Here is a 56,794-nt window from a genome sequence, read left to right as displayed (position 1 = left end):
TCACCCCTTCTACACCGGCAAGGCGCGGACCGTGGACTCGGAGGGCCGCATCGCCCAGTTCGAGCGGAGGTACGGCGGCGGCGGAGCGGGGCAGGGCTCGGGCGGCGGTGCGGCCTGAGGGAGCCCACCCCCTCAGATGAAGTTCAGCGCCGCCGCACAGCCCACGCCCCCGAGCAGCATGAACACGGGCATCAGTACCTTGAGCTCCACCCAGCTGCCCGCCCGGAACCGCATGATCTTGGGCGGGCCGATCGGGTACCACCGCTTGCGGCCCACCGGGATCGGCCACAGGACCGGGCAGCCGGAGACCGTGAGGGCGTCCCCGATGTCGTGCACCAGCGCGCCGAGGACGACCGGCAGCCCCAGCCACAGGTAGGCCTGACCTGGCTCGGTGAACAGCCACTGCGAGCCGTTGCCGGGCTTGTCCAGGACGCCGGCGAGGATCCACGCACTGGTGGCGGCCAGCAGCCAGACGAGGACGTCGCTGCTGGAACCCCGCGCCGCCCGCCACAGCAGACCTTCGATGGCCAGCACCATGTGCACGAAGAGGATCGCCAGCACCGCCCAGCGGCCGCCGGTGATCGCCGCGACCGAGGTGGCCGCACCGATCATCACGGCCCAGAGCCAGGTGTGGGTGAGCGTGCGGTGGCCACCGGAGCGACGGGGGTCGCCCTGCTTCTTGGTTGCCTTGTAGACGGCGTAGGAGAGCTTGTCGACGATCTCGCACAGGCCCCGGGAGAGGGGCCCGAAGGCCCGGGAGATGGTGGCCGCCTTGTGGTCGAGGTCCGGGGCCAGCGCGGCTCCGGCGCAGATCAGGGCCCCTATCAGGAGGACCGGCCAGGGCATGGTGTGCCCCGCTGCGGCGGCTGCCGCACCGACGCCCAGCCAGGCCGCGGCACCCGACAGTGAGTGTGCTGGTCCCATCATTGCGGTTCGCCGCCCCATTCCTCATGTGCCGCTGTCCAGTTGACCGGGTGCGTTGACGCTCCGTCGGCGACACAGCGTAGCGTTCACGATCTTCGGACGAGCATCCGATTCCCCCATTGGGCAGGAGGGCAGGCAAGATGGGTCCGTGACCCTCATCGATCAGCTGCCGCCGACCGCCGACCCCGATGCCCTCTACGAAGCCTTCGAGTCGTGGGCTCAGGAGCGCGGTCTGACGCTCTACTCCCACCAGGAGGAAGCGCTGATCGACGTGGTGTCCGGGGCAAACGTGATCGTGTCGACGCCCACCGGCTCCGGCAAGAGCATGATCGCGGCGGGCGCCCACTTCGCGGCTCTGGCCCGGGACGAGGTCACCTTCTACACGGCGCCGATCAAGGCGCTCGTCTCGGAGAAGTTCTTCGAGCTGTGCAAGATCTTCGGCACCGAGAACGTCGGCATGCTGACCGGCGACGCGTCCGTCAACTCCGACGCGCCCATCATCTGCTGCACGGCCGAGGTCCTCGCCTCGATCGCCCTGCGCGACGGCAGGCACGCGGACGTCGGCCAGGTCGTCATGGACGAGTTCCACTTCTACGCGGAGGCGGACCGCGGCTGGGCCTGGCAGATCCCGATCCTGGAGCTTCCCCAGGCCCAGTTCATCCTGATGTCGGCGACGCTCGGCGACGTCTCGATGTTCGAGAAGGACCTCACCCGGCGCACCGGCCGGCCGACGTCGGTGGTCCGCTCGGCGACCCGCCCGGTCCCGCTCTCCTACGAGTACCGCCTCACGCCGCTCACGGAGACCCTGACCGAGCTGCTGGAGACCAGGCAGGCTCCGGTGTACATCGTGCACTTCACGCAGGCGCAGGCCGTGGAGCGGGCGCAGGCGCTGATGAGCATCAACATGTGCACGCGCGAGGAGAAGGACAGGATCGCCGAGCTGATCGGCAATTTCCGCTTCACCACCAAGTTCGGCAGCAACCTCTCCCGATACGTGCGGCATGGCATCGGTGTCCATCACGCCGGCATGCTGCCCAAGTACCGGCGCCTGGTGGAGAAGCTCGCGCAAGCCGGTCTGCTGAAGGTCATCTGCGGCACGGACACGCTGGGCGTGGGCGTCAACGTTCCCATCCGTACCGTCCTGTTCACGGCTCTGACCAAGTACGACGGCACCCGCGTGCGAACACTGCGCGCCCGCGAGTTCCACCAGATCGCCGGCCGGGCCGGACGTGCCGGCTTCGACACGGCGGGCTTCGTCGTCGCCCAGGCGCCCGAGCACGTCGTCGAGAACGAGAAGTCGCTCGCCAAGGCGGGCGACGACCCGAAGAAACGCCGGAAGGTCGTCCGCAAGAAGGCGCCCGAGGGCTTCGTCGGCTGGTCGGACACCACCTTCGAGAAGCTCATCGGCTCCGATCCGGAACCGCTGACCTCCCGCTTCCGGGTGACGCACACCATGCTGCTGTCGGTGATCGCCCGCCCCGGCAACGCCTTCCAGGCGATGCGGCATCTCCTGGAGGACAACCACGAGCCGCGCAAGGCTCAACTGCGGCACATCCGGCGGGCGATCGCCATCTACCGCTCGCTGCTGGACGGCGGCATCGTCGAGAAGCTGGACGAGCCGGACGCCGAGGGCCGTATCGTCCGCCTGACGGTCGATCTCCAGCAGGACTTCGCGCTGAACCAGCCGCTGTCGACCTTCGCGCTGGCCGCCTTCGAACTCCTCGACCCCGAGTCGCCGTCCTACGCGCTGGACATGGTGTCCGTCGTCGAGTCGACGCTGGACGACCCCCGGCAGATCCTCGCCGCGCAGCAGAACAAGGCGCGGGGCGAGGCCGTGGCCGCGATGAAGGCGGACGGCGTCGAGTACGAGGAGCGCATGGAGCGCCTTCAGGACGTCAGCTACCCGAAGCCCATGGAAGAGCTCCTCTTCCACGCGTACAACACCTACCGCAAGAGCCACCCGTGGGTCGGCGACCATCCGCTGTCCCCGAAGTCCGTCGTCCGTGACATGTACGAACGCGCCATGACGTTCACGGAGTTGGTCTCCCACTACGAGCTGGCCCGTACCGAGGGCATCGTGCTCCGGTACCTGGCGGGCGCCTTCAAGGCCCTCGACCACACCGTCCCCGACGACATCAAGTCCGAGGACCTTCAGGACCTGATCGAGTGGCTCGGCGAGATGGTGCGCCAGGTCGACTCCAGTCTGCTGGACGAGTGGGAGCAGCTCGCCAACCCGGAGATCGTGACCGCGGAGGAGGCCCAGGAGAAGGCCGACCAGGTCAAACCGGTCACGGCCAACGCGCGCGCCTTCCGCGTCCTCGTCCGCAACGCCATGTTCCGGCGCGTGGAGCTCGCCGCCCTCGACCAGGTCGAGCAGCTGGGCGAGTTGGACGCCGAGGCGGGCTGGGACGCGGAGGCCTGGGGCGAGGCCATGGACAAGTACTGGGACGAGTACGACGACCTCGGTACCGGCCCCGACGCCCGCGGCCCCAAGCTGCTTCTGATCGAGGAGGAGCCGGAGAACAGCCTGTGGCGCGTTCGCCAGATCTTCGCCGATCCGAACGACGATCATGACTGGGGCATCAGCGCGGAGGTCGACCTCACGGCCTCCGACGCCGAGGGCCGCGCGATCGTCCGCGTCACCGATGTCGGCCAGCTGTGAGCACAGGAGAATCGCACCCATGACGAACCCGGCCGAGAGGCTTGTCGATCTGCTCGACCTCGAGCAGATCGAGGTCAACATCTTCCGCGGTCCGAGCCCGCAGGAGTCCATCCAGCGGGTCTTCGGCGGGCAGGTGGCGGGCCAGGCACTGGTGGCCGCCGGCCGCACCACCGAGGGCGACCGCCCGGTGCACTCGCTGCACGCGTACTTCCTGCGGCCGGGCCGGCCGGGTGTGCCGATCGTGTACCAGGTCGAACGGGTGCGGGACGGACGGTCGTTCACCACGCGCCGGGTCACCGCCGTGCAGCAGGGCCGCACCATCTTCAATCTCACCGCCTCCTTCCACAAACCTGAGCAAGCGAGTTTCGAACATCAGCTGCCGCCGGCCCGCAAGGTCCCGGACCCCGAGTCCCTGCCGACGGTCACGGACGAGATCAGGGAGCATCTGGGCGCGCTGCCGGAGCAGTTGGAGCGCATGGCCCGCCGCCAGCCCTTCGACATCCGCTACGTGGACCGGCTGCGCTGGACCGTCGACGAGGTCAGGGACGCCGAGCCGCGCAGCGCCGTGTGGATGCGCGCGGTCGGACCGCTGGGTGACGACCCGCTGGTGCACACCTGCGCGTTGACGTACGCCAGTGACATGACCCTGCTGGACGCGGTCCGTATCCCGGTCGAACCCCTTTGGGGCCCGCGCGGTTTCGACATGGCGTCGCTGGACCACGCCATGTGGTTTCACCGGCCCTTCCGTGCGGACGAGTGGTTCCTGTACGACCAGGAGTCACCGATCGCGACGGGTGGACGGGGGCTGGCCCGCGGGCGTATCTACGACATCGAGGGCCGTCTGCTCGTGTCGGTCGTCCAGGAGGGGCTGTTCCGGGCGCTGTAGGTCACGGGCCGCCGCGACGGAGCCGGCTCAGCAGGCCGCCGGATCACGCCGTTCGCCGCGACGCAGTCGGCCGAGCAGGCCGGCCGGCCGTCGCTTCGGCCGCGGGGACGGTTTCCGTTCCGCCGCCGCGGGTGGGGTGTGCGTCTTCGGTGCGGGCCGTGGCGCCGGCCGCCGCTCGCGCGCCTCGTCCAGTGCGTGTGTCAGGTCCGCCCGCAGCCAGGCGATCTCGTCCGGGTCGTCCGCCGTCATGATCCGCTCGGCGATGTGTGCCGCGGGCGAGCCCGGTGTGCCGTGCGCCGGTGGTGTCGGCCGGAACCGGTTCAGAAGGGCCCGTTCGTAGGGGTCCTTGACGATCTCCGCGACCTGGACCGGGTCGAGCAGAGACGCGACGACCGCGGCCCGCGCCCATGGGTCGTCGGCCTGGCGGAGGCTCAGGCCCAGGTGTCGTCCGCGCCAGTTGCGGGGCCGCAGGTCGAGCCCCGCCTCCAACTGGTCCCGGAGCCCTTCGGGCGTGCGGCCGCTCAGCAGTGGGGTGTTCTTCTCGTCGGCCGCGAACCGCCGCAGTTCCTCGGCCGGGTAGAGCCAGACGACGGCCCTGTAGCGGTTGAGGTAGAAGTGCACCGGGACGACCAGCCCCAGCCGTGCGAGGCGGGTGAACCTGGGGGCGCTCACCTGCATGACGGCGGCGCCTTCAGCGGTGCCCACGGCCTCGACGGACTTGCGCAGCGCCTCGGGGAAGCCCGCCTCGGCGCGCAGCCGGTCGATCTCGGCGCGGGCCACCCGACGGCCCCCTCCACCGTCGTCCGGGACGGTGCGGATGCGTCCGAGGTGGACGGCGACGTCGAACTCACTGCGTTTCAGGGACAGTTCCCGAGCCGCGCGACTTTGTGCGACCGTGCCCTCGCGCAGTCCCGTCGTGGCCGTGTTTTCGTGCGTGATCGTGGTACCGGACATGCTCGTCTCCCCCGTGGAGTGTGGATGGCCCGCGCCGGTGCGCCCGCCTCGGAAAAACCGTAGCCGGTTCGGCGGATCCTGTGGCAGCCTGTGGATAACTCCACGGGGGGCACGAAAACAGCAGGTCAGAGGTCTTCCGCCGGGCTGCGTTCGGGATGCCGCGCATCCACGCCGAGGTGCTCGCCCACGCGGTTCACGAGCAGTGTCATCTCGTAGCCGATCTGGCCGATGTCGGCTTCCGCACCGCTGAGCACGCACAGACAACTGCCGGTGCCCGCCGCGGTCACGAACAGCACCGCGTCGTCGAACTCGATCATCGTCTGCCGTACCCGGCCCGCGCCGAAGTGCCGCCCGGAACCCTTGGCCAGGCTGTGCAGTCCGGACGAGACGGCAGCGAGGTGCTCCGCGTCCTCGCGGCGCAGCCCCGTGCTCGCGCCCGCCACCAGCCCGTCGTTGGACAGCACCAGGGCGTGCCGCACATGTTCGACACGCTCGGTCAAGTCGTCCAGCAACCAGCCAAGTCCTTGCTGCGCCATGTTCCCGTCTCCCCGTGTGACGACTCCTCCTGACCGGAGGATCTCCCAGCCAGCCTTCCCCACGACCGGCCGTCGGACAAGGAGGATGGGGGCATGGCACAGAAGATGACCGATGAGGAATGGCGGGCTTTCGTCTCGTACGGAACCCGCACCGGAAAACTGTCGACCGTCCGGGCTGATGGGAGCCCTCACGTGGCGCCGATCTGGTTCGTGCTGGACGGCGACGACCTGGTGTTCAACACCTCCAAGACCACGGTGAAAGGGCGCAATCTGGCCCGCGACGGCCGGATCGCGCTGTGCGTGGACGACGACCGGCCGCCCTTCGACTACGTGGTGATCCAGGGGCGGGCCCGGATTTCGGAGGATCTCGAGGAGCTCCGGCACTGGGCCGCCCGCATCGGGGCCCGCTACATGGGCGAGGAGCGCGCCGAGGAGTTCGGTGCCCGCAACGGCGTACCGGGCGAACTCCTCGTGCGTGTCGCCGTGGACAAGGTGATCGCGCAGAAGGCTGTGGCGGACTGAGGCCGTCGACGTCGTCCGCTCAGCCGACGGAGTCGAGCAGCCGGGCGGTGTACATCCGCCCGGCGTACTCGACCAGTCGGATCAGCACTTCCTTGCCGGAGTCGCGGTCGCGGGCGTCACACAGGACCACGGGTGTCCCCCGGTCGAGGTCGAGAGCGCGTGAGACGTCCTGGGAGCCGTAGGACCGGGCGCCCGTGAAGCAGTTGACGGCCACCACAAACGGGATGCGCCGGTGCTCGAAATAGTCCACCGCCGGGAAACAGTCCTCCAGGCGACGGGTGTCCGCGAGGACCACGGCCCCGAGCGCTCCCTGTGACAGCTCGTCCCACAGGAACCAGAACCGGTCCTGGCCCGGCGTGCCGAAGAGGTAGAGGGACAGACCGGACCGGATGGTGATGCGTCCGAAGTCCATGGCGACCGTCGTGGTGACCTTCTGGTCCACACCGCCGGTGTCGTCCACCAACTGGCCCGCTTCGCTGAGCAGTTCCTCGGTGCGCAGCGGCCTGATCTCGCTGACCGCGCCCACCAGGGTGGTCTTGCCCACGCCGAATCCGCCGGCGACCAGGATCTTCAGCGCCAGGGCGGACGACTCGCCGTCCGCGGCGTCGGAGTGCTCGGAGACCATCGATCACTTCTCTCGGGAGTGCCGGCAACGGTCGACGTCCGTACGCGGGGGCCGCGTCCCGGCGGCGTGTCCGCGTACGGCCGCAGCGCGTGTGTGCGAAGTCAGCATCATGACAACTGCGCCCCCGATACGACCGACCGGACCACAAATTGCCCGAACTGACCGGCTCGTGGCCGATGCGCTTCCGGGACGGTCCACAAGTCGGCGCCATACGAAGCCGGGTGATTGCGAAACGTTCATCTACAGGGCCCGAAGCCCTTCGATCACCTCGCGCAGAATCCGTTCGTCCGGCAGCTGCGCGGGGGGTACCGGACGGCTCACGGTGACGCAGCCGTATTCCAGGAGATCACCGAGGAGCACCCGGACCACGCCGACCGGCAGATCGGCACCCGCGGCGAGTTCCGCGACGGACTGGGTCTCCGTGCGGCACAGGTCCAGGAGAGCACGGTGCTCCGGTCCGAGCGCGGCGTCGTCCGCGGCGCCTGGCGCGCCCGCGTCCAGCGTGACGAGGGCGATCAGGTCGAACCGCACCCCGGAGGGGCCGGGTTGGGTGCGGCCGCCCGTCATGGCGTACGGACGGACGAGGGGGCCGGCCTCGTTGTCGTACCACTGGCTGCCCGGCTCGCGCGGGGCGTTCCTCATGTCCTCGGTCATGTCTGCGGACCGCCTTCCGCCTCAGCCCGCGGCGGGCGGCCGCGCGCCGATCCGCGGCGCCGTGTACAGGTGCTCGCCGACGCGTTTCACCAGCCGTGCCATCTCGTAGGCGACCAGCCCGATGTCGGCGGTCGCGGCGGTGAGGACGGCGAGGCAGGAGCCGTCTCCCGCGGCGGCCACGAACAGGAAGCCCTCGTCCATCTCCACCATGGTCTGGCGCACGCCACCGGCCCCGAAGTGCCGGCCCGCACCCTTGGCCAGGCTGTGGAAGCCGGAGGCGACCGCGGCGAGGTGTTCCGCGTCCGCACGCTCGAGATCGGTCGACGCGCCCACGGCCAGACCGTCGTTGGACAGCACCACGGCATGCCGTACCTCGCGCACGCGCAGCACCAGGTCGTCGAGCAGCCAGTCCAGTTCACCGGACCGCTGCACGGCTCTCGTGCTCGGATCATGAATCATGAGAGATCTCCTTCGCTGCTGTCGCCGCCCGCCGGGGAATCCGCGGCGGCGCGGCCGGGCCGTCGTCCGCCACCACGCGTCCAGCCGTCGCGGTACGCCGTCATGCGGTCCCGCACCAGTTCCGGGGTACGCGGGTCGTCACCGCGCGCGTGGGGCGCGGCAGCCGGTTCCTCCGAGCGCCGCTCACGCAGTTGGGGAGCGAGGTTGGCCTGCCGTACCCGGCGCGGCAGGTCGTCGGATTCCTCGGGCTCGTCCGGAGAGCGATGCAGTCGCAAGGTCGTGACTCCGGGTGGTGGGGTTTCGCCGGCGGTCTTGACCGCGGCCGGTGCGGGAGCGACCAGCACGGGCCGGTCGGCCGAGGCCGGCACCGACTCGTGGAGCCGTTCGGTACGGGGTACGCGCGCGTGGTCGGGTTCCGAGGAGCGCTCCGCGTTCGTCGCCCGGCGGGTGGAACGTTCCGCCGCACCGGCGTGCAGCAGCGCGGTGGGCAGCAGGACGACGGCGGTGGTGCCCCCGTAGGGCGAGGTGCGCAGGTGCACCTTGATCCCGTGCCGGGCCGCGAGCCTGCTGACCACGAACAGGCCCAGCCGGTCGCTGTCGAAGAGGTCGAGTGCCTCGGACTGCTCGATGCGGTGGTTGGCCTCGGCGAGCGTCTCCTTGCCCATGCCGAGGCCCCGGTCCTCCACCTCGACGGCATAGCCGTTGCCGACCGGCTCGCCGGTGACGCGCACACGGGTGTGGGGCGGCGAGAACTGCGCCGCGTTCTCGATGATCTCGGCCAGCAGGTGGGTGAGGTCCGCGACGGCCGCGCCGATGACGGACCCCTCGGGCAGCTGTCGTACCTCCACGCGCGCGTAGTCCTCGACTTCGGAGACGGCCGCTCGGACCACGTTGGTCAGGGAGACCGGCATACGCCACGCCCGGCCGGGGGCCGCCCCGGAGAGGATGATCAGGCTCTCCGCGTGGCGCCGCATCCGGGTGGTGAGGTGGTCGAGGCGGAAGAGGTCGCTGAGCTCGTTCGGGTCGTCGGAACGCCGTTCCATGCTGTCCAGGAGGCTCAGTTGGCGGTGCACGAGGATCTGGCTGCGCCGCGCGAGGTTGACGAAGACCCCGGAAATACCGCTGGCGAGTTCGGCACGCTCGACCGCGGCCCGCAGCGCCGCCCGGTGCACGGTGCCCAGCGCTTCGGCGACCTGCCCGGCCTCGTCCTCCGCGGACGGCCCGGGCGGCGCCTCCGCCCGTACGTCGATCTCCTCGCCCGCGCGCAGTCTCCGCATGGCTTCCGGGAGTTTGCGCCGGGCGATCTCCAGGGCGCTGTTGCGCAGGCCGACCAGTTCGACGACGAGACCTCGGCCGATGCGGACGGAGATGAAGAGCGACGCGGCGACGGCGAGGAGGCCGAAGAGGACGGCGGCGCCTGCCGGGGTGAGCAGACCCCGGGTGAACGGGTCGGCCCGGTCGGCGACCCCTCTGCCCGCGTCCGCCGCGATGGTCCGCATGCCGTCCTGCACGCGCGCGTGTGCCCGGTTCCAGACGGCTTCCGGCGCCGCCGCGACAGCGCGTGCGCCCGGGGGGCCGGCAAGGACCTCGTTTTCGGCCGCGCTCACGGCGGTGTAGGCACTGCCGTCGGCGAGTGCCTGCCAGACCGCCCGTTCGGAGCCGCGCAGGTCGGCGACGGCGGACTCGGTGAAGGCACGGCGCGTGTCGACGGCGCCAGCGAACAGCCGCAGCCGCTCGCCCGAGAGGCCACCGGCGAGTCGTGCGCCGCCCAGCACGGCGTTCTCCTGGGCCAGGGCCTCTCCCGCGCGGGAGAACTCGAGCAGCACGCGCGCGTCGGAGCCGAGATCGGCGTCCTGGATACCGGTGAGGGCACCCCCCACCGCGAAGGCGGACGCGATCGTCCTCGTGTAACGGCCGTACGCCTCGTTCCATCCCACGCGGCGGTCGAGCACCGCGACGCGCAGCGGGCGTAGTTGCTCGGCTCCGGTGACGAACGCCTCCAGGCGCTCGGCGACCCCGGCGGGCGACTCCTCGCTGTCGGCGACGGTGTGGTCGTCGCCGAGCCGCAGCTCCGCGACCGCCCGGTCGGTGTTCTGCGCGAGCTTCCTGAGGTCACCGCTCTGGCCGGCGGACGGATCGGTGGCGTAACGCACCGCGGCCTCGCGCTCGGTCTGGAGCGCCGCCACTGCGTTCGCGACGGGCGAGCGGATTCCCGCGTCCACGCGCTGCAACTGGCGCAGTCGGGAGACGTCCTGGGCCGTGCTGACGGTGGCGTACGCCCACAGCGCCAGCAGCGAGACGACCGGCACCATCAGCAGACAGACGATCTTGGCTCGAACGGTGCGCGGTCGCATCCGCCAGTGCCCCGCGCGCGCGGGTATGTCGTCGGCCGGCGTGTCCAGGGAATCGTCCGGCACCTCGTCGGCCGGGGGCCCGGCGTGTGCGCGGCGGCCGCGCACCGGGGGCGTGGACGGCGTCTCGCCGCCCGCTGTGGGGGTCCTACGCGATGTACGCATGGCCTCCTCGCTCGGGAGTGGGTCGGGGGCGTGTTCTCCGGGCCGTCACGGGCCCGTCGCGCCCTGGGGGACGACGCTCTCGACGGACCGCTGGGCCGAGGCGGATGCCTCGCGCTCCCGCGACGTCGGTGACAGCGCGACGAAGGCCGACGTCAGGAACAGGTAGGACCCGAGGCCGACGGCGAGGGGGAAGATGAACTGCATCGCCGTGGCCCCGGGCAGGACGGCGCCGGAGGGCGTCACCCGCACGCTCACCGCGAACATCGCGGTGTAGTGCATGCTCGTCACCGCCGCGCCCATGATCAGCGAGGCGATGGTGACGGCGACGGGCGACCTGATGTTGAGGGCCGCCCACAGGGCCGCGGTCGCCGCGACGACGGCGATGAGGACGGAGAGTCCGACGAGCGCGGGATCGTAGGTGACGTCACCGTGCAGTCGCACGGCCGCCATCCCGAGGTAGTGCATGCTCGCGACACCGAGGCCGGTGGTGAGTCCGCCGAGGAACAGCGCGCGGGCGCGGTCCTTGCCGTAACCGACGGCGAAGACGCCGACGCAGACGACGGCCATGGCGACGAGCAGGCTCACGATGGTGAGCGGCACGTCGTAGCGGACGTCGGTGCCGCTGACGCCGAACCCGAGCATGGCCACGAAGTGCATGGTCCAGATGCCGGATCCGATCGCCGAGGCCGCGGTGACGAGCCAGTTGCGGCGCGAGCGTCCGGTGGCGCCGAGCGCACGGACGGTGCAGCGCAACCCCAGCGCGGCGCCGATGCAGGCCATCACGTACGACAGTACGGGGGTCAGCCAGCCGAAGGAGGCGTGGTCCAAGTGTCCCATGACCCCGGGACGCTAGTCGGGTCAGGGGCGCATGAAGGGGGCGCATTTCGAAAGGTGTTGGAACATGACACAGACGTGTGCCTGAACGATCGCGGCACGCTCGAACGTGTGCACCGCGATGTCATCCCTGTCGGTGAGGAATCATGCGGAACTTGACTTCCTCCCCCGCCTAGAGGACTTTGTTGGCGGATCCGGTGACTGCGCTTGGTGATCTTGTTTGGTCGGGCAGTCTGGTGGGGTTCGGTTCCATCGCGCGGGGAGGCAAGGAGGGGCTGCGATGTCGCTGCGCCCTGTGCCTGCTCCGTCCGTCCCGGAGGCCACCGCGCGGGTGGCGCGGGCAGCGTTCCGCAAGGGCTGTCTGGCCATGCGGATCCGGGATGAGCTCGGTCCGTTGTTCGAGGACGAGCAGTTCGCCCGGGCGTTTCCGCGCAGGGGTGGGCCGGCGTGGTCGCCGGGGCAGCTGGCGATGGTCAGCGTGCTGCAGTTCGCAGAGGGGCTGACGGACCGGCAGGCCGCGGACGCGGTGCGCGGGCGGATCGACGTCAAGTACGCGCTGGGGCTGGAGCTGGATGACCCCGGGTTCGACTTCTCGGTGCTCAGCGAGTTCCGGGACCGGCTGATCGCGCACGGCCTGGAGAAGCTGGTCCTTAACCGGGTGCTGGAACGGGTCGATGAGTTAGGTCTGCTGCGGGCGGGAGGCCGCCAACGCACCGACTCCACGCATGTGCTGGCCCAGGTGCGGACGCTGAACCGGATGGAGTTCGTGGGCGAGACCCTGCGCGCCGCCTTGGAGACGCTGGCCGTCGCAGCGCCTGCCTGGCTGCGACAGACCGTCGCGCCGGAGTGGTTCGAACGCTACGGCAAGCGCATCGACTCCTTCCGCTTCCCCAAGGGAGCCGACGCCCGCCAGCGGTGGGCGCTGACCGTGGGAGAGGACGGATTTACGCTGCTTCAGGCCCTCTACGCGCCTGACACACCAGCCTGGCTGCGGCACGTCGAGGCGGTGCAGGTCCTGCGGACCGCGTGGGTGCAGCAGTATCACCGCGACGAGAAGGGGGTGCGCTGGCGGGAGGGCAAGGACCTCCCGCCGGGCAGGCTGAGGCTGTCCAGCCCCTACGACATCGACACCCGCTACAGCGTCAAGCGCGGCGCGGGCTGGGACGGCTACAAGGTTCACTTCACCGAGACGTGCGAGCCGGACGCCCCGCATCTGATCACGAACGTGGTCACCACCGACGCCACCGTTCCCGACGTGGAGATCACGGCGCCCGTCCACGACGCGCTGGCCGCACGCCGCCTGCTGCCCGCTGTCCATCTGGTCGACTCCGGCTATACCTCCGCCGCGCTGCTGGTGGCCGCCGCTGGGCAGAACATCGAGCTGATGGGGCCGGTCCGCGGCGATACCGCGGCCCAGGGCCGGGCCGGGGGCGGCCTGGGGCAGGACGCCTTCACCGTCGACTGGCCGGCCCGCACCGTCACCTGTCCCCGCGGGCAGCGCAGTATCAGCTGGTCCGCTCAGCGCAAGCCCACCGGCACCGAGATCATCCGGGTCCACTTCGCCAAGACCGACTGCGACGCCTGCCCGGTGCGCGCGGCGTGCACCAGTGCCAAGAGCAAGTGGGGCCGCAGCCTGACCTTGCTCACCCAGCCCCAGCAGCAAGCTCTCGACCAACGCCGACGCGAGCAGAAGACCGACGAGTGGCAGGCCGCCTACGGCACCCGCGCCGGAGTCGAGGGCACCATCTCCCAGGCCGTCCGGGTGACACGGACACGCACCACCCCCTACCGCGGGCTGCGCAAGACCCACCTCGGTCACGCCCTGATCGCCGCCGGACTCAACCTCCACCGCCTCGACGCCTGGTGGACCGGCACCCCCATCCGCACCACCCACATCAGTCGATTCGCCCGCCTCGGCCTCGAACTGATCGCCTGAGCAAGCGAATCCGCCAACAAAGTCCTAGAGGCGGGGGATTCCAGCGGTCACCCGCTGGGATTCCTGCTTCACCGACGACCGCCCCGTCCGGGAGGACTCCCGTTGAGGTCTTACACCGTCTCCACAGGCAGACGCCGCCAGCCCGGCGGCCAGGATGTTGCGCGCCGCGTTCACGTCGCGGTCATGCACCGCGCCGCAGGCACACGTCCACTCGCGGACGTTCAGCGGCAGCTTCGCCGCGACCGTACCGCAGTCCCCGCACAGCTTGCTGCTGGGGAAGAAGCGGTCGATCACGACGAACTCGCGCCCGTACCAGGCGCACTTGTACTCCAGCATGGAACGCAATTGCATCCAGGCCGCGTCACTGATGGCGCGTGCGAGCGTGCCGTTCTTCAGCAAGTTGCGGACACTCAGGTCCTCGATCACGACCGTTTGGTTCTCACGGACGAGTCGAGTCGACAGCTTGTGCAGACAGTCACGGCGCCGGTCGGCGATCCGCGCATGCACGCGGGCCACCTTGAGCCGGGCCTTCTCGCGGTTCGCCGAGCCCTTCACCTTGCGCGACAGCTCCCGCTGCGCGCGGGCCAGCCGCGCGCGATCCCGCCTCTCATGCTTGAGGTTGGCGACCTTTTCCCCGGTGGACAGTGTCACCAGCGAGGTGATCCCGGCGTCCAGGCCGACGGCCGCCGTGGTGGCGGCGGCCGGGGCGATGGTGTCCTCGCACAGCAGGGACACGAACCAGCGACCCGCCGCGTCCCGGGACACGGTCACCGTCGTGGGCTCGGCACCTTCCGGCAGGGCACGCGACCAGCGGATGTCCAGGGGCTGCGTCATCTTCGCCAAAGTCAGGCGCCCCTCGCGCCAGGTGAAGGCGCTGCGGGTGTACTCGGCCGACGCCCGGGACTTCTTGCGAGACTTGTAGCGCGGGTACTTCGCGCGCTTGGCGAAGAAGTTCCCGAACGCCGTCTGAAGATGACGCAGCGCCTGCTGCAGCGGGACCGAGGACACCTCCGTCAAAAAGGCCAGCTCCCCGGTCTTCTTCCACTCCGTCAGCGCGGCCGAGGACTGCACATAGGAGATGCGGCGCTGCTCGCCGTACCAGGCCCGCGTGCGCTCCTCCAGCGCCTTGTTGTAGACGAGGCGCACGCAGCCGAACGTGCGCGACAGCTCAGCTGCCTGCTCGTCGCTGGGGTAAAAGCGGTACCTGAACGCCCGCTTGACCTGCTGCGTCACACCTCACACAGTATCTGTTTCTGTGTGAGCGGCGAGTGTCGGCCGATGGACGGCGCACGCCGGTCAGCCCTGGCGAACCGGCTTCCCCTGACCTGCTCCGCAGGAGCTTCGTTTCCTCCCCGACCCAAAGGCCGGGGTATCCACGAAGGACAGACCCGATGAGCGACGACCACACACACGTCCAGGAGTTCTTCACCAGCCGGGCCGCCGACTGGGACAGCCGGTTCCCCGACGACGGCCCCGCCTACGCGGCCGCGGTCGACAGCCTCGGACTGCGCGCAGGCGATCGTGTCCTCGACGCGGGCTGCGGCACCGGACGCGCTCTGCCGTCCCTGCGCGCGGCTGTGGGGCCCTCCGGAATGGTCATCGGCGCCGATCTGACCCCGGCCATGCTGCAGGCCGCCGTCCGTGCCGGACGGAGCCGCGCCGGACAGCTGCTGCTCACCGACGTCACCGCGCTGCCCTTGCGCCAGGAGTCGCTCGACGCGGTGTTCGGCGCGGGCCTCGTCTCCCACCTGCCGCGTCCGGCGGAGAACCTGCGGGAGCTGGCACGTGTGGTGCGACCCGGCGGCACGCTGGCCCTGTTCCACCCGATCGGCAGGGCGGCGCTCGCGGCCCGCCAGGGCAGAAGGATCACACCGGACGACCTGCGCGCGGAGCCCAACCTCGGCCCGCTGCTGGCAGCTTCGGGGTGGCGCATGACCTCGTACGCCGACGAGGACGCCCGGTTCCTGGCACTGGCGACCCGCGCGGGCTGACCCGCCGGCCCGGCCCCACGGCCGGGGTTCACTCGGCGGCTGAGCCGTCCAGGTGCCGTACGGGGCAGCCCCGCAGGCCGGGAACAGGGCGGGTGCCCAGCTCGGCGAGTCGGTAGCCGTTGGGATAACCCTTGATCTCCGGGTTCTGCCGCGCGTGATGCGGGGCCTGGCGCGGCGGCAGCAGACGCACGGCGCGTCCCCGCAGTCGTACCGCACGGCGCACGAGAACGCGGGTGGCGGCGCTCGGCGGCTGGTAGCGGAAGGCGCGCAGGAGCGGCTCGTCCAGCAGGGCGAGCGTCGAGGCGCGCAGAAGCGGCGCGAGCGGACTGGGGTACCAGGAGGCCATCAGGGAGAGCGTGGCGTCCGAGACCCGCCGCGCTCCCGTGTCCCAGCCGAAACGGGCCTCCTCGTAGGCGTCGAGGCACGCCTCGAACTCTTCGTAGGACGCCGGAATGTCCTCGATGCCCATGTGCTGTCCCAGGGTGCGGTAATGCACGGCGGAGGCGACGACCTCGTGGCGCGACAGGCGGCGCCACCCGTACGCGTCGATCCAGCGCCTGGGCACCACGACGAACGTGCACAGCACATACCGCATGTCGTCGTTGGCTATGTCGTAGCTGCGGTGCATCTGGTTGATGCGGCGGATCGAGGTGCGGCCCTGTTCGCTTGCGAAGCCGTGCTCGACGACGGCGTCGAGGAGCAGTGCGGTGTCGTCGTAGCGTTTCTGTGTCCGCTGTGTGAGCTCGGCCGTCTCGGCGAGCAGCCGGCCGATGCTCGGCACGGCGTACGTTCGGTAGAGGGCCAGCTCGAGGGCGCGGCTGTAGTCCCACGGGAACTCGTACGCGGAACTGAGCCGGTAGATCTCCCAGGCATCCTTCTCCGGGTCCATCGCCCGGATCTGCCGGAGCCGTTCGTAGCGCTTCACCGCACCGCCCCCTTCTGCCGCCGGAGCTCCAACTCTACGTTGGGTGACAGGACATGGACGATGAGCCACGGAAGTCACGCAGGGGGAAGGTGGTCAGCATGCTCGCCAGGATCCGCAGGTCCGTCACCGGAGTCCTCGACGCGCTGCGCACCGGGTCGGACACCGGCCCGGACACACGCGCGCACAACCTGTTCGAGGCGGCCGCCGCATACGTCTCGGCCTGCGCGGAGGACGACCAGGAACGGATCGACGAGGCGGCGGGCTGGGTCTCGCCGGAAGCGCTGTCGTTCGGAGTGAACGAGCTGGCGTGCCGGGCGGTCGTCGCCCTCGCGAGGGAGCGCGACGAGTCGCCGCGTACCGTGGCTCGAGCACTTCTGGGGCTACCGGCGGTATGACGCGGCGGGGCGCGGATGGTCGATTCGCCCCTTCCCGTCGGAAACTGCAGCTCCGGGTATGCGTCACGGTCGTGACAAGGGCCTTCCCGTCGCACTAGGGTGCGCGCGGTTGGATGAACGATTGGGGAGGCTGGGATGGCAGGGACGGAAGAGGAAACCGTCGCCGCCTCGGACGACGCGCTCTACGTGCTCACGGCGGCACTGCTGACGCCGGCGAAGTTCCCGAGTGTCCTGGGCGACGACTACCCGGAGGCCTGCGCGGCGCTCGGCATGGCACCGCTGGCCGACGGGTACGGCCTGGTGCTGGGCCAGGACGGGGAGGGTGCCCGGTGGACGGTCGTCATCGACGACGTCTCGCTGGTCGCCGTCGCCATCGCGTCCTGGGACTGTGGCATGGAGCACGAGCTGTCTCCGCAGGAGCACACGGTCGTCGCCGCGCTGCCAGGCTGGCCCCTCGATGTCGCCGTGGCGGCTCCGGGAGTGCCCGCGCCGCACGATCCCGGCCCCGATGTGGTCGACGGCGCCCCGCTGTCACCGCCGGACACCAGCGTCTGGGGTCCGGCCCAGCGACGTATGGGCGCCGACGAGATCGCGCTCCGGTGGTCGGTGTGGCGGGAGCAGATCAACGAAGCGGACTTCTTGAGTCCGGACGGCGGATCCGCCGAGCCCGAAGCCGGCCAGGACCGGGCGCCGGGCGACAGGAAGGGTCGTGGCGGTGTCCAGCGTGTGCTGGCCGAGGCGCACGCGTACGTGGACGCCCCGCCGCCCCTCGGCCGGGTCCGGTCGTCCTTCGCGTCCGGAGACGCCCGGATCCTCCGCGCGGACGGTCCGGGCTGGTCGCTCGTGGCCCGGACCGACGACATCGCCTTCGTACTCCTCGACGACGAGCCCGGCGAGGTGCTTCCGGTGGGCCGGGGGCCCAAACTGCCGGGCCTCCTCGACGCCCTCGACAGGATGGCCGTACGCCCCAGCTGATGCCGGTCCTGTCGATCCCGAATTCGGGGGTTCCGGCCTTGTCGGTCCGCACCCCGGTGCGCCGTGTGCGGGACGGTGCACCGGGGCAGGGCCGTGTCAGCGACCGAGCTCCTTGCGGGTGACGCGGCGCAGCCGGCGCCGTTGCGAGGGGTCGAGCGTGAGATACGCGGCCGCCGGAACCCCCAGGACTATCAGGAGCGCGGCCCACCAGGGCAGCCAGATCAACAGGATGAGCCCGACCGCCACACCTCCTGCGGCGATCTTCGCGTTCTTCGACATTGCGTCGCCTCCTTCGCGGCCACTGCCGCTCTCTGCCCAGAAAAACGGCTTTGGGCTTCGCATGGTTCCGAACCGCGACCCTGAGTCGCCCCTGAGACGCCCCTGAGACGGACCCCTATTGTGCTCGCTCCGAGGGCGGTCGGCGCCGCCCATGCCTGTCTCGCGTGATGCCCGGACCGCTCCGTGCCTACTCCGCCCGGAGTGCCGGCCCACCTCCGCGTGCGTCGGAGGGCCTGTTCCCGTTGCGTCGTCGGGTGCTGTACCCTCGGCGACTCCGAGAGGCTAGTCAAATTTGAGGAGTTCGGTATTCCTGTGCAGGGGATTCCCGTGGCAACGGCGTCCGAGATCGCTGAACTGGCCCGCTGCAGTGCCGTGTTCGTGCCCGGCGATCCGCCCCGTACGGGCGGCGTCGTCTTCTGGTGGCCGGACGGCAGCGCACCCCCGGCCGTCGCCGCAGGGACCGTCGAGACCTTGACCGTCGCCGTGCCCGACGGCGAGGAGGTCGCGCTGGTGAGCGTGCCCGCCGTCCGGCTGTCGGTGCGCGACGCCCTGCCCGTCCTCACACGCGCGCGTGCCTGCGCCCACGGACACCGGGCGACGGTCTTCTGGGGCAGGGCCACCGTGCTGGCCCTGCAACTGGTCGCGCGCGGACTCCTGCTGCCCGGCCTGTCCTCGGCCGATCACGACTCCTGGCGTACGGGCCCTCTGGGCGCGGCGGACCTGGAGCGCGTCCGCGAACTCGCCGCCGCGATGCCGCCCGAGGCGCACGCCGTGCCGGTGAGTGGCACCGCTCCGACGCGACTGCCCGCGCCGGAGCGGCTGCTGCGCGCCTTCCTGGACGCGATCGCCGACACGCTCCCCCGCTCCCCCGCGGCCTCGCTCGTGACGGGCGGCCCCGCCTACGCCGTGCCGGAACCGCAGCACCTGCCCGGGCAGCGCGCTTGGGCCGCCGACGTGGCCGCGGGTCACGACGCGGGCGTACGCCTGTCGCTGCGTGTCGAGGTGCCCGGGCTGGCGACCACCGCGCAGGACGAGACGGCACCGTCGTTCCGGGCCGTGCTCCAGGTGCACAGCGTGAGCGACCCGGCGCTCGTCGCGGACGCCGACGACCTGTGGGCGGAATCCGGGGCCGCCGGTGCCTCCTTCGGTCCACGCGCGCGGATGGACACCCTGCTCGCGCTGCGCCGTGCGGCCAAGACGTGGCCGCCCCTTACGCCACTGCTGTCGGCGACCGTGCCGGACGCCGTCGACCTCGCCGACGACGAGGTGGCCGACCTGCTCGGGGAGGGGGCGCTGGCCCTGTCCGGTGCCGGAGTCGACGTGCGCTGGCCGAAGAACATGGCCCGCGGGCTGACCACTCGCGCCGTGGTCGGTCCGCCGGACGAGGGGCCCCGGCCGGGCCCGCTCCTGTCGGACGCTCCCTCGTTCCTGTCAGCCGACGCGCTGCTCGCCTTCGACTGGTGGTTCGCGCTCGGCGAGCAGCAGCTCACCCGCGAGGAACTCGACCGGCTCGCCGAGGCCAACCGCCCGCTCGTGCGCCTGCGCGACCAGTGGGTGCTGATCGATCCGCGGGAGGTGCGGCAAGCCCAGGCGCGGCAGGATCGAAAACTGACGCCCGTCGACGCGCTCGGCGCCGCTCTCACGGGGTCCGCGGAGGTCGACGGCCGCAGGGTCGACGTACACGCCACGGGGTGGCTGGAGGCGCTGCGGGAGCGGCTCGCGGACCCGGAGGGCCAGGAGCCGGTGGAACAGCCCGCCGCGCTCACGGCCACGCTGCGGGACTACCAGCGGCGGGGGCTCGGCTGGCTGGCCCGGATGACGTCCCTGGGCCTGGGCTGCTGCCTGGCCGACGACATGGGCCTCGGCAAGACCATCACGCTGATCGCGCTGCATCTGCACCGGCAGAGCGACGCGTCGTCCGCCGGGGCGACCCTCGTGGTGTGCCCGACCTCCCTGATGGGCAACTGGCAGCGGGAGATCGAGAAGTTCGCGCCGGGCACCCCCGTACGCCGCTTCCACGGTCCCCGCCGCGGTCTCGACGCCCTGGTCGACGGTGAGTTCGTGCTCACCACCTACGGGACGATGCGTCTGGAGGCGGCCCGGCTCGCCGAGGTGTCGTGGGGCATGGTGGTGGCGGACGAGGCCCAGCACGTGAAGAACCCGTACTCGGCGACTGCGCGGGAGCTGCGCTCGATCGGCGCACGCGCACGCGTGGCGCTCACCGGCACCCCGGTGGAGAACAACCTCTCGGAGCTGTGGGCGATCCTCGACTGGACGACCCCGGGGCTGCTGGGCCGCCTCGGCACCTTCCGCACGCGGTACGCGCAGCCCGTCGAGGGTGGCCGGGATCCCGCCGCGGCGGAGCGGCTCGCCCGGCTTGTGCGCCCGTTCCTGCTGCGGCGTCGTAAGTCCGATCCGGGGATCGCTCCGGAGCTGCCGCCGAAGACCGAGACCGACCGTGCCGTGTCGCTCACGACGGAGCAGGCGGGCCTGTACGAGGCCGTGGTGCGCGAGACGCTCGCCGAGATCGCCGGGGCGGACAGCATGGTGAGGCGGGGGCTGATCGTGAAGCTGCTGACGGGGCTCAAGCAGATCTGCAACCATCCGGCGCAGTTCCTCAAGGAGGAGCGGCCGCGCATCGCCGGACGCTCCGGAAAGCTCGAGCTTCTGGACGAACTGCTCGACACCATCCTCTCCGAGGGGGCGAGCGTCCTGGTCTTCACGCAGTACGTGCGCATGGCGCGCATCATCGAACGGCACCTGGCAGCGCGTGGCGTGTCCACCCAGTTCCTGCACGGCGGAACTCCCGTCGTCGAACGCGAGGCGATGGTAGGGCGCTTCCAGGACGGCGAAGTCCCCGTTTTCCTGCTGTCGTTGAAGGCCGCGGGCACGGGCCTGAACCTCACGCGCGCAGAGCACGTCGTGCACTACGACCGCTGGTGGAATCCCGCCGTCGAGGCACAGGCAACCGACCGGGCGTATCGGATCGGCCAGACCCGCCCCGTCCAGGTGCACCGACTGATCACCGAGGGAACCATCGAGGACCGCATCGCCGACATGCTGGGCCGCAAACAGGAACTCGCCGACGCCGTGCTCGGCTCCGCCGAGGCGGCGGTCACCGAGCTCACGGACGCGGAGCTGGCCGATCTGGTGGAGCTGCGAGGGGGAACGCGATGACCGGGTCCGAAGCGCAGGCGGAGCGCACGTTCGCCGCGATGCCTCCCGCGCGCGGGAAGGGCTTCGCCGGGACGTGGTGGGGCCTGGCCTGGCTCAAGGCACTGGAGGACGCGGCGCTGGACGCGGCACAGGTGAAGACCGGCCGACGGCTCGCGCGCGCGGGAGCCGTGGGCGCTGTGTCGGTGCGGCCGGGACGCATCACGGCCGTCGTGCACGACCACGACCGTACGACGCACCGGGCGGACGTGTTGCTGTCGGAGTTGTCCGGCGACCAGTGGGACCGTTTCGTCGCCATGACTGTCGAGCGGGCCGGGCACGTCGCGGCGCTGCTGGACCGGGAGATGCCTCCTCACCTGGTCGAGGACGCGGCGGCCGCGGGGATCGAACTGCTGCCGGGGCTGGGGGATCTGGAGCCGGAGTGCGACTGCGGCGCCTGGGACCACTGCGGCCACACAGCCGCCCTGTGCTACCAGGTGGCTCGGCTTCTGGACGAGGATCCGTTCGTCCTGCTGCTCCTGCGCGGACGCGGCGAACGCGGTCTCCTGGAGGAGTTGCGGGAGCGCGGCGCCGGGCCCGCGCGGGAGTCCTCGGGGCGGGCGGGAGTCGCGGCCGCCGGCGCGTTCGCGGCCGCCGTGGACCTGCCTCCGCTGCCGCCCCTGCCGGAAGTTCCCGGAGGTCCCGGCGTCGCGCTGTCGCTGGACACCGAGGCCCCGCCGGCACCCGGGGTGGACCCGGCGGCGCTGGAGTGTCTGGCCTCGGCGACCGCCGCCGAGGCGTACCGCCTGCTCGTCGAGGCGCTCCGGCCGGGGCATGGACAGCAGCCGTGCGAAGGGGAGTTGACGATCGCGCAGGATGCGGTACGGCTGGCCGTCGGCGACCCCGCGCGGGACGTCGCGGAGCGGCTCGCCCGCGGATCGGGGCGCGACCGGGACGGTCTGTCACGGGCCGTGGCGGCCTGGCATCACGGGGGCGTCGCCGCGCTGGCCGTGCTCGACGAGGAGTGGCGGGTGGAGGGCGAGGCTCTCGCACGCGCGCGTGCGGCCCTGGAGAACGCCTGGGACGAGAGCGAACGGCCGTCGTTGCAGGCGAGGGGCAACCGGTGGACGGTGGTCGGTGCGCCGAGCCAGCTGCGCCTGGGTCGTGACGGCCGCTGGTGGCCGTATCGCAAGGAGCGTGGCCGCTGGGTCCCCGCGGGCGGCGCGGCCCAGGACCCGGCGACGGCGCTGGCCTGTCCGGAGCTCACGGTGACGGGCGAAGCGTCCTGAGGTCGACGTGCGGGGCGAGGCCGGCGCACGAGGCCGCGCCCGCGTCAGGGCCGAGGAAGGTACCGCCGCTATGACCAGTCGTGCCACACGCCGGGCACCGAGGCCGCGAGAGCCGTCGCCTGGTCGTGACCGGCGCGGGCGGCCGCCGGGCGGCGGGCGTCGGACGTCATGTCGCGGCCCATGGCACGGCGTCCGGCACGGTCCGGCGCCAGAAGGGTGACGTGGGCCCCCTCGGCGGTGAGTTCGGCCGCCTCCCGGTGCGCGCTGGGGTGCGGCCCCACCGCGTCGGGCAGGGGTGAGACGGCCAGGATGTGGTGATGGCCGCGGGCCAACCGGATGTTGGTCGTACAGCGGGAGCCACCGTCCATGAAGCGGCGTCCGGCTACCGTGACGGGAGGCCAGACCACGGGGACCGCACAACTCGCCGCGACGGCTTCGAGCAGGGTGGGCTTCGTCCGCGCGTCGAAGACCTCCAACTGCCCGGACAGGGCGTCGACGGCGGTGATCCGCAGCGGCCGCTCGGGCCACTCCCGGATGCCGGGCAGCAGGGCACCCACGGTCTCGAACACCTCCGACTCGGGTCCGGTGGGGGCACTCAGCGCGGCCCGGCCCAGGCGCCGCACGGAACGTTGCGGATCGCGGGAGGCGAGCGCCGCCCACAGGAAGCGGAGGGTCTGCGGGATGGTGACGCCGAGCTCCACGCCCTCCGCACCGGCCAGTTGACGTTCGTACATCCGGCGCGGGGGCTCGCCCGCGGCGAGCCGGGAGCCGAAGATCGCGCCGGCCGAGGTGCCGATGATCACGTCCGCGCGCATCAGGTCGATCCCGGCGTCGCGAAGACCGGCGAGTACGCCCGTCATCCACGCACCGCCGACAGGTCCGCCACCACCCAGGACAAGCGCCAGTCCACCCATGCCTCCACCCCTCCCCACGCGAGCCAATCGAAGTGGGGACTGCTCCCCACTTCACCACGCGACGATAGCATCGCCACCGGGGAGCACTCCCCGGTGGGCGGAAGGTGACGGTGACCGTGGGCTCGAACGACGAGACGACGACCGGGCGGCGGCGCGACGCGCGGCGGAACCGGGAGCTGCTGCTCGAGGCCGCGCACAAGGTGTTCACGGAGCAGGGACTCGAGGCGCCCCTGGACGTGATCGCCCGGCGGGCGGAGGTCGGCAACGCCACGCTCTACCGGCACTTCCCCTCTCGCGCCGCTCTCGTCGACGCGGTCTTCCGCGACCCGCTGACGGACACGATGGCCGCCGGCGAGCGGGCTCGGGCCGAACCGGACGCATGGACGGGACTGACCGGCTACCTGCGGGCCGTCTTCGCCGTACTGGCCACCGACCGGGGGGCGAACGACCTCATGACCACACACCTGGAGGGCGTCGACTCCTTGCGGACCGTGCACACCCACAACCGCGAAACGGTGGAGCTGCTTCTGCACCGCGGACGTGAGCAGGGCAGCATCCGCGCGGATGTCACCCCCGAAGACGTCCTCTTCGCCCTGGCCGCCCTCGGCCGTGCCGTTCCGTCCCTGGCCACAGCCGTCACCACGGAGGCTTGGCACCGACCGCTCGCCCTGCTTCTGGACGGGCTCCGCCCCTCGCCCCTGGCCGCTCCGCTCCCCGAACCCACGCTCACGAGCGATCAACTCGGCGACGTCCTGAGGGGCCTCGGCCCGCACCGCTCATCCCGCGCGCCTGGCGAGGGCTCCGCCTCATAGCGGCGGCTCCGCGGCAGCGGCGCCCCGCAGTCAGCGAGGGTGACCACCCGCGCGGCATCGCGCCATCGCGGCATCGCGGCATCGCGGCATCGCGGCATCGGCCCGACGAGTGGCCGACTCCCCGTGTTCAACCGGCGATCGCCCCACGTTCCCCGTGGGGGCCAAATCTTGCCACTGTCAACGAAGTTGTTCTTCAGGAGGCCCGATGTCCCCGCAAGCCACCGGCCGGCATTACGTCCACCGTCTTGCCGCGGCAGGCGTGCCCCTCGCCGTGCTGGCCGCGCTCGCTACGGCGGGACCGGCCGCGGGCGCCCAGGCCCCTGGCGCTCGTTCCGCGGACCCGTACGTCACGCGCACGGCAACCGTCACGCGCACGGCGACGCTCGGCGACATCCCGCTCGGAGCGTTCAGCGACGCGCAGCTGCCCGGCACGGTGGCCGACGACCGGGGTGTCGATCTCGGAGGACTCGGCAGCGACATCTACCCGGCGGGCCGCGAGGGCGAGTTCTGGACGGTCACCGACCGCGGGCCCAACGGTCAGCTCAAGGTGAACGGCACGAAGCGCCGCACCTTCCCGGTACCCGGATTCGACCCGGCGATCGTCAGAATCCGCGTGGTCGGCGACAAGGTGAAGGTGCTGGACGCCATCGCCGTGACGACCTCCTCCGGCAAGCCCGTCACGGGCCTGTCGAACCAGCAGGGGCGCGACGAGCCGCCGTACTCCTACGACGCACGGACACCCTTGTCGTACGACCCCGACGGACTGGACACCGAGGGCATCGTGCGGGCGGCGGACGGGAGTTTCTGGCTCGTCGACGAGTACGGGCCGTCCCTCGTCCACGTCTCCGCGCGCGGGAAGGTGCGCACGCGCTACGTGCCCAAGGGGCTGAACCTCACGGGCGCGGACTACCCGGTGGTGGAGGCGCTGCCGTCCGTGTTGTCGCACCGCAAGACCAACCGCGGCTTCGAGGGGCTCGCCCAGCTTCCCGGCGGCGACCTCGTGCTGGCCGTCCAGAGTCCGCTGTCACTGCCTGACGCGAAGGCCGGGGACGCCTCGCTGACGACTCGCCTGCTGCGGTTCTCGACGAAGAGGAAGGCGGTCACCGCCGAGTACGCGTACCGCTTCGATCCGGTGGACGTGGTGGATCCGAGCGAGGACGACACCTCCGAGCTCAAGATCTCCTCGGTGGTCGCTGTGGGCGGGAACCGGCTGCTGGTCGAGGAGCGCACCGACAAGGCCGCGCGGCTCCAACTGGTCGACCTGGGAAGCAGGGCGAACATCCTCGGCGACCGTTGGGACGACGACACGACGTCCCCGTCCCTGGAGCAGCTCCAGGACCCGGCGGCCTCGGGCGTTCCGGTGCTCTCCAAGCGACTGGTCGTCGACCTGGGCAAGGTCTCCGGCGTGCCCGGGAAGATCGAGGGCATCGCGCGCGTGGACCACGACACGCTCGCCCTCGTCAACGACAACGACTTCGGGATGACGGACGGCGCGGACGCCTTCGACGCGCAGGGGCGGCTGGTCGACAGTGGCGTGGAGACGACGGTGACCTACGTGCGCCTGCCGCGCGGTGTCTGAGTCCCGACCCGCTCTTACGGCACCTCGTCGCTCGGCCCTACGGCACCGCGTCACTCACCCTCACGCAGCACGTCACTCGTCCTTGACGGCGGTACCTCACCACCGTCCCTCAGGGCAGCACGCCGTCCGCGAGGGACGGGATGAGCGATTCGAGATCACTGGGCAAGTCGCTGGGCAGTTCGCTGGGCAGTCCGCTGGGCAGTTCGCTCGGAAGCTGTGACGGCAGGCTGCTGGGCAGCTCGGTCGGGATGCCCAGGGAGGGCCCGGGAGAGCCGCTCGCGCTCGTGCCGCTGCCGGGCGACGGCTTCCCGTCCGGCGAGTCGCCGCTTCCCGAAGCCATCAGCACCACGATGACGACGGCCGCCGCGGCCACGAGAACGGCGAGCACGACGAAGAAGGGGTTACGGCGCCGACCCGGACCGCGCCGCCCGCCGGGCCCACCGGGTGGGCCCGGCGCCCAGCCACCGTACGAGGGCGGAGGCGGTCCGAAACCGCCGCCCGAGGGCGGCGTGTCACCGGGTGGCCCGGGCGGCTGAGGCGGTACGGGCGGCATGGCCATACCGTCAAGCGTCGCCGCGGAACGGGCTCGGCGCGACCCCCGCACGGCAGTTGATACGGAGTCATGCCATGGACCGCATGATTCCGGAGCATTCCGGGCGGGGTTCGCTCACCGATGCGCACACCGGGACAGGTCGGCGACGCGGACACGCGCGCGTGCGCTCAGCCGCGCGCGCCCAGCAGGTGGTCCATCGCCAGCTGGTCGAGGTGCTCGAACGCCATCCCGCGCGCGGCGGTCGCCTCGACGTCGAACTCCTCGAAGGCCGCACGGTCCGCGAGCAGCGACTTCAGGCCGTCCGCCGCCGTCGGCTGCGCCAGTTCGTCCAGCCGCGAGGCACGCAGGGCCTCCTGGACCTCCGGGTCGGCACGGAAGGCCGCCGCGCGCTCCTTGAGGATCAGGTAGTTGCGCATGCAGCCCTTGGCGGACGCCCACACGCCGTCGAGGTCCTCGGTCCGCGGCGGCTTGAAGTCGAAGTGCTTCGGGCCGGAGTAGCCGGCGGTCTCCAGCAGGTCGACGAGCCAGAAGGCCGCGCGCAGGTCGCCGGCGCCGAAGCGCAGGTCCTGGTCGTACTTGATGCCGGACTGACCGTTGAGGTCGATGTGGAAGAGCTTGCCGGCCCACAGGGCCTGGGCGATGCCGTGCGGGAAGTTGAGCCCCGCCATCTGCTCGTGGCCGACCTCGGGGTTGACGCCGTACAGCTCGGGGCGCTCCAGGCGCTCGATGAACGCGAGGGCGTGGCCGACCGTGGGCAGCAGGATGTCGCCGCGCGGCTCGTTGGGCTTGGGCTCGATGGCGAAGCGCAGGTCGTAGCCCTGCTCGGTCACGTACTCGCCGAGGAGGTCGAAGGCTTCCTTCATCCGGTCGAGAGCGACGCGCACGTCCTTGGCGGCGCCGGACTCGGCGCCCTCCCGGCCGCCCCACGCCACGTAGGTCTCGGCGCCCAGCTCGGCGGCCAGGTCGATGTTGCGAATCGTCTTGCGCAGGGCGTAGCGACGCACCTCGCGGTCGTTGGCGGTGAACGCGCCGTCCTTGAAGACGGGGTGCGTGAAGAGGTTCGTGGTGGCCATCGGCACCTTCATGCCGGTCGCGTCCAGAGCCTCGCGGAAGCGCTTGATGTGTGACTCACGCTCGGTGTCCGAAGATCCGAAGGGGATCAGGTCGTCGTCGTGGAAGGTCACACCGTGCGCGCCGAGCTCGGCCAGGCGCTGCACCGTCTCGACCGGGTCGAGGGCCCGGCGGGTGGCGTCGCCGAACGGGTCCCTTCCCTGCCAGCCGACGGTCCACAGGCCGAAGGTGAACCTGTCCTCGGGGGTGGGCTGGTAGTTCATGCCGCGGCTCCTTGCTTGCTCCGACTATTTCGTCATGGCAGTTTACAAATTAGTATGCCCACGCATCCCTGGGAAGGGACAAGATGTCCCCGAAGGAACGATGTCCGGGTCAGCGCAACCCAGGCGTCACCGAAAACACCAGGTCAGAACCCCGCAGAGCCGCGGAAAAAAGGGAGAGCCCGATGTCAGCAGCCGAAGGTCCGCTCGTCGTCGGCGTGGACACGTCCACCCAGTCCACCAAGGCGCTCGTCGTCGACGCGTCCACGGGGCAGGTCGTCGCAAGCGGCCAGGCACCGCACACCGTCTCCTCCGGAGCCGGCCGGGAGAGCGACCCCCGCCAGTGGTGGGACGCCCTGTGCGAGGCGCTGCACCAGTGCGGCGACGCGGCGCGCGAGGCCGCGGCGGTGTCGATCGGCGGCCAGCAGCACGGGCTCGTCACCCTGGACGGCCGCGGCGAACCGGTGCGTCCGGCGCTGCTGTGGAACGACGTGCGCTCGGCACCGCAGGCACGCCGTCTGATCGAGGAGCTGGGCGGCCCGAAAGCCTGGGCCGAGCGCATCGGCAGCGTGCCCGGCCCGTCCTTCACGGTCACCAAGTGGGCCTGGCTGGCCGAGAACGAGCCGGAGGCGATCCGCGCCACCAAGGCCGTGCGCCTCCCCCACGACTACCTCACCGAGCGTCTCACCGGTCTTGGCACCACCGACCGCGGCGACGCCTCGGGAACCGGCTGGTGGGCATCGGCGACCGAGTCCTACGACGACGAGATCCTCGCGCGCGTGGGGCTCGACGCCGCGCTGCTGCCCCGCGTGGTCCGGCCCGGCGAGGTGGCCGGCACCGTGCGCGACAGTCACGACCTGCCGTTCTCCAAGGGCACCATGGTCGCCGCCGGCACCGGCGACAACGCGGCCGCCGCCCTCGGCCTGGGGCTGCGTCCCGGCACTCCGGTGCTGAGCCTCGGCACGTCCGGCACGGTGTACGCCGTCTCGAAGCGGCGCCCCGCCGACCCGAGCGGCACCGTGGCGGGTTTCGCCGACGCCCACGGCGACTGGCTGCCCCTGGCCTGCACGCTGAACTGCACACTCGCCGTGGACCGCGTCGCGTCCCTGCTGGGACTCGACCGCGAGGCCGTGGAACCCACCACCGACGTGACGCTCCTGCCCTACCTGGACGGCGAACGCACCCCCGCCCTGCCCAGCGCCTCCGGCCTGCTGCACGGGCTGCGCCACGACACGACGGGCGGCCAGCTCCTCCAAGCCGCCTACGACGGGGCCGTGCACTCCCTGCTGGGGGCGCTCGACCTGGTCCTCGACGAGGACGCGGACCGCTCGGACCCGCTGCTGCTGATCGGTGGGGGCGCCCGCGGGACGGCCTGGCAGCAGACCGTACGACGGCTCTCCGGGCGGCCTGTCCAGGTGCCCGAGGCCAGGGAACTGGTCGCGCTCGGCGCCGCGGCCCAGGCGGCCGGCCTCCTGACCGGCGAGGATCCCGCCGCGGTGGCCCGGCGCTGGAACACGGCCGCCGGGCCCGTGCTGGAGGCGGTGGAACGGGACGAGGCGACACTGGCCAGGATTGCCGGGGTACTCTCCGACGCGGCCCCGCTGCTGGAACGCGCGACGGACGCGCGCTGACGGCCACGCGGCCAGGGCAGTACGCACACACGCCCGGCCGGCGACGGAGACACGTGGACGAAGGCGAGGTCACGGACCCGCGTCGCCGGGCGACCGCCGACGAGCGCCAAGTCGCAGGCGCCGACGCGCACCGGCCAAGGCGACGTTGCCGAAACCCACTGACGGACCAAACACACAGACCAGACATACACCGACCAGACACACACGGATGACGAAGCACACACGGATACCGACCGAGGACTGACCGGCATGACCGCACCGCTGCACGAGGCCCGCCCGTCCGGCCCCGGTCGCGCCCTGCCCGACACCCAGCAGGGCATGCGCCGCCGCAACCTGGCCCGGGTACTGCACACCGTCAGCGCGGAGGGGCCGCTCTCGCGGGCCGCCGTCGCCTCGCGCATAGGTCTGACCCGTGCGGCGGTGTCGACCCTGGTCGAGGAGCTGATCCGCTCGGGACTGATCGAGGAACTGGGCCCCGAGCGGCCGGGCCGGGTGGGCCGGCCCGGCTCGGCGCTCGCCGTCAGCGGACACGGTCCGGCCGGAATCGGCGCCGAGGTCGGCGTCGACCACCTCGCGGTCTGCGCGGTCGACCTGCGCGGCGAGGTGCGGGCCAGGGCCGTACGGCACGGCGTGAACCGTGGCAGCTCCCCCGAACCGGTGGTGGAGGCCCTGACCGGGCTCGTGCGCCGGGTCGTGGCCGAGGCGGAACGCGAAGGCCTGTGGCCGGCCGGGCTCGCCGTGGCCGTGCCAGGGCTGGTGGCGCGCGACGCCCGTACCGTCGTGCGCGCCCCGAACCTCGCCTGGCACGACACGGACCTGGGCGCCCTGCTGCCCTTCGGGTTCCCGCTGACCGTGGACAACGAGGCCAACTTCGGCGCGCTGGCCGAACTCTGGCTCGGCGAGGGCACGCCGCGCGACTTCCTGCACGTCTCCGCGGAGATCGGCATCGGCGCCGCACTCGTCGTGGGCGGCGGCCTGCTGCGTGGAACGCGGGGTTTCGCAGGCGAGTTGGGCCATGTGCCGGTCCGTCCGGACGGTCCCGAGTGCCCGTGCGGCGGGCGGGGCTGTCTGGAGCAGTACGCCGGCGAGGAGGCGGTGCTGCGGGCGGCCGGCCTGGAACCGGGCGAGGACCGTGTCGGACTTCTCGCGGGGCGTGCCGCGGAGGGCGACGAGGACGTACGAAGGGCGCTGCGCGAGGCGGGAGAGGCACTCGGTGTCGCACTGACCGGAGCGGTCAATCTGCTGGACCCCGAGAGCGTCGTGCTCGGCGGTGCGCTGTCCGGGCTGGCGCCGTGGCTGCTGCCCTCCCTGCAGGCCGAGTTGGAGCGCCGTACGGCTGGGCCGGCCTGCCCGGTGACCGTGTCGCGGCTGGGCCCCGAGGGTCCTCTGCTCGGGGCCGCGCACTCGGTGGTCCGGGGTGTGCTGGACGATCCGGCGGCGGTGGCGGAACGGGCTGCTCACCCGATCGGGTGAGTGACTTCTCCACAGTCCCCCGGCCGTCCACAGAAGCACGGCACGCCCTTCTGCCCAACTCGTCAGCGCCGTACCGTGATTCACGTGAGGCGCATCCGATCCGTCCGTGCGGCGGCGGCTTCGGAGCGCCGCGGGTACGAGGGGGATCACATGTCACCACACCGGAAATTCGCGCCGACGTCACCTGCTGCCTCGGGGTCGACGTCGAGGGCGCGCTGCTCCGCTCGGGGGACGGGCACGCCCGGCAGGGCAAGGGGGATACCTGCGGGGTCGCGGCCGAGGGCGCGATGAACACCGTGTGATCGTCGAACCGCTCAAGGCGCCGGCCACCCCCGGCCGCGCATCGAGTCGGACACCCACATCATCTCGACGGGTTCGGCGCGCCCACGGAAAGACGCGTTCCGGATATCCCGGCTCCATCTGGTGCACTGGCTGGTGCGCGACCACGGTTTCAGCGATATGGACGCGTACCAGTTCGCGACCCAGACCCGTGGAGTCCCGTTGGCCACCGTGTGCGACACCAACCACACGTGCGTGGCCGAGCTCCGCAGGGAGCGACCCCCCGCGCGAGACACACCGCGGACCGCACACCCGCCTGCGGGAAGCCGCGACAGCGCCGCGGCGCTGAGCAGACCTCGTCCTCCCCATGTCGAGAGGCAGTTGTTCATGGAACGCGCACGATCCGATCTCACCCGACGACGACTGCTGAGAGGCGCCGCGCTCGCCGCCGTTCCGTACGCACTGCTCCCGGACGCCCGGGCCGGAGCCGGGACCCAGGCGGTCGACTATCCGTCAGCCGAGTGGCAGCCGGCGACGGTCTCCAACTACACGGTCTCCGGCCGCCCCGGCTCCTACTCCGTCGACCGTGTGGTCATCCACGTCACGCAGGAGACGTACAACGACACGCTGTCCATTTTCCGCAACCCGCAGAAGCAGGTGTCCGCGCACTACGTGGTCCGCTCGGCGGACGGACACATGGCGCAGTGCGTGCGCGAGGCCGACGTCGCCTGGCACGCTGGGAACTGGGACTACAACACGCGCAGCATCGGCATCGAGCACGAGGGCTGGGTGGACCGACCCGCCTACTTCACCGACGCGATGTACGAGCAGTCCGCCGAACTCGCGGCGGCGGTCTGCGGGACCTACGGCATTCCCAAGGACCGGACCCACATCATCGGTCACTACGAGGTACCGGGCTCGGACCACACCGACCCGGGGCCCCACTGGGACTGGGTGCGCTACATGAGACTTGTCGACCTCGCCTGAGCCGGGCCTGTCGCGTCGTCGCATCGCGCCACGCCGTGTCGCGCCACGCCGTGTCGCGCCGCGCCGTGTCGCCCGGGGCGGTGGGTTTCCCGCCGTTCGGGCGACGACTGTCCAAGAGGTTGTCCGCGCCCATCCCCGGAGTGACGATGTCCCCAACCGCATCGACGTCGGGAGGCCGAGTTGACCGAGCCATGGGTGGCCCTGGAGCCGGGGGCCGATCCCGCCGAGCGCGTACGGATGCTGCAGCGCGCGCACGAGACGTTCGCCGCGGCGGGCACCGTGCCGCGGCCGGTGCGTTCGGTGGTGGCCGACTCGTGGCGGCGTTCCGCACGGGCCGGTGTGGGACCGGACGGCACCGCCGACGTGGAACTCTCCGACGGTGACCTCGGCGCGTACCGGGCCGAGCATCCGCTGGCACGGGTGATGCCGTTGTTCCGTGAACTCATGGGCACGTTCGCGGCCGACGGGGAGCATCTTCTCGCGGTGTGCGACGAGCATGGCAGGCTGCTGTGGGTCGAGGGACATCCGGCCACCCGGCGTGAGGCCGGGCGGATGAACTTCGTACCGGGTGCCCGCTGGGCCGAGTCCGCCGTCGGGACGAACGCGCCGGGCACGGCGGTCGCGGTCGACCGGCCGGTGCAGGTCTTCGCCGCCGAGCACTTCATTCGGCGCGTGCAGCCCTGGACCTGCGCGGCGGCTCCGGTGCACGATCCGCGTACCGGTCGGGTGCTCGGTGCCGTGGACCTCACCGGCGGGAACGGGCTTGCGCACCCGCACAGTCTGGGGTTCGTGCAGGCCGTGGCCCGAGCCGCCGAGTCCCAGCTCGCGCTGCTCACCCCCGAGAACACGGCGGCGGACAGGCCGGGACTGACCGCGCTGGGACGTGACGAGGCACGGTTCGTCGTCGGCGGCCGAGGGATCAGACTCAGCCGTCGGCACAGCGAGATCCTGGTGCTGCTGGCCCGCCATCCGGAGGGACTGACCGGGGACGAGCTGCTGTGCGCGCTGTACGAGGACGAGTCGGTGACGCCGGTGACGCTGCGGGTCGAGATGGCCCGGATGCGCGGGGTCCTCGGTCCCGGTGTGCTGGCGTCGCGGCCCTATCGGCTGACGGTGCCCGTCGAGTCCGACGTCGATGCCGTCGAGCGACGGCTGCGAAGCGGCGCGGTGACAGCGGCGGCCGCGGCGTACACGGGTCCGCTGCTGCCCGCCTCCCAGGCCCCGGCGGTCGTACGCCTCAGACGCCGGTTGGCCGACGGACTGCGGACGGCACTGATCGCCCGCCGCGATCCCGACCTGCTGGCGGACTGGGCGCACACGGCGTGGGGCGAGGACGACATCGACGTGTGGCGGGCACTCGCCGCGGTGCGTCCGACGGCTTCGGTGCTGGCCCGACTGGCCGCCCTGGAGGACGAGTTGACGGCACCGTCTCGGTGGTCGCGTCCGGCGGACCGCTGACGGAACGACGGCCCGCCCCTCGATCGCGTGCGCCCCCGTCGAGCATCCAGAACCCACCGGCTCCCTCGACTCCCCCGCTCCTCCAGCCGGCCCGGATGTCCGGCACATCACGAACGCCTGCCCTCTCCTGCCCTCCCCTCCCCTCCCCGCGCAGCCCCTCCCCGTCGCGCCCCTTCGCGCACGGGTCCCGCGCAACGTCCCTGCAACCTCCCGCTTCCTAGCCTCGCGCCGAGAGCTGTCCAACGGCGGGCAGCGCTTCTGAAGGAGGCCCACCAGCATGACTCGTTACGCGGCGCCCGGCACCGAGGGCGCGATCGTCTCCTACCAGGCGCGCTACGACCACTTCATCGGCGGCGAGTACGTACCGCCGGCTCGCGGGCAGTACTTCGAGAACCCGTCTCCGGTGAACGGGCAGCCGTTCACCGAGATCGCGCGGGGCACGGCGGAGGACGTGGAGCGGGCGCTCGACGCGGCCCACGCGGCCGCCCCGGCGTGGGGCCGCACGTCGGTCACCGAGCGTTCCGACATCCTGCTGAAGATCGCCGACCGGATGGCGGCTCATCTCGAACCGCTGGCGGTCGCCGAGAGCTGGGAGAACGGCAAGCCGGTGCGCGAGACGCTCGCGGCCGACATCCCGCTCGCGATCGACCACTTCCGCTACTTCGCGGGGGTGATCAGGGCGCAGGAGGGTTCCCTCGGCGAGGTCGACGACGACACGGTGGCGTACCACTTCCACGAGCCGCTGGGCGTCGTCGCGCAGATCATCCCGTGGAACTTCCCCATTCTCATGGCCACATGGAAGCTCGCACCGGCGCTGGCCGCGGGCAACGCGGTCGTCATCAAGCCCGCCGAGCAGACCCCGGCCTCCCTCCACTACTGGATGAGCCTGATCGCGGATCTGCTGCCGCCGGGCGTGGTGAACATCGTCAACGGTTTCGGGGTGGAGGCCGGAAAGCCGCTGGCGTCCAGTCCGCGGGTGGCGAAGGTGGCGTTCACGGGCGAGACCACCACGGGGCGGCTGATCATGCAGTACGCCTCGGAGAACATCAAGCCGGTCACCCTCGAACTCGGCGGCAAGTCGCCGAACATCTTCTTCGACGACGTGTGGGCGCAGAACGACGACTTCCGCGACAAGGCGCTCGAGGGCTTCACCATGTTCGCCCTCAACCAGGGCGAGGTGTGCACCTGCCCGTCCCGGGCTCTCGTCCAGCGGGGCCACTACGCCGAGTTCCTCGAGGCGGCGGTCGCCCGCACGGAGCTGATCAGGCCCGGGCACCCGCTCGACACCGACACGATGATCGGCGCGCAGGCCTCCAACGACCAGCTGGAGAAGATCCTCTCCTACCTGGACGTCGGCCGCCAGGAAGGCGCGAGGGTCCTGACCGGTGGCGAACGCATCGAGCACGACGGTGAGTTGAAGGGCGGCTACTACGTCCAGCCGACCATCTTCGAGGGCGACAACCGCATGCGGATCTTCCAGGAGGAGATCTTCGGCCCGGTGGTCTCGGTGACGTCTTTCGACGACTTCGACGACGCCATCAAGATCGCCAACGACACGCTCTACGGCCTCGGGGCGGGCGTGTGGACCCGCGACATGAACACCGCGTACCGCGCGGGCCGCGCGATCCAGGCGGGCCGCGTCTGGACGAACTGCTACCACGCCTACCCGGCGCACGCAGCGTTCGGCGGATACAAGCAGTCGGGGATCGGCCGGGAGACGCACAAGATGATGTTGGAGCACTACCAGCAGACGAAGAACCTTCTCGTGTCGTACTCGCCGAAGAAACTGGGCTTCTTCTAGACGCCAAAAAAGGGCGCCTGACCAGGCATTTCACCTGACAGGCGCCCTTCCCGGCGTGCATCTAAGCCACGGGGTGAAGTGCAGAGTAACTCCTGATATGTCCCACTGCTATCCCACCTCTGACCAGCTGTTCCGGGGCATTTCCGGGCCAAGTCCCGGTTCATGCGTCCTCTGCACTGCCGTCCCGCCCCTCCCACCTTCGCATCGACTCCTCGATCAGGCTGTTGGCATGGTTCCGTGCCTCGGCCAGAAACTTGGCGTAGTAGCGGAAGAGAACCTGGATGCTTTGTCCGGCGCGGCGCGCGCACTCTGCCGGGTCGACACCGGAGGCAAGCCAGAATGATATTCCTGCATGGCGCAGGTCGTAGGGGCGTTTCGCAAGCTCAAGGGCGTGTTCATCGAGAGTCAGTGCGGCCTCACGCGCACGTCCCCATGTGATGCCGTACGCGGAAGGATCGACGTAGTTTCCCGCTGCATTGCGGAACAGACGTCCATCGGGCGCGACACCAAAACTCTCTATGTGCTCGCGCAGCATGCGCACCAGCACAGGCGGGATTGGCACGGGCCTCGTCGCCTTGGCCGCCCGTCGCTTCAGTGAGTGGACCTCGTGAACGGCACCGTCATTCGTCCACCCCTTCCCCGCCGTGACCACCCCGCCCTTCAGATTGAGGAGCCCCCATCCGCTCGCTGGCAGTCGGCACTGAGACTTCTGCAAGTGAATAACCTCAGCAGGACGCATCGCGGCGTAGTACATACACCCGAAAAAGGCGTACAGGTGTGGGCCTCGACCGGGCAGCGCCCTGACCGCAGCAAGCAGGCGGCCCACCTGCGCCGGATTGGGCATGCAGTCCGGATCGACTTCGTCGGCAACTTCCGGCGCAGACCACCGCAAGCCGCTCAGCGGGTTCTGGGTGAAGTACCCACGTTCCACTGCGACCCCGAACACCTCGTTGACGGCAGCTTTCTTGCGCTTCACCGTCTTCGCTGCAGCGGCTGCCCCATCAACCTTGCGGCACAGAGCGTCGAGTCCCCGGCGCAGAACATCGGGCTCCGCCAACTCGCTCACGGGCAGCGAATGGCGCTGCAGCCAATCCAGTGCTGCCTGCCACTCCTCGGGTGGATCCTCCTCCCAGGCTTTTTTGTTGAAAGCCCATGAATAAAGCGCCCTCCGCAGTTCATGAGGTGCCCGGGACATGTGCTCTGGCTCGACGAAGGCTGGAGTGATGGTCGCGAGAGCGTCGGCAAGCGTTCGACGTGTGTTTCCCGGCGTACGGTCCCAACGCTGCTCGATGTACTCCTGCGCCAGGACATACCAGGTGGTGCGCTGTTTCAGGGCCCGGAGCTCGGAGGCCGGCAGGCCCGTCCTTGTGTCGAACGGCTCGCCGTCGCGCGCGGCAGTCACGAGTTTGGAACGTCGGCTCTCCGCAAGCCCCTTCGTGAGAAAGGACTCGGATTTCTCCCGCCCATTGACCGTCCATCGAACCTCGAACCCCTTGCGACGGTCTGGCCGCTCGCGTGTGTCCCAAAATCGAACTCTGTAACTCATCGCCATTCAGGCGTATCCCTCTCACACGCTTCCCACCACGCGTCTAGATCGACGCGGCGGCAGCGGAGTTCACCATTCGGAAGTTTGATCATTCGGGGTGCTTGACCGCGAGCGCGCAAGCGGTAGAACGCTGACGGGCTCATTCGGATTTCCGCCAGGACCTCGGCGAGTTTGAGCGCAGGAGGGCGAGCCATTTTTCCCCTGAAGATTTGAACGAGTCGCCAGCCGCTGGGCGGCACAACAGAGCTGACTCGGTTGAGCGTTGGCATGGAAGTTCACCGCATCCGCACAGCTCCACCGCCAAGCGCAGCCGCTGCGAACTCCTCAATGGTCGCGACGATCGCCGGTTTGGCTAACCGGCGATCGTGGTCTATGTTGCGGGCCACATCGCCAGAGTCCGGTTGCTCGTGCGCTCGCTTCAGCTAGGAAGCCAACCGGTATGAGCGCAGCGCAGGGGTCGCGCCGTCCGTGACGATTACCACGGCGCAAACGCCCAGCCCAGTGGACACGGTGCCGTGGTCACCGGCCGTGGCCGGACCAAGCGCTCAGTGCGTCGAGCACGAAGAGGACAGGGGAAGGGCAGTCAGGGGAGCAAATAGCGGAATCAGACAGACCAAACTCCTAGCAAGGGACCACGCCAGAAGGAGCCCGGTGTGGGCGGTACTTCTGACCTGGTCATTTCCGGGACGTTGCACGTTGACATGCTCCCGGCGGAGGTTTCCAGTCCTTTGGAGTTCTTTCTTGTCTGCCGTCGGCGAATGCATGCCGACAGCTGCGTGGAGCCCTTCTTTCACGGGGGCGTTGAGGCGCAAGGCATGCCGGCACCTTCGTCATGAAGTCGCTGCCCGTGTCTCGTCGACACGAGGACCTTCACCGTGCTGCCGAAAACGACGCGCCACCCTGGAAGACGGGTTGCCAACTGACTGATCCAGGCCGGTGGGTGAGTCCCGCCCATCTTGACCGGTAGCGACCGACTGTCGGCGTGCGCTGAAGGGCTGGGTAGGGTCGCGGTACCCGAGCTGGAGAGGTAGATGCATGGCCCACGAGATTGTGATCGCGCAGACGACCAGTGACAACGAGGATCAGGCGAAGGCGCTGGCTCGGGGTGCGGTCGAGAGCAAGCTGGCAGCGGGCGTTCACATCGATGCGCCTATCACCGCCTTCTACTGGTGGAAGGGGAAGGTCGAGACGGCGCAGGAGTGGCGGATCTCGTACATGACTTCAACGGACCGTCTCCCGGCACTGCAGGCGTGGCTGCACGAGAAGCATCCGTATGACGTCCCCCAGTGGGTCACGCTGCCCGTGACCGGAGGATCGGAGGCGTACCTGTCCTGGGTGGTCGAGGAGACTCACCCGCAGTAGGGCACGCCACCCGGCGTCTCACCGTCACCGAGCCTGCTCGCCGGATGGCTCACGACGCGAACGCCAGCAAGTGGCCGGCCAGGTCGCGCTCCGTGTCGGGGAGCCAGGCAGCGATGCTCTGCGCTCGCTGACGTCCCATGGTGTTCGGCTTTGACTCCGCTGCTGCGGCGAACTGGCGCGCGACGTAGACCCCACGGTCTACGTCGCCGCCGTGCAGAAGTGCCGACGCCAGGTCACCGAGGACCACCACTCCAGAGTCAGGCAGTTCCTCACCGAGGCGCTCGACCGCGGAGTCGGCTGTGACCGTCAGTTCTTGGCGCTTGAGTTCGCCGTATACCGAAAGCGCCAGTGAGTCCATCCGGTACGGCGTCACGAAGCGGACCCACGCCTGCTCGTTCGTGTGATCCGCGAAGTCATACGCGAATCTCGCCTGCTCCAAGGCCCGGAGAGCGCCGGCTTCGTCAGCTGATTGAGCCGCTTCCTCCGCGTACCGTCCCAATGCCCACGCCGCAGCGGTCGCATTGCCATGCCCCCGCACATCCTGAGCCGCCTGTGACAGCATCTCCAGCGCCTTACCCGGGGTAGCGGCACCGTAGCTCGCGTAGCCAAGCGCCAGGGCGCGCAAGGGCGGGTGCCCGGCCTCCTTCGCGCACTCCGAGGTCACCCGGTAATAGGCAGCAGCCTTATCGTGTTCCCCCAGGTCCCAGGCGACCCATCCGGCAAGGGCCGCGGTTTCCCCCGCCGCGATGGTCAGCGCTCGCTCGTGGCCGCCAGCGCGCGGAAGGGCCGCCGTGATCGCGTCGAGGTGAGACTCGACCCGGTTCTGCAAACTGCGTGCGCTTTCACTCAGCTCGTCCATGTGCAACTCGGCCGCGTGATCGATGAGCACCGACGCGGACTCGGGGTCGATCCTGGCTCCCTTGCTGAGCGCGTAGGCGAGTCGGCCCCAAGGCTCGGCAGCGGCAGCAGCGCCGACGACGGCGCCTCCCAGCAGCGTTCGGCGCTTCACGTCGTCCAGGTCCTCCCCTTCAGCGTCGTCCTTCTTCCTCCGCCTGGCTCGGGCGGCCTTGGCCTCCCGCAGGAGCGGCTCCAACGGAACGCCGCAGGCCACAGCAATGTGCCCAAGTGTGTGGTTCGTAGGGACGTTCTCACCGTTCTCGTACCGACTGACCTCTCGGCGGGTCACCGTCGCCCGGCCCGAGGCCGCGTTGATCGCATCCGCCTGCTCATCCTGCGATCGGTCCGCGTTACGGCGCAGCTGACGGAGTAGTTCGGCGAACGGATCTGCTGCCATGAGTGTGACCTCTATCGGTGGGGAATCCAATCCTGACCCCAACTCCCCCCTCGTTTTCCCCCCTTGACAAAGTTTTCCCCCTCAGGTTTCCCCTGTTCCGGATCACGACACCACGGTGCGATGGGCACATGACCACGCACCGGGCAGCAACGCTTCCCCAACCCTGGATGACTGACGGCGGCCCCACCGCCGCCAGCAGCGCGCCGGCCGTGTCTCCACTGGCATCCCGTGCCTTCGAGATGGTCATGGCGCCGGCGAGTATTCACGTCGCTCAAGCACGAGGCACCACAGCGGCCGTGCTGAGGCAGTGGGCCCTGCCGGACGCCCCGGCAGAAGACGCCCAGCTTGTCGTCTCAGAGTTGGTGACCAACGCGATCAGTCACGGCTCTGGGGCTGTGGGTCTGCGGGTGCTGTACGGCAACCACCAGCTCCGGATCGAGGTCACGGACGGAAGCACCACCCCTGCCAAGCGACGACGCGCAGGTGCCAACGACCTGGGCGGGCGAGGGCTGCTCCTAGTCGCGCACCTGTCACATCGGTGGGGCGTGGCCGACAGCGGCCGGACTACATATGCGGTCATTCCCACTCTTACGGAGGCATCCCCATGTCGCCGCACGGCGCAACCAACCTTGGATCCGACGTGGTGAGCGCCGTGGCCGACCGTGGTCTGGGTCTGGAGGTGCAGTCATCCGGCAGCTGGCCGAATGCTGGCCGGATCCGGGGGCGGGACAGTGGTCCCGACCCGTTGGAGCGCCAGTCGCGCAATGGGCAGCTCCGTAAGCTCCGCCAGCACTTCCATCGAGAGGCTGTCGGAAAACGCGACCGTCAAAGCAGCGACCGGCAGCTTCGCGTCCTGGCGTACAGCTTGGTGCCGAGTCCGGGGGCCAGCCCCGACGAGGACTGGAACACCGTCCATGCCGAGGCGGAGCAGCACGGCTACGCGATAGGAGCAAGGCTCCACGATGTTGCCGTACCCGTGCCCACGACGTACTTCCCTGGCTCGCGCACGGGCCGGAGCGTCTACACGCCCCCCTGGCAGCGCCCTGGATGGAGGGAAGTCGAGCGACAGATCCGAGGCGGATTCGCAGTGGGTGTGATCGTCCTCGACCGGCACAACATCAGCTCCGATGACGACGAGTACCGCGCCGTGATCAAGCATCTGGGCGAGCGGTACAAGGCGTTCGTACACCTCGTGATCCCCGAGGAGCCCACTACGCCGACTTGAAGGCGTCCGCTGCGCTGGATGGACGAGAAGGGCTGGGGCTGGAGACAGATCAGCGCTCAGGTCCTCCTCATCGCCGCCGTCTTCGCCGTGCTCGCCATCGCCTACGACTTCACCTGATCAGGGGGCCACCATGACATTCGAAGGACACACCGACCGGGCGCCGCGGCTCCTGCCGCACCGCGAGCAAGGCGAGGCCCTCCTCGCCATCCAGGAGGCCGCCCCGGAACTGCCAAGCGAGGCCGGGATCGATCTCTTCGCCGTCCCTGCCGGCGAGGTGCAAGGTGGCGGCTTCGACCTCTCCCGCTTTCACCGGCTCTCCCGCCTGCCGACTTCGGGGAACGGGGCGGCCGCGACTTCGACTGATGACCCGCAGGACGCAGCATGAAGTCGCTGTTGCATCGCCTCAGTCCCGACCAGTGGGATGCCTGGTACAGCGAGGGTCGGGCCGTAGACCGCCTCGTGACCGACGCCGAGGTCGACCGCTTTCTCCAGCACGTCAACCCGCACGCCGGGGCATCCGTACTCGACGTCGGCTGCGGCATCGGCAGCTTTCCCGTTGGGGTTATGACGTGCTGGGCCTGGACTTCTCGCCGATCGCGATCCGGACCGCGCATCGGCAAGGCGTCAACGGTCGGCTGCACTACGGTGTGCACGATTTCGACGCGGGGGCAATCCCGCCTCGACTGCAGCCCGGCTCGCTCGACCTCATCGTATCCTGGAAGCCTGCACCCGCATCGGCGTCCCGCGACTGGTCGTTGCGTCCTCCTCCAGCGTCTACGGGCCGACCGACGGCGCCGCGAGTGTCGAGGCCGACCGTCCGAAGCCGGCCTCCCCGTACGCCGTGACCAAACTGGCCGAGGAACAGCTCTGCCTCGCCTACGCCGAGCGCCCCGTCGGGCCCAGCGTCGTCGCCCTGCGGTACTTCACCGTCTACGGCCCCCGCCAGCGCGCCGACATGTTCACCCACCGCGCCCTGCAGGCCGCTCTGACCGGACAGCCGCTTCGCCTGTACGGAGACGGTCACCAGCGACGCGACTTCACCTACATCGATGACGTGGTCGCCGCCACGATCGCCGCCGCGACCGTGCCGACAGCGCAGGGCGCGATCAACGTGGGCGGCGGGGGGAACGCATCCCTGTTGGAAGTGATCAACATTGCCACCAGCCTCACCGGCCGCGACATCCAGCTCCAGCAGGACCACGCGCGCAGCGGTGACGTCCTCCTAACCCGCGCCGACCCCAGTCGTGCCCGAGAAGTCCTCGGGTGGCAGCCGCGAGTCGACCTCCACAACGGCCTGCGCGCCCACATGCAGGCCCTGGCCTCCCAGGTCCCCAACTACAGCCGAGCCGCGTAACCCCGCGGCCCGGAGCCCGAGAGGAAACGCAATGGAGAGTCCCGAGCGAGCGCGGCTGGACGCCTTTTTCCGGCAGATCACGACGCAGTTCCCCGCTGGCGACGCGATCACGACGCTCGTCATCACGCATCTGCTCCCCGAACGGCCGGCGTTCCTGCGGGCCATGACCGCGGTGTCCACGGTCGGCGCCGTGCTGCCGAAACCCCGATCGATCCACCAGCCGACCCTCGACGCCGTCCGCCGTACCTTCCCCGTCCACGACCTGACCCGAGAACGGTTCACCGACAACACCCAGGCCCTGGACTACCTGGAGGACACAGCGGGCGGCCGGGACGTCGTCCTGGTGGACATCGGCGGCTACTTCGCGGCAAGTCTCGACACACTCGTGGGCAAGTTCTCCGGCCGCATCCTCGGCATCGTCGAGGACACCGAGAACGGACACCAGCGGTACGCCGCTCTCGACAAACTGCCGTGCCCGGTCGTCTCGGTGGCCCGCTCCCCGCTCAAGGACTGCGAAGACCACCTCGTCGGCCGCTCGATCGTGTTCTCCACCGAAGCCCTCGTCCGCGCCCGCGGGGACATCCTCACCAGCCGCAACGCCTGCGTCATCGGCTTCGGCAAGATCGGCCGCGCCATCGCCCAGACCCTGCGCGCCCAGGACCTGCGCGTCACCGTGTACGACAGCGATCCGGTCAAGCGAGTTCAGGCGCACTCCCTCGGCTTCCGCACCAGCAACTCCACCGCCGAGGCCGTGAGCGACGCGGAACTCGTCCTGTGCGCCACCGGCAACCTCGCCCTGCGGCAGGGCGACTTCGCCGCCCTGCGCAATGGCGCCTACCTCGGATCGGTGACCTCATCCGAGGACGAGCTCGAACTCGGCAGCCTCGACGAGCTCTACCAGCGCACCCCAGTCAGCGCTCAGCTGACGCGATACGAGGTGACCGGCCACTACTTCTACGTTCTCGCCGACGGCGGTGCCGTCAACTTCGTGCACGGCGCTGCCGTCGGCGCGTACATCCATCTCGTCCAGGCCGAGATACTCGCCGCCACCGCCGCGCTCAGCCACACCCGCTTCCAGCCCGGACTGCACGAGATGCCGGCGGCCGACCGCGACGCCATCGCCAGAATTTGGCTCCACCACTTCGAAAGGTGACCCGAGTGCCTCCCTCCGTCGACCACATCCGCTCCGTCGCCGAGGCGTACCTCGCCCGCCACTCGGACGAACGCGACTCCCTCACCCTGCTGTTCGCCGCGCTCGCCGCCGCAGACGACCCCACGAACCGCAAGACGTTCCCCGCCCACGTGACATGCAGCGCCATCGTCATCAACGGCGCCCGGCACGTGCTGCACATCGTGCACAAGGCGTCCGGGAAACTGCTGGCGCCCGGCGGCCACAACGAACCGGATGACCGGCACCTGCGCGACGCCGCCCTGCGCGAACTGCACGAGGAGGCAGGCATCCCGCCCAGCGCCGTCGTTCCCCTCTCCGGCTTCGAGGACGTTCCCCTCGACATCGACGTGCACACCATCGACGCGAACCCCTCGAAGGACGAGCCGGCCCACCACCACGTGGACTTCCGCTGGGTCTTCCTTCTCGGCGCAGGGCACACGGTGACCCTCCAGGAAGAGGAGGTCCACGGCTACCAATGGCGGCCGTTCACGAGCGCCGCCTCGCCCACCGTCCGCTCCAAGCTCGCCCTGCTGCCCTGAAGGCGCCCCTACCCGACCACCAGGAGGACGCCGTGGCCGCCACCACACTTCTAACTCCCGGCGCCACACCGCGCCGGCACGTCGCTGTCATACCCTGCCGCTGGGGCGCTTCGCGCTTTCCCGGTAAACCGTTGGCGCGCCTCGGCGACAAGCCGCTGCTCTGGCACGTCCACCAGCGCTGCCTGGAGGCCAAACGTCTCGACGGAGCCATCGTGACGACCGACGACGAACGCATCGAAGCGGCGTGCCGCCAGCTGGGCATCGAGTGCATCCGTACCGGAGAGCACCTCACCGGCACCGACCGCGTCGCGGAGGTCGCCGAGCGCCTGCCGGCCGAGGCGTACATCAACGTCCAGGGCGACGAGCCGTTCATCTCGCCGGCCGCCATCGACGCCGTCTCCGAGGCCCTGGAGTGCCTGGCGCCGGGCGCGTTCGCCGTGAACGCGTACTCCGAACTGGTCGACGTCGGCGCCGTCCTGGACCACAACGTCGTCAAGGTCGTTGTCTCGGCCCAAGGCAAGGCCCTGTTGTTCTCGCGCCAGCCCATTCCCTATCCGAAGGGCGACCGCCCGAAGTACCTCCGCCAACTGGGCCTCTACGGCTTCACCGGCCCAGCTCTCCAACGCTTTCGACAGCTCCAGCAAGGGCCCCTGGAGCGCGCCGAGGGAGTGGAGATGCTGCGCTTCGTCGAACACGGCCACGCCGTGCAGATGGTCCCTGTCCTGGACGACGGCGTAGCAGTGGACACCCCTGAGGATCTAGCGCGAGCCGAGAGCCTCCTCGCCCAGTACACATGCCTAACTGCTGGCACGACGGGGCGGCCTGTCGGCCCTTGAGGTGAGAACGACTTCCTTCCACCGCAGGAACTGACGGCCGCACACGTAGGACGTCCTTCGGGACTCCACTGGCCAAGACCAACCCGCCCCGGGAACCGTGATTCCCGCTGCGCCCGGACGGCGCCTGACCCAACCCTGGCTGCCAGCATCAGGAGCTGAGTCCCCCGGCAGTCGCTCTGAGAAGCGAACCCAGGTATTCGGCCATTGCGAGCAGGGTCCGGTCCGAGTGCGCCGGTCCGACGAGCTGCACGCCGATCGGGAGACCGCTCGCGTTTCGCGCAACAGGCATGACCAGGCTGGGCAGACCAACGTGGCTGGTTAGCGGTAGTTCGTTAAATCCGGCGGTAGAGGTCAATGCCGTGTCCGGTGGTGACCGCGTCAATGAGGGCCTGGAGCTCGGAGGGTGGGTCCGTGTCGGTCCAGGCTTGCCACCATCGGTTGAGGGTGATGGCGGGGGTGAGCCAGGAACGGATGGATCGTAAGGCCCTGGGCCAGCAAGGCTGTTGGGGCTGGTGGGACGGGGCGGGTCCCCCTCTCTGGCCCGTCGCCGGGACAGGGATCCGGCGCGGTGGCATCCAGTGGTCCGGGTGGGGCGAACCATTGGTCCCAGCAGAAGGAGAAGGCGCAGTTGACCAGGGTCTGGTGGCGGCGGATGGCGCGGTCAGAGCGGACTTGGAAGTCGGCCCAGCCTAGTTCGTCCTTGATCTGTTTGTAGCTCTGTTCGATCCAGGGCCGCAGGCCGTAGAGGCGGACGATCTCGGCGAGGTCGGCCGGCGGGTGCGGGCTGGTGGCGGCGTGAGGTGCGTCGGGGTGGGGCAGGTTGGTGGCCAGATACCAGGTGGCCTTCTCCGGCAGCTGGGCCGGGTCGGTGGTGGCCACGACCAGCCGGCCGGGTGAGTCGGGGCCGTAGCCGCCCAGGCGGGCATCGGCGGCCCACCAGGTCTCGGTGTGCCCGTCGCGGAAGTGACGCTCAACGGGCGTCCAGTCGCCTGGACGCTTGGCATCGTGCCAGGTCAGGGCGTGGGCGGCTTCGATGGGGGTGTGTGGCTGGTCGGCCGGGGCCCAGGTGCCGCGGTGCGGTTTGAGCGCGACCACGTAGGCCAGGCCTGCCTCGCGCAGTGCGAGATACCAGGTGTCACTGACGGAGTAGGCGCAGTCGGCGACCACCGCCCGGCAGTCGAAGCCTGCCTCCTTGCCTCGGGCCGCGAGGGCAGCGGACAGTTGAGGTTTCGTGCGGAAGGCCGGGTCGGACCGGCCGCGGGCGAAGTGGTGGGCGGGGGTGTAGGGAGTCGCGTGCAGCGGGTAGTACACGCGGCCGTCGGTCCACACCGTGGTCACCGTGACGATGCCGTTGTCGGTCTTGCCCAACCGGCCCAGCCACTGCCGACCCACGTTGGCGGTGGCCGTGCCGTCCTTGCGGTCCCCAGAGTCGTCGATCACGATGACCCCGCCGTCGTGCGGAGCGGTCGCCGACTGCTCACGCAGCAGTTCAAGCCGCCGGTCGTTGACCTGCTCCACCTCCCAGGGAGACTCGGACAGGAAGAACTGCAGCCGCTGCACTCCCGGCGTGCCCGCACCGGCCACGGGCTCAGCTCCTGCCAGGCAGGTGATCGTCTTGTTCCGCTCCCGCGGCGCCAGCAGCCCGGTCAGGTACTCACGAAACCCCCGCCGCTGTGCCAGGCTGAAGAAGAGGTCGTCGAACCGGGCCGCGTACTCCTCCAACGGCCCCGGCGCGGGCGGACATGGACGGCGAGCAGTCATCTTCAGCCCCCAGCAAGGCAGTTGACTCCTACCACCGGCCTACGACCAACCCGCCTCGCCGTCAACCCACGCCACCGCCGGATTTAACGAACTACCGTTAGGTTGGCCCATCCGGTCTGGTCGAAGAACCTCCGCTCGACGCCGTCGACCGTGAGAGCGCGGGTGCCGGCCGGGATCGCCGCGGTGGGAGCGGCGGGGGTGATGAGGACATCGTGCTCGGCGTCGGCGAAGAACCAGTGCCACGTCTCCCGAAGCCGCAGGCGCTCCTCGTTGGCGCGGAGCCAGGCACGGTGTGTCTGCGTTCGGTGGCGGAGGAAGGTGGCCCGTGGGCTCGCGTCATCCTCGTGCAGGTCACGCGCCGCCACGAGTTCGGCCGCTCCAGCTTCGTCGTCGGTGGCGGCCGTCGCGGTGGCATGGAGGAGCTGCTCGAAAAGGCGGAGAGAGCCAGCGAAGCCAACCGGTCCCGTGGTACGGCGGACGTTCGTGCCCGAGGAGGCCAGTGCCTGCTCGACGGCGGCGAGAGCATCGGCAGTTTCACGGTCGACGGGGCAGCTCGCGTCCTCGGCCCACACCGCTACGCGGAGCTGGCCGACTGCGCAGCGCGCCGTGGGCAGCTTCACGAGCCAGGGGCTGTTCTCGGCGGGTGACGGTGTCGTCAGCGCGTCGAGGAACAGGTCGAGGTCGCGGGGGTGGCGTGCCAGGGGGCCCGGGGTGACCATGTCGCTGCTCGTGATCCATCCCGGTGGGCGGGGGATGTGGCCGCGAGCCGGGACGAGTCCTTGCGTGGGACGCAGGCCGTAGACGCCGCAGTAGTGAGCTGGAAGCCTCAGTGACCCGGCGAGGTCGCTGCCAAGGTCGGCGGGGGTCAGGTGGGCAGCGACTGCGGCGGCGGGGCCGCAGGATCCGCCGGCACTGTTCCGCCGTATACGCGTGGCGGACCGCACGGCGCCCGGCAGCGCTCCGTCACCGGGTGTCGCGCGGGCGAGGGGCCTACCGTGGGAGATGGTCCCGGCGTCGGCCCCGCCGACCGGCCGGTCGTTCACGCCGGGGGCGGAAGGAGGCACGAGATGTCCGATGCGATACGGGACACCACGGCCCGGCGCGTACGACATTTCGTCGACGCCGGATATCCCGACGCCGGGCCCGTCGAGGCGGCGGTGGAGGGAGCCGTCTACCGACTCGGGGACGGAACGGTGGCCAAGGTGTGGGAGCGCCGACGGGGATCCGAACTGCGGCGGATGCAGCGTTTCTACGCCGATGCCGCGGCGCACCTGCCGTTCGGCGCCCCGGAGATCCTCGCCGTCGAGGACATCGACGGTGTCCCGATGACCGTGGAGCGGGAGCTGACCGGCGAGCCCTTGGCGGGCAGGATCCGCACCGACGACCCGGACGAGGTGCTGCCCGAAGCGGTCGACTGCCTGGTCGGCGTGCTGCGCGCCCTCGCGGACGCCCATGACGTCGACGAGGTCAAGCACCTTTCTGTGCTGGACGAGGAACGCCCGCTGTGGGAAGGCCACACCACTTTCGGATCCGCCCTGGCGGACCTGGTGGACCGGCGGGTCAGCCGGTGCGCGGACCGGCTCTCCACGCATGTCCGCGACTTCGACGACACGCGCGCCCGGCTGCTTCGGAAGCTGCGCTCGCTGCCCCGAACCGACGAGGCGGTCGTCCACGGTGACGTCTTCCCGGAGACCGTGCTGGTGGACGACGACCTGCGGCCGCTCGCCCTCGTGGACTACGGCTTCCTGTCCACGGGCGGGGATCCCCGGTTCGACGCTGCCGTGGCCGCGGCCATCTTCCCGGCGGGCACCGAGCACGCCCCGGAGATCACCCGGCAGCTCACCACGCGGTTCGCCGACGAGTTCGGCTACGCGGTCGACGACCTCCTGCTGTACCGGGCCGCCTATGCGATGGCCACGAGCGACGCCTTCGCGCCGGGCGGCGGTGACGAGCACTTCGCCTGGTGCGTCACCGTGCTCGAGGACCCGGCCGTCGCCGAGTCCCTGCACCGGTGACGCACCGCGGGCAGCCGGGCAGCCGGGCAGTTCCGGTGACGGTGTGTGCGGTGCCCTACGATCCCGAGCGGATCCAGGGGCACATGGCCCTGGGGGTCGAGCGGCAGGACCGCATCGTGGTGGCTGCCGGCGTGTCGGACCCCGCCATGACCAGCATCGACACCTTCGACCCTCATCGGTCACGGCGCGCAGCCAGTCTCGCCGGCCTCGGCAGGTCCTTCGCCCTGCGTACCGAGCCCGATGAGTCCGTCAACCTGGCGGCACTGCAGGCCGGAGCCGAGGAAGTCGCTGGCCATCTCGCGCGGGCGCTGATCGCGCACCACCCCTGCGCTGCCTGAAGCCGCCTCGACAGCGGATGGTCACGGCCGCCGCCTGCTCAAGCTGCCGCTTACGGCTGAGAGCGCACCCAGCGAGGCACGGGCCCCTTGACAGGTTCCAGCGCCACGCGGGGGTGACTGATCACCCGGTCAGGACGGGTTAGTGGGTGTTCAGGTTCGCCGTTTCGGCCGTCGCCCCGTTCTGGCGATCACCGTGTGACCTGTGCATGCCGGTCGCGTTCATCGGTCGTGCGAAAGATCATCACGTGTGGCCACTGGATCTGGTGTGCTCCGGGGACGGGCGTTCTCGGTAGCGTGACCATCTGCTGCACGGAGTGTCCATGTGTCCGACTGGTCCGTGCGACGGCTTCCGGCTGATAGTGATGAGGCTGCAATGAGTGAACTGACGAAGCCCGAGGTCGACGTTCCGGAGGTTGACGCTCCTACCGAGCTGACCATCCGGGACCTGGTCGTCGGGGACGGGGCTGAGGTGAAGCCGGGCATGGTGGTCAGGGTCCACTATGTCGGGGTGACCTTCGAGTCCGGGAAGGAGTTCGACGCCTCCTGGGACCGCGGTCAGCCGTTCAAGTTCGCCCTGGGCAGTGGCAAGGTCATCAAGGGCTGGGACCGGGGGGTGAGGGGGATGAAGGTCGGCGGTCGGCGCGAGATCATCGTTCCCCCGCGTCTCGGCTACGGCAATCAGTCGCCTTCGCCGTTGATCCCGGCGGGCTCGACCCTGGTCTTCGTGGTGGACCTGCTGGACTCGTATTCCAGCACAACCGGGTGGAGCAACGCCTAGTGACCCTGGCCGCTCCTCCCCTGCGGCGCGCTGCGTCGTCCGCCGGGGTGGGCACCGCCGTGCTCCTCGCTGTCGCTCCTGTCTTCCGCCTCCGCAGCGTCCGAACGGTTCCGCTGCGACTCGTCGACCGCCGAAGGCCACGAGGCGACCGACTTCCTCAACGGCCTACCCGGCGCCGCCGCCCGGACGTCTGAACCCGCCGGCCGTGCTCGGCAACCGGAGGAGGTCCGCGCCGCACCCCGCCAGAGCCGCACCAGCTACTATTTCCCCTGGTCAGCTTGGGTGCAACTGCTGTACCACCAGCAGACGAAGAACCTCCTGGTGTCGTACTCGCCGAAGAAGCTGGGCTTCTTCTAGATCCAGGTGGGGTCCACGTCGGTGTGCAGCAGGTGGTGGTCCGAGTACGGGGTCGGATGCACATGGTGCTCCAGCGGGACGATGCCTCGCAGGAAGATGTAGTCGAACTTGCTCTGCCAGTCGGTGGTCGGCTTGCAGGTGCCCGTGGGCGAGGGATGGCACTGGGGGTCCGTGTCCGCGGCCAGTGCCCACATCCCGGTGAGTTCGGGGGCGTCCGGCACGGCGTTGAAGTCGCCGATGACGATCGCGCGGTCGTGCCGGGCGACGTCGGCGGCGAGTACACGGATCTGGTCCGCTCGGACCGCCTCTTGTCGTCGTTGGGCGAGATGTGTGTTGAAGACCCGGACGGGCCGGCCGCCCACCGTGGTGGTGACTGCCATGTACCCCCGGTCCTCGGATCCGCCGTCGGGGTATTCCACGTTGGCGAGGTCTGTCATCGGTGCCGCCGAGAGGACCGCCTGGCCGAAGGCCCCGGGATTCCACGGTGCTCCCCCGCAGCGGCCCCAATTCCGGAGAACCGTCCCGTACTCGACGTGGTAGACGAGCCCGTAAAGGCTCTCCAGGTGGTCCCGGATCCTCTCGACGTCCCGCACGCACGCTTCTTGCAGGCCGATGACCTGGGGCGCGAACGTGGCGATCTCCGCTGCCCGGTCGACGTTGCCCGCGTCACAGGGGTTGCAGATGTTCCACGTCATGACCCGGTTCGGCACGATGTCCCCGACGGCTCCGACGGGCAGTGGCCTGGCGGAGAGGGCACCACTTGGTGCGCTCGGGCCGACGAGCACCGCCCAGGCCACCGTCATGGCGGCCGCCAGCAACCGCGTGCCCCTGCCGAGCACCATCGCCTCCCACAAGTGGATCCACAGGGCATCTGACGTCTCCCCGCACGAGGCTAGGGGACGTGGCGAGGCCTGTCCGGCGGATCCCCTCACGGTCTGGGGTCCGGCACGGGTCCCTGCGGCTTGGTCGTCGGTCGCCCAAGCTCCGCGCCGGCGTCGTCCTCCGCCCTGCGGTTGCGCTGACTGGCGGCCCGATGGCCCGGGGAGGACGGCACCGGGTCACCGCGTCACTCCTCGTCGCGCAGCCGGGCCCCCAAGGAGATCAGCGGCTCGGTCTCCTCGGTGTCCGCGAACTGCTCGGCGGCGTCGACGAGTTCCTCGGCGGTGACGGTGCGGGTACGGCCGTAGGGGCGCCGGTCGTTCTCCTGGAGTGCCTGGTGCAGTTCGTCCGTGTTCTGGGGATGGGGTGCGGTCGGCGGTCCGGGCGAGTCCGGACCGGGGCCGGCAGCCGAAGCTTGCCGGCCCCGCCTCCGGGGCCCGGCAAGGGCGCGTCAGGTGCGGACGGTGAAGTCCTGGAACTCGGCGATTCCCCGGGTGCCGGTCCAGCCGTTGGCCGCTGTCATGAAGACGCCGACGTCCTGGGTGGCGGCGGCGGAGCCGGGGGTGGCCGTGCCGACGGTGGTCCAGGTGATGCCGTCGGAGCTGCACTCCCCGGTGTAGGTGCCGCCCGCCCGGGTCAGCCGCAGATGGGCGGGAGCGCCGAGTGAGCCGCTCATGGCGATCGAGTCGAACGTCCCGTCGCCGTTCGCGTCCCAGGACAGCGCGCAGCCGTTGGACGGGGTCACCGCCAGATTGACGTATCCGGCGCTCCCGTTGGCGGACAGGTCGTTGCGGACGATCAGCCCGGCGCGGGCCCAGCCTCCGGTGGTGTCCTGCGACACGACCTTCACCGTGGCCACGGAGGTGTCCTGGTAGGCACCGGCGCGGTAGATCGTGCCGAACTCGTTGGTGCCGCCCCACAGGTCGGCGCCGGCGGCCTCGATGGCGAGGGTGTCGCCGGACTGGCCGAAGACCGCGTCGTTGAAGGAGGCGGTCAGGTAGGGGTCCCGCACCCCGCTGCCGGCCATCACGCGCACCGACGCCGAGGCCGAGCCGCGTGCGCCGCCGGAGGTGAAGGACGCGCTGGCCGGCACCCTGGTGACCAGCGTGTCTCCGGCCTGGGTGAGGGTGAGTGCGAACGTCGCCGTGAACGTCTCGCCCGGGGCGACCGAGGCGTTGGTCGTCGCGCCGACCGGGCGGGCGGTCATCCCGTCCGGTGCTTCGACGGACAGGGTCACGCCCGTGGCCGGTGCGAACCCGTTGCGGTTGGTGAACGACACGGTGAGCGTGACCGGTTGCCCCGGTGTCACCGACGCCTTGTCGGCGGACGCGGTCAGCGCGGCCTGGTGCGGGTCGGCCGCGAGGGTGGCGCGCACCTGACGGGCCAGCCGGTGGATGTCGCCGGTGGCCTCGACGGGATAGGTGTCGTGCCGGTGCGCCCAGTCGTCCTCGAGGGCGAACCAGTCGATGTCCGCGGGCTGCCGGTCCGTGGCGAGGGCGGCGGACAGCTCGCCGAAGTACGTCTTCCAACGGGTGAGGTAGAGGCCGCCGACCAGGCCGGACCACTCCCGGTTGGCGTAGTCGTGCAGTCCTTCCTCGCTGCTTTCCCGGCCAGCCCAGGTGGTGATGAGCGAGCGAGCGTCGTACTCGAGCTTGTTCCGCTCGGCGGTGGTGGCGCCCCAGGAGCGGGCGTCGGCCAGCCAGGGACCGAGCAGGTGCTGGGGGCTGGTGGCGAGCACCTTGTCGAGCAGCTTCATCCAGCTCAGCCAGGTCCTGGTGAGGTCGGCGAAGCGCTTCTTGTCGCGGGCTTCGTAGGCGGCCTTGATCTGCGGCAGCAGCAGCCGGCTGCGGTTGGAGAGCACCTGCCGGGTGACGTCGGCCAGGTCGTAGCGGTAGGCCGAGCTGTCACGGAACCGTGGTGCGACCTGGAGCAGTTCGGTGAGCGCCGCGTCGAACGCCGTGGTGTCGTAGCGCTCGGCCGCGGGACCCCAGGCGGCGGCCTTGTCGGCGCCGAGGCTGGGCCGGGCGCCGAACAGCCCGTCGGGTGCCTCGCTCCACCCGTCCGCGCGGGTCATGTTGTACGCGGTGTCGCGGATGACCTTCCAGGCCGCGACGGCGTGCGGGTCCCTGGCGCCGTAGCGGGAGGTCGCGTAGGAGGCGAACCAGTCGTCCAGGTCGATGGTGCCGGGCGTCCAGGCGAGGTCGGTGAGGAGTGCCATCGCGGCGGGGTTGTTGTCGGCGCCCTCGGGCATCATCGCGATCCCGGCGAGCGCGCTGCCGTCCTTGTCCCGCCACTTCGGGTACAGGTCCACCCAGTCGGGGGTGTTGGCGCCGATCGGGGTGTGGCCGCCGAAGTTCCAGATGCTGCCGAAGGCGTACGGGGTGTCGTCCCAGTCGCTCTCCCGGTCGGTGACCGTGGTGTACCGGTCCGACAGCCCGTCGACGATGAGCATCCTGCTCCGGTCGACGGCGTCGAGGATCTCCCGCCGCGGGTTGTCCTGCCAGCCGAGGATCGCCCAGACCGCTCCGGGGTGGGCCTTGCGCAGCGCTGCCTCGACGGCCTTGGCCGCCTCGCCGACCGGCACGTCCCCGGCGTTGCCGCCCTCGTGCAGCAGGTCCATCTTGTACATGGTGCTGTCGCCGAGGCGGGTGCGCTGGTGCCGGTAGAAGGCGGCGGCGACCTGGGTGAAGAGACGGCTGCGCGGGTCGAGCCAGTCCGGCCGTCGGAAGGCGCCCCAGGTGCCCTGGGGAACCAGCGCCGCGCCGGGGTTCCTGGCCGCGAAGCCGTCCGGCACGGTGCCGAAGTAGCCGGGCAGCACCGGTGTCATGCCAAGTTCCCGCACCCGGTCGACGATCTTCCTGGCGAGGCCGGCGCGCCGCTCGATGAGCTGCCGGGACACCGGGCCGCCGAACCCCGACATGTTCTGCAGCAGCCACCAGGGCTGGTGGGAGGGGGCGGGGATCCAGGACCGCAGCTCCGCGTCGGTGTAGCCGAAGTCCCGGAAGGTGTCGTAGTAGACGGCGTCGGCGCCGATGTAGACGAGCACCTCGTTGATGCCGTGCAGGGCCAGCACGTCGAGTTCGCGTTCCCAGGCCGCCCAGTCCCGGTACGCGCCGGTGTACCCCTCGTTGGTGTCGTTGAAGCCGAACCGGTGCGGGACGTTCGCGGTTCCGGTGATCTCCCCGGCCGGGGCGGGCAGCAGCCGGGGCAGGTTCAACTGCTCCCCGTTCCAGGAGACGTCGGCCTTGGCGACCCGGGCGAGGTAGGTGTTGAAGCCGGTGAGCAGGACGGCGGGGCTGGTGCCCTCGATCCTGATGTCGCCGGTGCTGCCGGTGACCCGGAAGCGGTCGCCTCCGTTGCCGGCGATCGCGCGCAGCGTGACCTGCCGGTGGTGGGCGGGCACGATCCGGCGCAGCGCGGCGGCGGCCGGTGAGGTGTCGCGCGACCCGGCGGTGGCGGCCAGGGCGCTCTGCGGCCAGGCCGGGAGCACCGCGCCGCCGAGAGCGGCCATACCGGTCAGCACACGTCTGCGGGTGAGGTGGTGGTTGTCGTGCATGTACGTCCTTTCACAGGTGTCGGGCGACCGTCATCGCGACGCCGCGCGGGGCCGGGTCCGGCTCGGGTACGTCGGCTCGGGCGGGTACGGGCTCGTTGCCCGGTCACCGCTCATGTCGCCTCGACCGTGAAGTGGTCGAAGACCGCCTGGACCGTCGTACCGGGATAGTTGAGGTTGACGGCGCTCGCGATGAGACCGGCGTCCCCGGTGCCGCTCGCCGAGGGCACGGTCGCGCTGCCGATCTCGTCCCACGTGAGCCCGTTGCCGGTGGCGTACGCGGTGCAGGTGGTGCCGGAACGGACCAGCCGCAGCCAGACGGGGTGGTAGGAGACGCCGCCGCCGGCCCAGGTGTCGAGGTGTCCGTCGCCGTCGCTGTCGGCCATGAACTCCAGGCCGTACCGCGCCGACATGGTCAGCACCGCGTAGCCGCCCTTCTCGGGCGCCGTCAGGTCGTTGGCGATGGCGATCCCCGATTTGGCGGTGGGGTTGTCGCTGCCGGTCAGGCTGACGGCCTTGGCCTGCACCACGCCGGCGTCGGAGACGGTGCCCGGGAGGCGGATGACGCCCTTCTCGTCGGTGCCGCCCGACAGGTCACGGCCGCCCGCCCAGATCACCAACTGGGTGCCGTACTGGCCGTACTCGGCGTCGTCGGTGGTGGCGTACGTCGTGTACGGGGCGCGCACGCCGTTGGCCTCGTAGGGGAGGGTGAACGTCCTGGCGGACCGGACGCAGTCGGCGCTGTGTCCGTCGACGTCGAACAGTGCGTGCGCGGTGAACGCCACGTTCCCGGCCACGTCTGCGGGGACCGCCGTCCGCCAGCGCCGGGTGATTTTCGCGCCACGCCGCAGGTCGCCCAGCGGGATGGTCTTCGCCGCCGTGACGGCGCCGGGGTCGATCAGGTGGAGCACGGTGTTGCGGAGCGGGAAGGGGCAGTCGTTGGTGAGGACCGCGGTGGCGGTCACCGTGTCGCCGGCGGCGGGCTCGGCCGGCTCCGTGGTGACGGTGAGCGTGGGTCCGAGGGTGTCGAACCTGGTGTCGTTGCGGATTCCCATGCGGATCACCTGGCCCATTCGACGGTGAAGACGTTGGCGATGTCGCTCGGCAGGGTGGACGGCACGGTGATGTCGATCCTTCCGTCACGGCGGGTCCACCGCAGGTTGCCGCCGGTGCCGAGCAGTCGTATGCGTGAGGTGGCGCCGACGGGGATGTCGCCGGGCACCGAGAGGGTTCCGTCGGGTCTGCCCAGCACGATGATGTTGAACGTGCCCGGGGAGACGGTGTACCGGATGCCGAGCGGGCTGCCCTCCTCCTCGGCCCGCACCCAGGGCGTCGAACCGTAGATCGCCGGGCCGTTGACCTTCAGCCAGGCGCCGATGTCCCGCAGCCGCTCCTGCATGATGGCGGGGATCGTGCCGTCCGGCCTGGGGCCGATGTTGAGCAGCAGGTTGCCGTTCTTGCTGACCACGTCGGCGAGCAGGTGGATCAGGAACTCCGAGGTCTTGTAGTCCTCGTCCGGCTCGTGCTTGTTGTAGCCCCAGGAGTAGCCCATGGTCATGCAGCACTCCCACTTCTGCGGGTCCATCGTGGGGTTGGTGCGCTGCTCGTACGTGGCGAAGTCGAAGTGGGTGTCGAACCGGTCGTTGATCACCACACCCTTGGGGTGCTTACGGTTCTTGGCCCGGTTGTAGTAGTGGGCCATGGGTTCCTCACTGCGCCACGGAGGGTTGTCCGTGGGCCGGAACCACTGTCCGTCCGCCCACAGCAGTTCCGGGTCGTAGCGGTCGATGATCTCGTACAGCTGCTGGAGTTCGTAGTCACCGACGTAGTCCTTGACCGGCTTGTAGCCGGTCATCGGGATCTCCTTGTCGGTGTAGAAGTTGCGCATCGGCCGGCCGATCGCCGGGTTGAAGTACTCGCCGAGCGAGTAGTAAAGGCCGGGCCGCACGGTGCCGCGTCTGCGCGCCGCCGTCATCAGCTCGCCGACGAGGTCACGCTTCGGGCCGTACGCGACGGAGTGGCGGTCCGTCACCTTGCTGGGAAACAGGGCGAATCCGTCGTGGTGCTTGCTGGTCAGTGCGAAGTACTCGGCGCCCGCCTGCTCGAACAGCCGCACCCAGGCGTCGGGGTCGTACTTCTCGGCCTTGAACCGCGGGATGAGGTCGTCGTAGGTGACGTCCTCGCCGTAGGTCTCGCGGTGGTACTTCCACTCGGCGGTGTCCTTGGTGCTCTGGTACCACAGGTACCACTCGGAGGCGCTTCTCGGCGTCGCGCCGCCGATCACCGAGTAGACGCCCCAGTGGACGAAGATGCCGAACTTGGCGTCCTTGTACCAGCGCGGCACCGGGTGGGTGTCGAGGGATGCCTTGGTGGCCTGGTAGTCGGGAATGCCCGGGGCTCCGGACGTGGCACCCGAGGTGAGCGCCTGGGCGGTGCCGGGCGGGGCGAGCAGC

The 56,794-nt window shown here is 70.4% G+C and carries 51 protein-coding genes and 2 pseudogenes (2 of these 53 running past the window's edge); 29 read left to right on the top strand and 24 right to left on the bottom strand.

Annotated features, from left to right (window positions below; all coding sequences use genetic code 11):
- Positions 1-118, top strand: the end of a protein-coding gene (locus OG985_RS38985; protein WP_371673088.1) for a type B 50S ribosomal protein L31. It extends 161 nt beyond the left edge of the window; only the last 118 of its 279 coding nucleotides appear in the window; its start codon lies beyond the left edge, outside the window; it ends in the stop codon at positions 116-118.
- Positions 119-132: 14 nt separating this feature from the next.
- On the opposite strand, the gene OG985_RS38980 is transcribed toward OG985_RS38985, so the two are convergent.
- Positions 133-927: a metal-dependent hydrolase gene (locus OG985_RS38980; protein WP_371673087.1), complete on the bottom strand. Its 795-nt coding sequence runs from the start codon at positions 925-927 to the stop codon at positions 133-135.
- Between the two features lie 145 nt (positions 928-1,072).
- Between OG985_RS38980 and OG985_RS38975 the strand changes: the two genes are divergently transcribed.
- On the top strand, positions 1,073-3,586 hold the full coding sequence (locus OG985_RS38975) for a DUF3516 domain-containing protein (protein WP_371673086.1): 2,514 nt from the start codon (positions 1,073-1,075) through the stop codon (positions 3,584-3,586).
- 19 nt (positions 3,587-3,605) lie between these two features.
- Complete coding sequence (locus OG985_RS38970) at positions 3,606-4,472, top strand: acyl-CoA thioesterase (RefSeq protein ID WP_371673085.1); 867 nt, start codon at positions 3,606-3,608, stop codon at positions 4,470-4,472.
- Between the two features lie 27 nt (positions 4,473-4,499).
- On the opposite strand, the gene OG985_RS38965 is transcribed toward OG985_RS38970, so the two are convergent.
- Complete coding sequence (locus tag OG985_RS38965) at positions 4,500-5,426, bottom strand: DUF6397 family protein (RefSeq protein ID WP_371673084.1); 927 nt, start codon at positions 5,424-5,426, stop codon at positions 4,500-4,502.
- A gap of 125 nt (positions 5,427-5,551) precedes the next feature.
- A complete protein-coding gene (locus OG985_RS38960; RefSeq protein ID WP_371673083.1) occupies positions 5,552-5,962 on the bottom strand; it encodes a roadblock/LC7 domain-containing protein in 411 nt (136 codons plus the stop codon).
- A gap of 93 nt (positions 5,963-6,055) precedes the next feature.
- Here OG985_RS38960 and OG985_RS38955 point away from each other — a divergent pair, with 93 nt between their 5' ends.
- Positions 6,056-6,484 carry a PPOX class F420-dependent oxidoreductase gene (locus tag OG985_RS38955; RefSeq protein WP_371673082.1) on the top strand — a complete coding sequence of 143 codons (429 nt, stop codon included), beginning with the start codon at positions 6,056-6,058 and terminating at the stop codon, positions 6,482-6,484.
- 19 nt (positions 6,485-6,503) lie between these two features.
- On the opposite strand, the gene OG985_RS38950 is transcribed toward OG985_RS38955, so the two are convergent.
- The 5 genes from OG985_RS38950 to OG985_RS38930 form a co-directional block, all read right to left on the bottom strand.
- Positions 6,504-7,109 (bottom strand): ATP/GTP-binding protein, encoded by a 606-nt coding sequence (locus OG985_RS38950; RefSeq protein ID WP_371673081.1) that lies wholly within the window; start codon positions 7,107-7,109, stop codon positions 6,504-6,506.
- A 240-nt stretch (positions 7,110-7,349) separates the two neighbouring features.
- Positions 7,350-7,763 carry a DUF742 domain-containing protein gene (locus OG985_RS38945; RefSeq protein ID WP_371673080.1) on the bottom strand — a complete coding sequence of 138 codons (414 nt, stop codon included), beginning with the start codon at positions 7,761-7,763 and terminating at the stop codon, positions 7,350-7,352.
- Positions 7,764-7,784: 21 nt separating this feature from the next.
- Positions 7,785-8,222, bottom strand: coding sequence for a roadblock/LC7 domain-containing protein (locus OG985_RS38940; RefSeq protein ID WP_371673079.1), 438 nt, complete (start codon positions 8,220-8,222; stop codon positions 7,785-7,787).
- A complete protein-coding gene (locus OG985_RS38935) occupies positions 8,219-10,738 on the bottom strand; it encodes a nitrate- and nitrite sensing domain-containing protein (RefSeq protein WP_371673078.1) in 2,520 nt (839 codons plus the stop codon). Before OG985_RS38935 ends, OG985_RS38940 begins: the two co-directional genes overlap by 4 nt.
- Positions 10,739-10,783: 45 nt before the next feature.
- Complete coding sequence (locus OG985_RS38930) at positions 10,784-11,575, bottom strand: MHYT domain-containing protein (RefSeq protein ID WP_371673077.1); 792 nt, start codon at positions 11,573-11,575, stop codon at positions 10,784-10,786.
- 277 nt (positions 11,576-11,852) lie between these two features.
- Between OG985_RS38930 and OG985_RS38925 the strand changes: the two genes are divergently transcribed.
- Positions 11,853-13,508, top strand: coding sequence for an IS1182 family transposase (locus OG985_RS38925; RefSeq protein ID WP_371667058.1), 1,656 nt, complete (start codon positions 11,853-11,855; stop codon positions 13,506-13,508).
- Between the two features lie 24 nt (positions 13,509-13,532).
- On the opposite strand, the gene OG985_RS38920 is transcribed toward OG985_RS38925, so the two are convergent.
- A complete protein-coding gene (locus OG985_RS38920) occupies positions 13,533-14,741 on the bottom strand; it encodes an RNA-guided endonuclease InsQ/TnpB family protein (RefSeq protein ID WP_371673076.1) in 1,209 nt (402 codons plus the stop codon).
- Positions 14,742-14,899: 158 nt separating this feature from the next.
- On the opposite strand from OG985_RS38920, the gene OG985_RS38915 reads away from it, so the two are divergent.
- On the top strand, positions 14,900-15,499 hold the full coding sequence (locus OG985_RS38915) for a class I SAM-dependent methyltransferase (RefSeq protein WP_371673075.1): 600 nt from the start codon (positions 14,900-14,902) through the stop codon (positions 15,497-15,499).
- A gap of 28 nt (positions 15,500-15,527) precedes the next feature.
- On the opposite strand, the gene OG985_RS38910 is transcribed toward OG985_RS38915, so the two are convergent.
- Positions 15,528-16,424, bottom strand: a complete 897-nt coding sequence (locus OG985_RS38910; protein ID WP_371673074.1) for an oxygenase MpaB family protein — start codon at positions 16,422-16,424, stop codon at positions 15,528-15,530.
- Between the two features lie 98 nt (positions 16,425-16,522).
- Between OG985_RS38910 and OG985_RS38905 the strand changes: the two genes are divergently transcribed.
- The gene (locus OG985_RS38905) at positions 16,523-16,819 is read left to right on the top strand and encodes a hypothetical protein (RefSeq protein WP_371673073.1); all 297 of its coding nucleotides are present in this window, start codon (positions 16,523-16,525) and stop codon (positions 16,817-16,819) included.
- Between the two features lie 135 nt (positions 16,820-16,954).
- The gene (locus OG985_RS38900) at positions 16,955-17,794 is read left to right on the top strand and encodes a hypothetical protein (RefSeq protein ID WP_371673072.1); all 840 of its coding nucleotides are present in this window, start codon (positions 16,955-16,957) and stop codon (positions 17,792-17,794) included.
- 96 nt (positions 17,795-17,890) lie between these two features.
- On the opposite strand, the gene OG985_RS38895 is transcribed toward OG985_RS38900, so the two are convergent.
- Entirely contained in the window at positions 17,891-18,073 is a 183-nt protein-coding gene (locus OG985_RS38895; RefSeq protein WP_189704020.1) for a hypothetical protein, read from the bottom strand.
- Positions 18,074-18,394: 321 nt separating this feature from the next.
- Between OG985_RS38895 and OG985_RS38890 the strand changes: the two genes are divergently transcribed.
- Positions 18,395-21,250: an SNF2-related protein gene (locus OG985_RS38890; protein ID WP_371674616.1), complete on the top strand. Its 2,856-nt coding sequence runs from the start codon at positions 18,395-18,397 to the stop codon at positions 21,248-21,250.
- A complete protein-coding gene (locus tag OG985_RS38885) occupies positions 21,247-22,515 on the top strand; it encodes an SWF or SNF family helicase (protein ID WP_371673071.1) in 1,269 nt (422 codons plus the stop codon). The genes OG985_RS38890 and OG985_RS38885 overlap by 4 nt, the downstream gene beginning before the upstream one ends.
- A 68-nt stretch (positions 22,516-22,583) precedes the next feature.
- On the opposite strand, the gene OG985_RS38880 is transcribed toward OG985_RS38885, so the two are convergent.
- On the bottom strand, positions 22,584-23,429 hold the full coding sequence (locus OG985_RS38880; protein ID WP_371673070.1) for a patatin-like phospholipase family protein: 846 nt from the start codon (positions 23,427-23,429) through the stop codon (positions 22,584-22,586).
- Between the two features lie 110 nt (positions 23,430-23,539).
- On the opposite strand from OG985_RS38880, the gene OG985_RS38875 reads away from it, so the two are divergent.
- A complete protein-coding gene (locus tag OG985_RS38875) occupies positions 23,540-24,241 on the top strand; it encodes a TetR/AcrR family transcriptional regulator (protein ID WP_371673069.1) in 702 nt (233 codons plus the stop codon).
- A 205-nt stretch (positions 24,242-24,446) separates the two neighbouring features.
- Complete coding sequence (locus OG985_RS38870) at positions 24,447-25,820, top strand: esterase-like activity of phytase family protein (RefSeq protein ID WP_371673068.1); 1,374 nt, start codon at positions 24,447-24,449, stop codon at positions 25,818-25,820.
- A 109-nt stretch (positions 25,821-25,929) separates the two neighbouring features.
- Here the strand turns inward: OG985_RS38870 and OG985_RS38865 are convergent, their stop codons facing one another.
- A complete protein-coding gene (locus OG985_RS38865; protein ID WP_371673067.1) occupies positions 25,930-26,208 on the bottom strand; it encodes a hypothetical protein in 279 nt (92 codons plus the stop codon).
- A gap of 332 nt (positions 26,209-26,540) precedes the next feature.
- Positions 26,541-27,707, bottom strand: a complete 1,167-nt coding sequence (xylA, locus tag OG985_RS38860) for a xylose isomerase (protein ID WP_371673066.1) — start codon at positions 27,705-27,707, stop codon at positions 26,541-26,543.
- 182 nt (positions 27,708-27,889) lie between these two features.
- Here xylA and xylB point away from each other — a divergent pair, with 182 nt between their 5' ends.
- The 6 genes and pseudogenes from xylB (at position 27,890) to OG985_RS38830 (ending at position 35,333) form a co-directional block, all read left to right on the top strand.
- The gene (gene xylB / locus OG985_RS38855) at positions 27,890-29,335 is read left to right on the top strand and encodes a xylulokinase (protein WP_371673065.1); all 1,446 of its coding nucleotides are present in this window, start codon (positions 27,890-27,892) and stop codon (positions 29,333-29,335) included.
- 249 nt (positions 29,336-29,584) lie between these two features.
- Positions 29,585-30,808 (top strand): ROK family protein, encoded by a 1,224-nt coding sequence (locus OG985_RS38850; protein ID WP_371673064.1) that lies wholly within the window; start codon positions 29,585-29,587, stop codon positions 30,806-30,808.
- A gap of 143 nt (positions 30,809-30,951) precedes the next feature.
- Positions 30,952-31,436, top strand: a pseudogene (locus tag OG985_RS38845) (acetamidase); the annotation flags it as partial.
- 38 nt (positions 31,437-31,474) lie between these two features.
- Positions 31,475-32,074: an N-acetylmuramoyl-L-alanine amidase gene (locus OG985_RS38840; protein ID WP_371673063.1), complete on the top strand. Its 600-nt coding sequence runs from the start codon at positions 31,475-31,477 to the stop codon at positions 32,072-32,074.
- 180 nt (positions 32,075-32,254) lie between these two features.
- The gene (locus OG985_RS38835; protein ID WP_371673062.1) at positions 32,255-33,532 is read left to right on the top strand and encodes a GAF domain-containing protein; all 1,278 of its coding nucleotides are present in this window, start codon (positions 32,255-32,257) and stop codon (positions 33,530-33,532) included.
- 277 nt (positions 33,533-33,809) lie between these two features.
- On the top strand, positions 33,810-35,333 hold the full coding sequence (locus OG985_RS38830; RefSeq protein WP_371673061.1) for an aldehyde dehydrogenase family protein: 1,524 nt from the start codon (positions 33,810-33,812) through the stop codon (positions 35,331-35,333).
- Positions 35,334-35,493: 160 nt separating this feature from the next.
- On the opposite strand, the gene OG985_RS38825 is transcribed toward OG985_RS38830, so the two are convergent.
- Positions 35,494-36,885, bottom strand: coding sequence for a tyrosine-type recombinase/integrase (locus OG985_RS38825; protein ID WP_371673060.1), 1,392 nt, complete (start codon positions 36,883-36,885; stop codon positions 35,494-35,496).
- Positions 36,876-37,073, bottom strand: a complete 198-nt coding sequence (locus tag OG985_RS38820) for an AlpA family transcriptional regulator (protein WP_093896588.1) — start codon at positions 37,071-37,073, stop codon at positions 36,876-36,878. Before OG985_RS38820 ends, OG985_RS38825 begins: the two co-directional genes overlap by 10 nt.
- A gap of 841 nt (positions 37,074-37,914) precedes the next feature.
- Here OG985_RS38820 and cutA point away from each other — a divergent pair.
- Complete coding sequence (gene cutA / locus OG985_RS38815; RefSeq protein ID WP_371673059.1) at positions 37,915-38,241, top strand: divalent-cation tolerance protein CutA; 327 nt, start codon at positions 37,915-37,917, stop codon at positions 38,239-38,241.
- A 49-nt stretch (positions 38,242-38,290) separates the two neighbouring features.
- Here cutA and OG985_RS38810 read toward each other — a convergent pair whose 3' ends face one another.
- The gene (locus OG985_RS38810) at positions 38,291-39,535 is read right to left on the bottom strand and encodes a helix-turn-helix domain-containing protein (RefSeq protein ID WP_371673058.1); all 1,245 of its coding nucleotides are present in this window, start codon (positions 39,533-39,535) and stop codon (positions 38,291-38,293) included.
- A 128-nt stretch (positions 39,536-39,663) separates the two neighbouring features.
- Here OG985_RS38810 and OG985_RS38805 point away from each other — a divergent pair, with 128 nt between their 5' ends.
- From OG985_RS38805 to OG985_RS38775, 7 genes and pseudogenes are all read left to right on the top strand, one after another.
- Complete coding sequence (locus OG985_RS38805) at positions 39,664-40,182, top strand: ATP-binding protein (protein WP_371673057.1); 519 nt, start codon at positions 39,664-39,666, stop codon at positions 40,180-40,182.
- Positions 40,140-40,760 carry a hypothetical protein gene (locus tag OG985_RS38800; RefSeq protein WP_371673056.1) on the top strand — a complete coding sequence of 207 codons (621 nt, stop codon included), beginning with the start codon at positions 40,140-40,142 and terminating at the stop codon, positions 40,758-40,760. The genes OG985_RS38805 and OG985_RS38800 overlap by 43 nt, the downstream gene beginning before the upstream one ends.
- 130 nt (positions 40,761-40,890) lie before the next feature.
- Positions 40,891-41,145 carry a hypothetical protein gene (locus tag OG985_RS38795; protein WP_371673055.1) on the top strand — a complete coding sequence of 85 codons (255 nt, stop codon included), beginning with the start codon at positions 40,891-40,893 and terminating at the stop codon, positions 41,143-41,145.
- A gap of 321 nt (positions 41,146-41,466) precedes the next feature.
- Positions 41,467-42,114 (top strand): annotated as a pseudogene (locus OG985_RS38790) (NAD-dependent epimerase/dehydratase family protein); the annotation flags it as partial.
- A gap of 31 nt (positions 42,115-42,145) precedes the next feature.
- Positions 42,146-43,267 carry an adenosylhomocysteinase gene (locus tag OG985_RS38785; protein WP_371673054.1) on the top strand — a complete coding sequence of 374 codons (1,122 nt, stop codon included), beginning with the start codon at positions 42,146-42,148 and terminating at the stop codon, positions 43,265-43,267.
- A 5-nt stretch (positions 43,268-43,272) separates the two neighbouring features.
- On the top strand, positions 43,273-43,824 hold the full coding sequence (locus OG985_RS38780; protein ID WP_371673053.1) for an NUDIX hydrolase: 552 nt from the start codon (positions 43,273-43,275) through the stop codon (positions 43,822-43,824).
- 32 nt (positions 43,825-43,856) lie between these two features.
- The gene (locus OG985_RS38775; RefSeq protein WP_371673052.1) at positions 43,857-44,660 is read left to right on the top strand and encodes a 3-deoxy-manno-octulosonate cytidylyltransferase; all 804 of its coding nucleotides are present in this window, start codon (positions 43,857-43,859) and stop codon (positions 44,658-44,660) included.
- Positions 44,661-44,808: 148 nt separating this feature from the next.
- Here OG985_RS38775 and OG985_RS38770 read toward each other — a convergent pair whose 3' ends face one another.
- The 3 genes from OG985_RS38770 to OG985_RS38760 form a co-directional block, all read right to left on the bottom strand.
- Positions 44,809-45,015, bottom strand: coding sequence for an amidase family protein (locus OG985_RS38770; protein WP_371673051.1), 207 nt, complete (start codon positions 45,013-45,015; stop codon positions 44,809-44,811).
- A 23-nt stretch (positions 45,016-45,038) separates the two neighbouring features.
- On the bottom strand, positions 45,039-46,421 hold the full coding sequence (locus tag OG985_RS38765) for an IS701 family transposase (protein WP_371673050.1): 1,383 nt from the start codon (positions 46,419-46,421) through the stop codon (positions 45,039-45,041).
- Between the two features lie 83 nt (positions 46,422-46,504).
- Positions 46,505-47,533, bottom strand: coding sequence for an amidase family protein (locus OG985_RS38760; RefSeq protein ID WP_371673049.1), 1,029 nt, complete (start codon positions 47,531-47,533; stop codon positions 46,505-46,507).
- Between OG985_RS38760 and OG985_RS38755 the strand changes: the two genes are divergently transcribed.
- The 3 genes from OG985_RS38755 (at position 47,489) to OG985_RS38745 (ending at position 49,552) form a co-directional block, all read left to right on the top strand.
- Positions 47,489-48,436 carry a phosphotransferase family protein gene (locus OG985_RS38755; protein WP_371673048.1) on the top strand — a complete coding sequence of 316 codons (948 nt, stop codon included), beginning with the start codon at positions 47,489-47,491 and terminating at the stop codon, positions 48,434-48,436. The genes OG985_RS38760 and OG985_RS38755 overlap by 45 nt on opposite strands.
- Positions 48,437-48,486: 50 nt before the next feature.
- Complete coding sequence (locus tag OG985_RS38750) at positions 48,487-48,774, top strand: hypothetical protein (RefSeq protein WP_371673047.1); 288 nt, start codon at positions 48,487-48,489, stop codon at positions 48,772-48,774.
- A 373-nt stretch (positions 48,775-49,147) separates the two neighbouring features.
- The gene (locus tag OG985_RS38745) at positions 49,148-49,552 is read left to right on the top strand and encodes an FKBP-type peptidyl-prolyl cis-trans isomerase (protein ID WP_371673046.1); all 405 of its coding nucleotides are present in this window, start codon (positions 49,148-49,150) and stop codon (positions 49,550-49,552) included.
- Between the two features lie 353 nt (positions 49,553-49,905).
- On the opposite strand, the gene OG985_RS38740 is transcribed toward OG985_RS38745, so the two are convergent.
- The 4 genes from OG985_RS38740 to OG985_RS38725 all read right to left on the bottom strand — a co-directional run.
- The gene (locus OG985_RS38740) at positions 49,906-50,751 is read right to left on the bottom strand and encodes an endonuclease/exonuclease/phosphatase family protein (protein ID WP_371673045.1); all 846 of its coding nucleotides are present in this window, start codon (positions 50,749-50,751) and stop codon (positions 49,906-49,908) included.
- A 488-nt stretch (positions 50,752-51,239) separates the two neighbouring features.
- Positions 51,240-54,344, bottom strand: coding sequence for an alpha-N-acetylglucosaminidase TIM-barrel domain-containing protein (locus OG985_RS38735; protein ID WP_371673044.1), 3,105 nt, complete (start codon positions 54,342-54,344; stop codon positions 51,240-51,242).
- 110 nt (positions 54,345-54,454) lie between these two features.
- Positions 54,455-55,396 carry a hypothetical protein gene (locus OG985_RS38730; protein ID WP_371673043.1) on the bottom strand — a complete coding sequence of 314 codons (942 nt, stop codon included), beginning with the start codon at positions 55,394-55,396 and terminating at the stop codon, positions 54,455-54,457.
- A 5-nt stretch (positions 55,397-55,401) separates the two neighbouring features.
- Positions 55,402-56,794: the 3' portion of an alpha-L-fucosidase gene (locus tag OG985_RS38725; protein WP_371673042.1), read on the bottom strand. 62 nt of this gene lie beyond the right edge of the window; only the last 1,393 of its 1,455 coding nucleotides appear in the window; its start codon lies beyond the right edge, outside the window — the gene reads right to left on this strand; it ends in the stop codon at positions 55,402-55,404.

Origin of the sequence: Streptomyces sp. NBC_00289, assembly GCF_041435115.1 — a bacterium.
Taxonomy (GTDB): domain Bacteria; phylum Actinomycetota; class Actinomycetes; order Streptomycetales; family Streptomycetaceae; genus Streptomyces.
The sequence above is the reverse complement of the archived record's forward strand: the minus strand, read 5'-3'. Positions and strand labels throughout refer to the sequence as shown.

Coding starts and splice junctions, on each gene's coding strand:
- OG985_RS38980 (WP_371673087.1), bottom strand. CDS start 927: ATGATGGGACCAGCACACTCACTGTCGGGTGCCGCGGCCTGGCTGGGC.
- OG985_RS38970 (WP_371673085.1), top strand. CDS start 3,606: ATGACGAACCCGGCCGAGAGGCTTGTCGATCTGCTCGACCTCGAGCAG.
- OG985_RS38965 (WP_371673084.1), bottom strand. CDS start 5,426: ATGTCCGGTACCACGATCACGCACGAAAACACGGCCACGACGGGACTG.
- OG985_RS38960 (WP_371673083.1), bottom strand. CDS start 5,962: ATGGCGCAGCAAGGACTTGGCTGGTTGCTGGACGACTTGACCGAGCGT.
- OG985_RS38955 (WP_371673082.1), top strand. CDS start 6,056: ATGGCACAGAAGATGACCGATGAGGAATGGCGGGCTTTCGTCTCGTAC.
- OG985_RS38950 (WP_371673081.1), bottom strand. CDS start 7,109: ATGGTCTCCGAGCACTCCGACGCCGCGGACGGCGAGTCGTCCGCCCTG.
- OG985_RS38945 (WP_371673080.1), bottom strand. CDS start 7,763: ATGACCGAGGACATGAGGAACGCCCCGCGCGAGCCGGGCAGCCAGTGG.
- OG985_RS38940 (WP_371673079.1), bottom strand. CDS start 8,222: ATGATTCATGATCCGAGCACGAGAGCCGTGCAGCGGTCCGGTGAACTG.
- OG985_RS38935 (WP_371673078.1), bottom strand. CDS start 10,738: ATGCGTACATCGCGTAGGACCCCCACAGCGGGCGGCGAGACGCCGTCC.
- OG985_RS38930 (WP_371673077.1), bottom strand. CDS start 11,575: ATGGGACACTTGGACCACGCCTCCTTCGGCTGGCTGACCCCCGTACTG.
- OG985_RS38925 (WP_371667058.1), top strand. CDS start 11,853: ATGTCGCTGCGCCCTGTGCCTGCTCCGTCCGTCCCGGAGGCCACCGCG.
- OG985_RS38915 (WP_371673075.1), top strand. CDS start 14,900: ATGAGCGACGACCACACACACGTCCAGGAGTTCTTCACCAGCCGGGCC.
- OG985_RS38905 (WP_371673073.1), top strand. CDS start 16,523: ATGCTCGCCAGGATCCGCAGGTCCGTCACCGGAGTCCTCGACGCGCTG.
- OG985_RS38900 (WP_371673072.1), top strand. CDS start 16,955: ATGGCAGGGACGGAAGAGGAAACCGTCGCCGCCTCGGACGACGCGCTC.
- OG985_RS38895 (WP_189704020.1), bottom strand. CDS start 18,073: ATGTCGAAGAACGCGAAGATCGCCGCAGGAGGTGTGGCGGTCGGGCTC.
- OG985_RS38885 (WP_371673071.1), top strand. CDS start 21,247: ATGACCGGGTCCGAAGCGCAGGCGGAGCGCACGTTCGCCGCGATGCCT.
- OG985_RS38880 (WP_371673070.1), bottom strand. CDS start 23,429: ATGGGTGGACTGGCGCTTGTCCTGGGTGGTGGCGGACCTGTCGGCGGT.
- OG985_RS38870 (WP_371673068.1), top strand. CDS start 24,447: ATGTCCCCGCAAGCCACCGGCCGGCATTACGTCCACCGTCTTGCCGCG.
- xylA (WP_371673066.1), bottom strand. CDS start 27,707: ATGAACTACCAGCCCACCCCCGAGGACAGGTTCACCTTCGGCCTGTGG.
- xylB (WP_371673065.1), top strand. CDS start 27,890: ATGTCAGCAGCCGAAGGTCCGCTCGTCGTCGGCGTGGACACGTCCACC.
- OG985_RS38850 (WP_371673064.1), top strand. CDS start 29,585: ATGACCGCACCGCTGCACGAGGCCCGCCCGTCCGGCCCCGGTCGCGCC.
- OG985_RS38840 (WP_371673063.1), top strand. CDS start 31,475: ATGGAACGCGCACGATCCGATCTCACCCGACGACGACTGCTGAGAGGC.
- OG985_RS38830 (WP_371673061.1), top strand. CDS start 33,810: ATGACTCGTTACGCGGCGCCCGGCACCGAGGGCGCGATCGTCTCCTAC.
- OG985_RS38825 (WP_371673060.1), bottom strand. CDS start 36,885: ATGGCGATGAGTTACAGAGTTCGATTTTGGGACACACGCGAGCGGCCA.
- OG985_RS38820 (WP_093896588.1), bottom strand. CDS start 37,073: ATGGCTCGCCCTCCTGCGCTCAAACTCGCCGAGGTCCTGGCGGAAATC.
- cutA (WP_371673059.1), top strand. CDS start 37,915: ATGGCCCACGAGATTGTGATCGCGCAGACGACCAGTGACAACGAGGAT.
- OG985_RS38810 (WP_371673058.1), bottom strand. CDS start 39,535: ATGGCAGCAGATCCGTTCGCCGAACTACTCCGTCAGCTGCGCCGTAAC.
- OG985_RS38805 (WP_371673057.1), top strand. CDS start 39,664: ATGACCACGCACCGGGCAGCAACGCTTCCCCAACCCTGGATGACTGAC.
- OG985_RS38800 (WP_371673056.1), top strand. CDS start 40,140: ATGTCGCCGCACGGCGCAACCAACCTTGGATCCGACGTGGTGAGCGCC.
- OG985_RS38795 (WP_371673055.1), top strand. CDS start 40,891: ATGACATTCGAAGGACACACCGACCGGGCGCCGCGGCTCCTGCCGCAC.
- OG985_RS38785 (WP_371673054.1), top strand. CDS start 42,146: ATGGAGAGTCCCGAGCGAGCGCGGCTGGACGCCTTTTTCCGGCAGATC.
- OG985_RS38765 (WP_371673050.1), bottom strand. CDS start 46,421: ATGACTGCTCGCCGTCCATGTCCGCCCGCGCCGGGGCCGTTGGAGGAG.
- OG985_RS38755 (WP_371673048.1), top strand. CDS start 47,489: ATGTCCGATGCGATACGGGACACCACGGCCCGGCGCGTACGACATTTC.
- OG985_RS38760 (WP_371673049.1), bottom strand. CDS start 47,533: ATGTCGTACGCGCCGGGCCGTGGTGTCCCGTATCGCATCGGACATCTC.
- OG985_RS38745 (WP_371673046.1), top strand. CDS start 49,148: ATGAGTGAACTGACGAAGCCCGAGGTCGACGTTCCGGAGGTTGACGCT.
- OG985_RS38740 (WP_371673045.1), bottom strand. CDS start 50,751: ATGGTGCTCGGCAGGGGCACGCGGTTGCTGGCGGCCGCCATGACGGTG.
- OG985_RS38735 (WP_371673044.1), bottom strand. CDS start 54,344: ATGCACGACAACCACCACCTCACCCGCAGACGTGTGCTGACCGGTATG.
- OG985_RS38730 (WP_371673043.1), bottom strand. CDS start 55,396: ATGGGAATCCGCAACGACACCAGGTTCGACACCCTCGGACCCACGCTC.